The sequence below is a fragment of the Delftia sp. GW456-R20 genome, from assembly GCF_001622915.1.
In the GTDB taxonomy this organism is placed as follows: Bacteria; Pseudomonadota; Gammaproteobacteria; order Burkholderiales; family Burkholderiaceae_C; genus Comamonas; species Comamonas acidovorans.
Genome location: NZ_LWCN01000004.1, coordinates 1963002 through 2019861, shown reverse-complemented (window position 1 = coordinate 2019861; position 56860 = coordinate 1963002). Strand labels below are relative to the sequence as shown.

The following is a 56860-nucleotide window of genomic DNA, read 5'->3' as shown; positions in this document are numbered from 1 at the left end:
AAAGAATGCAGCCGGGGTAGGGTTCGGGCAGCAGCACCATGTGCCGTGCCAGGTACTCCAGGCCATTTGCCAATTGCTGCGACAACATGCTCTCGGCCTCGGTCAGGGTCATTGGGAGGCTGCTCTTCCCGTGGGGACGGGACGCCGGGCTGCGGTGCACCGACCGCGTGCGGATCTGTTCCTTCATGGAGGCCCGGCGGCAGGCGGATGCGGAGCGCGGCGGCTCAGCGGTAGTCGAATTCCACGCGCCGGTTGCGCTGGTGGGCTTCTTCGCTCGTGCCTTCGTCGGCCAGCCGCTCCTTGCCGTAGCTGACGGACTCCACGCGGGCCGGGTTCACGCCCAGCAGCTGCAGGCTGTTGCGCACCGCGTCGGCACGCTTTTGGCCGAGCGCCAGGTTGTATTCGATGCCGCCGCGCCTGTCCGTATGGCCGCGCAGCATCACCGAGCGCCCGGGATTGCTGCGCAGCCACTGCGCATGGCTTTCCACGATGGCCCGGTCGCTGTTGCGGATGGTGTAGGCGTCGAAGTCGAAGTAGACGATGTGGGCGACGTTGGCGGGCCCGCGCTGGTCCGCCTGCGTGGTGGCCACCACGGGCGCGACGCCGGAGCTCGCCGGCGCCGGGGCCTTGCCGAAGGCGTAGTGGTGCTCGGAACGCTGCGTGCTGGTGGTGGCGGTGGATCCGCAGGCGGCCAGCCCTGCGGCCAGCAGCACGGTGGTGCACAGCCTGAAAGTGTGTGACATGGAGGATCTCCTGGGACGTGCGCCGCCACCGTGGGGCGGCGGCGCAGGGGATGGATGCGGCGCCCGCAGGCGCCGCGGCCGCTCAGAGCAGGGTGTTGTGGTGCAGTTGCTGCGTCAGCACGCTGGCTGCTGCATCGGCCGTGCTGCTGGCATGGCTGCTGATGGAGGTGGCAATCGGATCCAGCTCGGCGACCGAGGCCGCTGCCGCGTGCGATGTGCCACCCAGCAGGCCACCGAGCAGCCCGCCGCCGGACGATCCCCCCAGCAGCCCGCCCAGCAGGCCGCTGACGATGCCGTTGTTGCCGGCCACCGTGTTGACCACGCCGCTGACGATTCCGTTGTTGCCAGCCACGGTGTTCACCAGCCCGCTGACGACACCGTTGTCGCCGGCCACGGTATTGACCAGCCCGCTGACGACACCGTTGTCGCCCGCCACGGTATCGACCACGCCGCTGACGATTCCGTTGTCGCCAGCCACGGTGTTCACCAGCCCGCTGACGACACCGTTGTCACCCGCCACGGTGTCGACCACGCCGCTGACGATGCCGCTGCCACCGGCCACGGTGTCGAGCACGCCGCTGACGATGCCGTTGTTGCCGGCCACCGTGTCCAGCACGCCGCTGACGACGCCGTTGTCGCCCGTCACGGTGTTCAGCAGGCCACCGACCAGGCCCGATCCGCCAGTGAGGCCCCCAGTGAGTCCGCCCGTGAGGCCGCCCAGCAGGCCGCCGTCACCGCCCAGCAGTCCGCCAACGATGCCGTTGTCGCCCACCACCGTGTCGAGCAGGCCGCCGACCAGGCCGGAGCCACCCGTCAGACCGCCCGTCAGACCGCCAGTGAGGCCGCCCAGCAGGCCGCCGTCGCCGCCCAGCAGTCCGCCAACGATGCCGTTGTCGCCGACCACCGTATCGAGCAGGCCGCCGACCAGGCCGGAGCCGCCCGTCAGTCCGCCCGTGAGGCCACCCAGCAGGCCGCCATCGCCGCCAAGGACGCCGCCCAGCAGGCCGCCGTCGCCACCCAGCAGACCGCCGACCAGGCCGTCATCGCCGAGCACGCCACCCAGCAAGCCGCCGTCGCCGCCGACCACACCACCCAGCAGGCCATCGCCGCCGGTCAGGCCGGCCAGCACGCCGTTGACAGTGCCGATCACCGGCTGCAGTGCCTGGCCCGGGACCTGCGTCAGACCGTTGGCCAGGTCCGTCACCACACCCAGCGGACCACCGTTGACCTGGGTCACGCCTTCCACCAGGCCCGTGACCACGGACAGGGCGCCGGTGCCGGGGTCGATCAGCGCATCCAGCACCTGGCCCACAGGCGCTCCGGCCGTGCCGCCAAGCAGGTCGCCAACGGTGTTTTGCACCGTGGTGACAAGGCCGTCGCCGCTGCCTGTGCCGCCGCCCGGAACCAGGCCGCCCAGCAGGCCGCCGACCAGGCCGTCTTCGCCAAGCACGCCACCCAGCAGGCCACCGTCGCCGCCCAGCAGACCGCCGACCAGGCCATCATCGCCAAGCACGCCACCCAGCAGGCCGCCATCGCCGCCGACCACGCCGCCCAGCAGGCCACCGTCGCCACCCAGCAGACCGCCGACGAGGCCATCATCGCCAAGCACGCCACCCAGCAAGCCGCCATCGCCGCCAAGGACGCCGCCCAGCAGGCCACCGTCGCCACCCAGCAGACCGCCGACCAGGCCGTCATCGCCAAGCACGCCGCCCAGCAGGCCGCCGTCACCGCCCAGCAGACCGCCGACCAGACCGTCATCGCCGAGTACGCCACCCAGCAAGCCGCCGTCGCCGCCGACCACACCACCCAGCAGGCCATCGCCGCCGGTCAGGCCGGCCAGCACGCCGTTGACGGTGCCGATCACCGGCTGCAGTGCCTGGCCCGGGACCTGCGTCAGGCCGTTGGCCAGGTCCGTCACCACACCCAGCGGACCACCGTTGACCTGGGTCACGCCTTCCACCAGGCCCGTGACCACGGACAGGGCGCCGGTGCCGGGGTCGATCAGCGCATCCAGCACCTGGCCCACAGGGGCGCCGGCCGTGCCGCCGAGCAGGTCGCCAACGGTGTCCTGCACCGTGGTGACAAGGCCGTCGCCGCTGCCTGTGCCGCCGCCCGGAACCAGGCCGCCCAGCAGACCGCCGACGAGGCCGTCTTCGCCAAGGACACCGCCCAGCAGGCCACCGTCGCCACCCAGCAGACCGCCGACCAGGCCGTCATCGCCAAGCACGCCGCCCAGCAAGCCACCGTCGCCGCCGATCACGCCGCCCAGCAGGCCGCCATCGCCACCCAGCAGACCGCTGACCAGCTCGCCAATGCCGCCTTCACCCAGGCCGCTGCCCAGGCCGGCAATCAGGCCGTTGAGGGTGCCGATCACCGGCTGCAGGGCCTGGCCGTCCACCTGGGTCAGGCCGTTGACCAGTTCGGTCAGCACGCCCAGGGGGCCGCCGTCCACGCTGGTCAGGCCTTCCAGCAGGCCGGTCACGACCGAGGCCGTGCCATCGGTGGGATTGGTAAGCGCATCCAGCAGTTGGCCCACAGGGGCTGCGACGGTGCCGCCGAGCAGGCCGTCCACCACGTCCTGGACCGTGGTGACCAGGCCGTCGCCGCTGCCTCCGCCCGTGCCGCCGGGGATCAGGCCGCCCAGCAGGCCGTCCACCAGCTCGCCGATGCCGCCCTCGCCCAGTCCGCTGCCCAGGCCGGCAATCAGGCCGTTGAGCGTGCCGATCACCGGCTGCAGGGCCTGGCCATCGACCTGGGTCAGGCCGTTGACCAGTTCGGTCAGCACGCCCAGGGGGCCGCCGTCCACGCTGGTCAGGCCTTCCAGCAGGCCGGTGACGACCGAGGCCGTGCCATCGGTGGGATTGGCCAGCGCATCCAGCAGTTGGCCCACAGGGGCTGCGACGGTGCCGCCGAGCAGGCCGTCCACCACATCCTGCACCGTGGTGACCAGGCCTTCACCCGTGCCACCGCCCGTGCCGCCACCGGGCACCAGGCCGCCCAGCAGGCTGCCGACCAGTCCGCCCAGCCCATCTTCGCCCAGGCCGTTGCCCAGACCTGCAATCAGCTCGTTGAGGGTGCCGATCACGGGGGCCAGGCCTTCGCCGTCCACCTGGGTGAGGCCGTTGACCAGCTCGGTCAGTACACCCAGGGGGCCGCCCTCCACATTGGTCAGGTTCTCCAGCGCGCCGGTCACGGTGGACAGCAGTCCGTCCGTGGGGTTGGTCAGCGCATCGAGCAACTGGCCCACGGGGGCCGCCACGGTGCCGCCCAGCAGGCCGTCCACGACGTCCTGCACGGAGGTGACCACGCCGCTGTCCGGCGTGCCGGGCGGGTTGCCCGTTCCGCCGCCCACCAGGCCGCCCAGCAGTCCGCCCACGCCGGCCAGCAGGCCGCCCAGCGCACCGTCTTCGTCAAGCAGACCGCCGAGCACGTTGTCCACTACCGTACCGATGGAGCCGCCGGAGCCCGCTTCGTCCAGGCCCTTGAGCAGCTCATTGAGCGTGCTGATAAGGGGCTCCAGGCCCTGGTTCTGGATATTGACCAGGCCGTCCACCAGCTCGGTCAGCACGCCCAGCGGCCCGCCATTGGTGCTGGTCAGGCTTTCCAGCAGGCCTGTCACCCCGGACAGCGTGCCGCTGCCGGGATTGACCAGCGTATCGATCAGGTTGCCCACCGGGCCGGCGACCGTGCCACCGGACAGCGCACCCACCACGTCCTGCACCGAGGTGATCAGCCCATGGCCGTCCGTGGGATCCGTCGGATTGGTGGGGTCCGTGGGATTGGTCGGGTTGGTCGGGTTGGTCGGGTTCGTCGGATCCGTGGGATTGGTGGGGTTGGTCGGGTTCGTAGGATCCGTGGGGTTGGTCGGATTGGTGGGGTTCGTGGGATTGGTCGGGTTCGTAGGATCCGTGGGGTTGGTCGGATTGGTCGGGTTCGTGGGATTGGTCGGGTTCGTGGGATCCGTGGGGTTGGTCGGATTGGTCGGATTCGTGGGATTGGTCGGGTTCGTGGGATCCGTGGGGTTGGTCGGACTGGTCGGGTTCGTGGGGTTGGTCGGGTTCGTGGGATCCGTGGGGTTGGTCGGATTGGTCGGGTTCGTGGGGTTGGTTGGGTTCGTGGGATCCGTGGGGTTGGTCGGATTCGTCGGGTTTGTCGGGTTCGTGGGCTCCGTGGGATTGGTCGGATTGGTGGGGTTGGTCGGATTCGTGGGATCCGTGGGGTTGGTCGGATTGGTCGGATTGGTCGGGTTCGTTGGGTTTGTTGGATTGGTGGGGTTGGTCGGGTTCGTAGGATCCGTGGGATTGGTCGGATTCGTAGGATTGGTCGGATTTGTCGGGTTCGTGGGATTGGTCGGATTCGTGGGGTCCGTCGGATTGGTCGGATTGGTGGGGTTTGTCGGGTTCGTGGGGTTGGTCGGATTCGTGGGATCCGTCGGATTCGTCGGGTTGGTGGGGTCGGTCGGGCGCGGGGGCGCCGGATCGTCGTCGCTGCTGTTGGCTGCTGCGATCAGGCCCACGCCGCCCGCGCCGATCAGGCCGGCCAGCAGGAAGTCGCTGAGCACGGAGCCACCGGCTGCGGCTGCGGCGCTTTCCTTGGTGACGATCAGGCCCAGGGCGTCGCCGTCATTGGCGGGTGCCACCTGGACGTTGCCAGAGGCCAGGTCCAGCACCATGGCCCCTGCGCCGTCGCCGTCGCGCTGGGTCAGCGTGGCCTGCGTGCCGCCCTCGAAGGTGCCGACCAGGGTCTGGCCGTCCTTGCCCTGGAACAGCGCCTTGGCGCTGCCGTCGGCGGGCACGATGATCTTGTCGCCCACCTGCAGCGCGCTGCCGGGCTGGGCCATCAGGGTTTCTCCGTTGCGCACGATCTGCACGCCCGGGCTGACCTGGGACATCGTGGCGGGACCGGCGCCCCGGGGCATGAGCACCGCAGCCGCGCCGGGCTGCGTGTTCGATGTGCCCAGCTGTGCAAGCACAACGGTGGAGGGCTGCTGGTCAGCAAACTGCACGGGGCTGACGGTGGTGTTGCCAGTGGGCTGCATCGATTGGGCGGTCATTTGCTCTCTCCAGACAAGGGTTGAAACGACAAGGTCAGACGGTGGCTTGGAAGCCGTGAAATCTGTCGAGCCCTTTTGTGCAACATGCATGCCATGTGCCGGTGGCAGGTCTGGATGGCCTAGGAATCTTCCTAAGATATTGATTTGTATGGTTTTTGTTATTGATCACAATGTCTCAGCAACGGTCTGTTACGGCACACGTTACGTAACGCCGCCCGGTCCGCTCCGTTACCTCGGAGCAGGCTTTGCGCCGTGTTTCATGGCCCTTGTCTCAAGGACCCATGCAGCGGGGCAAGGTGGCTTTCGCCTATAAAATCGCTGGCTTTTGGCTGCAGGCGCATATCGGCGTGTGCAAGAAGCCCAAAAGCGAACAGGCCCGTCTTCCAACTTTCATTGCGTAGAGAGCGCCCATATGCTGATTTCGTCCAGAGTTCCGTCGCGAGTGCCGGGTCGTACCTATTTGCGGATAGCCCGACCTGTGGCCATTGCCGCCTTCAGCCTGGGGGCCGCTTTGTGCGGGGCGTTTGCCCACGCGTCGCAGGAGGCGGTGGACGAGGTCTCCCGGCTGCTGGAGCAGGGCAAGGCGCCCCAGGCCGCCAAGCAGGCCGAGGCCTACCTCAAGCAGAACCCGGCCGATGTGCAGATGCGCTTTCTGCAGGGCGTGATCGCGGCGGAGCAGCGCCAGAACGCCCAGGCCATCAAGATCTTCACGGCGCTGACCCGTGATTACCCCAGCCTGCCCGAGCCCTACAACAACCTGGCCGTGCTGTACGCCGCCGAGGGCCAGGAGCGCAAGGCCTCGGAAGTGCTGGAGCAGGCCATTCGCACCAACCCCAGCTACGCCACGGCGCATGAGAACCTGGGCGACCTGTATGCGCGCATGGCCAGCGATGCCTATGCCAAGGCCTTGCAGCTGGACGGGTCGCGCCAGGCCATCCAGCCCAAGCTGGCCCTGATCACGCAGATCTTCCCCAAGCAGGGCGGCGCCCAGGTCAGGACGGCCCAGGCCACGGCCACAGCAACGGCCGCTTCGACCAAGGTGGCCGATGCCAAGGCAGCCCAGGCCCGCGAGGCCGACGCCAAGCTGGCCGAGACCCGCGCCGCCGAAGCCAAGGCCGCAGAGGCCAAGGCTGCCGAATTCAAGGCCGCTGAAGTGAAGGCCGCCGATGCCAAGGCCGCCCAGGCCAAGGCGGCGGAGGCCAAGGCTGCAGAAGCCAAGGCTGCAGAAGCCAAGGCTGCAGAAGCCAAGGCTGCAGAAGCCAAGCTGGCCCAGGCCAAGGCGGCGGAAGCCAAGGCGGCAGAGGCCAAGCTGGCCCAGGAAAAGGCAGCTCAGGCAGCACAGGACAAGGCCCGCGCGGCCGAGGAAGCCAGGCAGGCAGCGGCCAAGGCCGCTGCTCCGGCCACCGCAGCCGCCGCCACCGCCGTGGCCGCCGCCGAGCCTGCCAAGGCAGCGCCTGCCGTCGATGAGAAGAAGGCCGCACAATCGGCTGCCGCGCAGGAAGTGGAAGCCGCCGTCAAGGCCTGGTCCACCGCATGGGCCGGCCAGGACATGGACCGCTACCTGGACGCCTACAGCGACCACTTCTCCCCGGCCGATGGCAGCAGCCTGGCCAAGTGGAAGGAACAGCGCCGCCAGCGCATCGTTGGCCGCACCACCATCGTCGTCAATGTGCGCGACCTGAAGGTGACCGTGGATGGCGACAAGGCCACGGCCCAGTTCCGCCAGTACTACGCATCGGGCGCGCTCAAGACCACTACCCGCAAGACCCTGCGCATGCAGCGCGAAAAGGGACAATGGCGCATCACCCATGAAGGAACCGGCTCCTGATGCCTGAAAAAGCGCGTCCCCTGGCACTGCCACCCACCGGCCTGCTGCGCCTGCATGCGCGGGCCGCCGGGGTGGCCGTGCTGCTGGTCGCGCTGTCCGCGGTGTCCTTCAGCCCGGTGGCCCATGCCAAGCAGGCCAAGGCCAAGGCCTCCAAAACGGCAGCTGCCAAGCCTGTCTCCTCCAAGCCTGCCTCCGGCAAGGCGGGCGCAGCCAGGCTGCGCGCGGCATCGGGCAAGCCCGCCCTGGCCGCCGCTGCGGTGGCCACGGCGGGCGGTGCCGCTGCCGCAGCAGCCACCCATGCCAAGGCCGCCGCCCCCGCACAGCAAAGCCAGGCGGAGGCCCGCCTGCTGGCCATCATCCGCCAGGTGGAGCAGCGGGATCTGGACGGCGCGCTGAAGGCCGCCGGCGATCTCACCGCCGAGGTTCCCAATTTCCGCGCAGCCCAGCTGGTGTATGCCGACCTGCTGCGCTTCAAGACCGGCCGTGCCGGCGAGGTGCTGGCGGGCACGCCCGTCGCCGCCTCCTCCGCCCCCGGCCATCCGGGCCAGGGCGTGCTGGTGCGGCACAACCTGTCCGTGGGCAGTGTCGCGCGGCTGGAAGGCCCGGCCAGTCCCACGCAGGCCCAGCTGCAGGATCTGCAAAACGAACTCAAGCGCCGCCTGCAGGCCGACAGCGGCGCGCCGCCCGCGGGCTCCGTTCCCGGCGAGTTCCTGATGCTGGGCGCGTCGGTGCGGCATGCGATTGCCATCGACGCCAGCAAGTCACGGCTGTACCTGTTCGCCCATGAGGCGGGCGGGCTGCGGCTGGTGGGGGATTTCTATGTCTCCGTGGGCAAGCTGGGCACGGACAAATGGCAGGAAGGCGACCAGCGCACGCCGCTGGGCATCTACTTCGTGGGCCGCCACATCCCCGGACCTCGGCTGCCGGAGTTCTATGGCAAGGGCGCGCTCACGGTCAACTTTCCCAACGACTGGGACAAGGCCGTGGGCCGATCGGGCAGCGGCATCTGGCTGCATGGCTCGCCGCCCGACCAGTTCTCGCGCGCGCCCGAGGCCAGCGATGGCTGCCTGGTGCTGGCCAACCCCGACCTCACCTTGCTCATGCAGACCGTGGACCGACAGACGCCGGTGCTGATCCGCGAAAAGCTGCAGTGGGTGGCCCCCAAGGCCCAGGCCCAGCAGAAGGCGGCAGATGCCTTTGTGCGTGTCGTCGAGGAATGGAAGAGCGCCTGGGACGGGGCCGACCCGCACAAGCTGGCCGCGCTCTACGCGCCGGACCTGCTGCAGTCGCCCGCCTCGCGCGCATCGCAGGAACGGCTGGCCGCCTACCTAAACCGCCCCGGCGTGACGCTGCAGGACCTGTCCATCTATTCCTGGAAAGATGCCAAGGGGGAGATCCGCGTGGTCAACCTGCGCGCCAGCAGCAAGGCCTTCGCCGAAGGCCTGCCGCTGCGCCAGTACTGGCGCAAGACGGGCGGGCGCTGGCAGCTCTTTTCCGAAGACGTGATGGGCTGAACCGGGCCGAGTCCGGTTGCTCCCGATAGCGCCCGATAGCGCCAGGCGGGGCCCGGCCGGCTCAGGTGGTCTCGTTCTTGCGGTTGCTGTCGAACCGCCGCTCCGCATCGAACAGATGCTGTATCAGCACATGCGAGGTCATGTTCACGCCGATCCCGCCAATCATGGCCGGCAGCAGGTACAGCGCCGTGGACAGCTCCGAGACGAAGATGGCGTTGTCCGACAGCGACGGCGTCTGCCGGGCCGCCGATGCCAGGCTCTGCAGCAGGTAGACATCCACCCCCGCCATGGCCACCAGGGCCAGCCCGAACAGCAGCACCGTGGTGCGCGAGATGCTGCGCTTGGCCAGCAGGGCCGCGTAGATGGCGCAGGGAAGAACGACCGAGAAAACCACCAGGCTCCAGAATCTGGCTTCGGTGAAGACGGTGGTGCTGATGCGCAGGGCGTTCATCGGTGCGGTCCTTTGGGCGACCAATATGCCGTGCTTGCGTAAACGCCCGGTGAACGGCAGGCAAACCAGCGGTTCCACATGCAACCAGCCGCGCCGGGCAGCGGCAGCCGGCTGCAGGAATCACAAGATCAGGTCTGCCGCACCAGGTAGGCGGGCAGCTGCGTCTCAGGCAGCACGGCCAGCACCTTCAGCTGCAGCTGGGCGCGCTTGCGCGCCTGGGCCAGATAGTCCTGCAGCGCCTGTGCGGCCCGCTCGTACTCCCCCTCCCACAAGGCATCGACGATCTGCCGGCAGTTCTCGGTCAGCGGCGGATTGGGCGATTGCGGAAACATGCGGCAGAAGGTGCTGTGGATCAGCCAGGGCATCTGGCACTGCTGCAGCATGCCCACCAGCTTGTCGTTGGGGTGCCGGGCCAGGAAGTCGCCGTGCAGGTGCTGCTCCACGCGCTGTTCCAGGCGCTGCTCCAGGCGCAATGGTTCCTGCGTGTCCGGAACACCTGGCGCCGTCGCGCCTTGCAGGCCGTGGCGCAGGCTGGCGAGCATGTCCCTGTCCAGGCGCGGCCCGCTTTCGCGCAACGCTGCGGGCGCCAGCAAGGCGAGCAGCTCGAAGTCCTGATTCACCGCGCGTGCCGTCAACGCGGCCACACGCCAGGCGGCGTAGGTGCTTTTCTCCACCAGCCCTCTATCTACCAGCCGGCTCAGCACCTCGCGCAGGGCCACGCGGTTGACGTTGAAGTGGTCCATGGCGGCGCTCTCATCGATCTGAAAGCGCCCGAAGATCATGGCGATGGAGATGGACTGCTCCAGCTCGTCGTGGATGCGCTCGCTTTCCGATGGAATGTGGATCGTGGCCTGGCCCGCCTCCAGGCCCAGGGCCTGCGCGTCCAGCGTCAGGCGCAGGGGCTGCACGGCCTGCCCGGGCCGGGCGACCAGGTAGCCGCGTCCGTCGAAGGTGCTCAGCAGCCCTTCGGCATGCAGCAGCTCGAAGGCCTTGCGCACGGGAATGCGGCTGGTGCCGAAGACTTTGGCCACGGGCCCCTCCAGCAGCACCAGGCCGGGCGCCACCCGCTGCTCGACGATGGCCTGGCGCAGGCGCTGGCGTATCAGTTCATAGCGCAGCCGGCGCTCGGAATCGCCAGATTCGCCGGTCTCGCCGGTCTCTTCGTCCCGCGCAGTCTGCGTGGATGCTTGTGTGGCTCTTCTCATTCCTGCTTCATCTGCGTGTGCGTGTGCGTGTGCCGCTGCCGGCGGGGCCGTCATCGGGCAGGACTATAAGGCGCGCGCACGGCGCAGCAGCGTGGCCCACTGGCGCACCAGGTAGTTGTGCTCGTCCATGACGGTGTTCCAGACGGCGATGCGGCCCAGGCGCTGCTCGTAGGAGCCGCCGTCGCGCACGCTGCCGCGCGGGATCACGAGCTGGCCGTCGGTGCCCTGCAGGTCTTCGGCGGCGGGCAGGCCGGCGTACCAGTAGTCCCATTCGCTGGCGCTCAGGTGCTCGCGCGTGCGCAGCGGGTTGGAGATGTAGTAGCCCTGCCGCGCCATCGCGGCACCGGGCCAGCCGGATTGCCACCAGTTCAGGTAGCGGTAGGCGGCATCCAGCGTGTCGCCCCTGGCCTGGCTGGAGATGCCCAGGCCGCCGTACCAGGCGCGGTAGCCTTCGCGCGGACAGGCCAGCCGGTAGTCCAGCCCCGCCGCGCGGTAGTGGCCCATGGCCGGCGACCAGTGGCTCTGGATGGCAACGCCTGCATCGATCATCAGCCGTGCCGCATCGGCGTAGTTGCCCCAGAAGCCCCTGAATTGTTCGGACTCCTGCCGCTGCAGCAGCACGGCCATCATCCGGTCGATTTCCTCCAGCCCCAGGTTGCTGATGTCGCCGAAACGCATGTCACCGCTGGCCTGCAGGGCAAGGGCCGCGTCCAGTGCGCCGATGGCGGCATCGGCCTGCAGCGCAGCGCGCCCTCGGCAGGCGGGGGAGACCAGCCAGGACCAGCTTTCCTCGGCCTGGTCGAACAGCGCGGGCAGGGCGGCGGGCAGGTAGACAAAGCTGTCGACGTTGTGCGTGAGCGGCAGCATGGAGATATGCGCGCTGGGCACATCGCTGACGCTGCCATCGGCCTGCACATACAGGCGCGTGACAGGATTGCAGCCCGCGCCAAAGGCCGCCTGCGGCGTGATGCGGCCGGTGCGGGGCAGGGCGTTGACCTCGTCCCAACAGGTCAGGCGCGCCGTGTCGATGGGCTGCAGGGTGCCGGTGGGCCACAGGAAATCCACGCTGTGGAACCACTGGTCGTACAGGTCGAAGCTGTCCTGGCGCATCACGGCCTGGCGCTGGGCGTCGAAGCCGTCCAGCACCTCGAAATGGATGCGTATGCCCAGGTCCTGCTGCGCACGCTGGCGCAGGGCTTCGGTCAGCGTCACCGAGGTGCCGAGGACACGCAGTTCGGGATCGTTCTTGCGCATGTTGCGGTCCTTGCCGTGGAGGTTCACGCAGTGTGGGGTGAGGGACTTGCCGGGGTCTGGCTGCCATTGTCCTGCGAGTGGAGGCGGTAGAACGATTGCCAGGAGGCCCTGATCTGCTGCTCATCGAGCCCGGCCGTGATGAAGACCAGGCGGGAGCGCCTGTCCCCGCCCGGCCACTCGGGCAAATGCTCGGGGGCGTGCATGAGATGGCCCATGCCGTGCAGCGCCGTGGGCTGCCCCTGCGGCCAGCCATCCGCGGCCACGGCCACCAGTCCCTTCAGGCGCAGCAGCCGGTCGCCATGGCGGTGCAGCAGCATGGTCAGCCACAGGGTGAGCACGCACCAGTCCACCGGGCTGTCAAGTTCCAGGCAGAACGCCTGGGCGCCTGCGTGCAGGCCCTGGCCCTGGCCCGTGCGGCCGCGCGGCGTGCCGGCAATGGCGCGTGCCAGCCAATCGGTTTGCAGAGCATGGGATTCCTGCATCTGCCAGGCAGGCGGTACCGCTGCGCCGGGGCTGCAGGTGACGATGCTGGCCAGGGGATTGATCTGCGCCAGTTGCGCACGCTGTGCCTCGGCCTGCTGTGGCGTGGCCAGGTCGGTCTTGCTCAGGTACAGCCGGTCGGCCGCCGCGACCTGGGCCAGCCATTCGGGGCGCCGGGACTGTTGCCACGGGGCATGCAGCGCATCGACCACGGTGGAGATGAAGGCCGGCCTGAAGATCTGGCGCAGCTGCGCATCGCCGATCAGGGTGGCGATCACGGGGCCGGGCGCTGCCAGCCCCGTGGTCTCCACCAGCACCCTTTGAAAAGGCGGCAGCTCGCCGCGCAGGCGGCGCTGGTACAGGCGCCACAAAGCGTCCTTGAGTTCGCCGCGTATGGCGCAGCAGACGCAGCCGTTGTCCAGCAGCACCGTGTCGGCGTCTATGCGGCCCACCAGCAGATGGTCCAGCCCCACGGCACCGAATTCGTTGATGAGCACCGCAGTCTCGCCCGCGGGCGAGTCCTGCAGCCACTGCCTGAGCAGCGTGGTCTTGCCGCTGCCCAGAAAGCCCGTGAGCACGCCCACGGGCAGCCGCTCGCCGTGGTGGTCCGTCAGGCCGCTCATGGCGCCTGCTCCCTGTGTTCCTGTGCTGGTGCACGCCCTTGTGACCGCACTTGTGCCTGCCCTTGTGCCTGCGCCGGCTGCCACGGCATGGCCAGCGGATCCAGGGCTCGGCCCAGCATCTGCTCGGCGGCGGGCCACAGCGCGCCGAAATCGGCAATCAGTACGCTGGCCCCCGTGGGGCCGGCCAGCACATAGGACTGGCCATGGAAGTCGCTGAGCCGCAGCCGCCACAGCGCCAGCAGCCGGTTGGCGCGCGCAATCTGAATCAGCCGCTGGCGGCGCCCGGCCGATCCGGCCGGCGCCTGGCTCCAGTGGCCGGAGGCCTGCAGCAAACCGCACATTCCACACATGACAGAAACCCTTTCGGTTGCGAATGGAGCCGCCTGCGAAACTGGCGCAGCCAAAGAGCAGAGACACCGAGGAAGGGCCTATGCCGGCCGCGCCGCCCCGCACCGAGGGTGTCGCCGGCTGCCCGTACGCCCCCCTCCGAAGAGAGGGGGAAGACGCGAAGCGACTCAGGGGGTGCTTCTTTTCACGGCATGACATCGCCGGAATTGGGCCCCAGCGTCTGTCCCACATACAGATTGCCACCGGGATCGGAGGCCAGCAGCACCGCCGTGGGCGCCACTTCGTCGGCGCGGCCGAAGCGGCCCAGCGGCAGGCTGGCCTCCTTGGCGCGCTTCCAGTCCGCGCTGATGCCATCGACCAGCGGCGTGGCGATGGGGCCGGGGGCAATGGCGTTGACCAGGACGTTGTCGGGTGCCACTTCCAGCGCCAGCGACTTGGTGAAGCCGATCACGCCGGCCTTGGCCGCCGCATAGTGGCTCAGTTCCACGCCGCCCTTGATGCCCAGCTGCGAGGCGATGTTGATGATGCGGCCCCAGCGCTGGGCCTGCATGTGCGGCACCGCGCGCCGCGCGCACAGGAAGACGCTGCGCAGGTCCACGCGCAGCATCTCGTCCCACATCGCGGTGGACATGTCGGCGCAGCGCGACTGGGTGAGCATGCCGGCGTTGTTCACCAGAATGTCGATGCCGCCAAAGGCCTGCACGCAGCGGTCGATGATGCGGTGGGCCGTGGACTCGTCGCCCACGTCGCCGATCACGGTTTCGGCCTGCGCGCCCAGCGCGCGGCAGCGCCGGGCCACGCTGTCGGCGCGGGCGGCATCGATGTCGGCCAGCAACAGCTGCGCGCCGGCCTGCGCATAGGCCAGGGCGATGGCCTCGCCGATGCCGCTGCCGGCGCCTGTCACGACGGCGCGGCGGCCGTCCAGGGGCTTGGAGGTGTTCATGTCGGATGTCCTCAACTGGGCCAGCGCACGGTCAGGCCGCCGTCGGCAATGATGGATTGGCCGGTGATGTAGGAGGCCTCGTCGCTGGTCAGGAAGCGGATCAGGGCGGCGATTTCGCGGGCCTGCCCCACGCGTCCCAGCGGGATGCCCCTGGCCGCCAGCGCCAGGCCCTCCGGCCCCAGCGAGTTGACCGGGTCCAGCGATTGCGGCGTCTCGATCAGGCCCGGAATCACGGCATTGCAGCGTATGCCGCGCGGTGCCAGCTCCATGGCCACGGCGCGGCACAGCCCGGGCACGCCTGCCTTGGCGGCCGCATAGTGGGCATGCTGCTCCCAGCCGTAGACGCCGCCTGCAATGGAGGAGACGGCCACCATGGCCCCGCCTGCAGCCATGTGGCGCGCACTGGCCCGGAAGGTGCGCATCACTCCGCCCAGGTCGATGTTGATGACCTCCAGCCACTGCGCATCGCTCATCTCGACCAGGGCCGCCTGGCGCAGCAAACCCGCATTGGCGACGACGAAGTCCAGCCGGCCGAAGCGGTCCACGGCGACCCGGGCCAGGTGCTCGACCTGTTCGGCATCGCCCACATCGACCGCCTCCATGACGCACCGCCCGCCCGCGCGTTCGACGAGTTCCAGGGTCTGGCCGGGATCGTGCGGATCCCGGGGGTAGTAGCTGCCGGCCACGGCAATGCCTGCCTGCGCATAGGCCAGGGCCAGCGCCTGGCCGATGCCGCTGGCGGCGCCCGTGACGAGGGCCACCTTGTTGCTGGGGGTGTCCGGGTTCATGTCGGCCTCACTTCACGGTCTCGGGATCGACATGGGGCGCCAGAAACATCAGCAGGCCCGAGGCCGCGCAGGGAATGGCGCCCCAGTACAGCGCCGCCTGCACCCAGTCCGAGCCTTGCGACAGCGTCCAGGTCACGCCAAAGCCTGCCGCGATGGCGCCCACCTGGCCCATGGCGTTGACGAAGGAGCTGGCCGTGGCGCGGATGTGGCTGGGAAAGCTCTCGCCGATCAGGAACAGGGCGGCTGCATAGGGGCCGATCAGGAAGAACAGCCCCAGCGAGTACAGCGGCACGATGCGCCAGAAGTCGCCCGAGGGCGCGTTCAGCATGAGCGCGAAGGCCAGGCCACCCAGCATCCAGCCTATGGCCACGGCGTTGCGCCGGCCTATGCGGTCACCGAGCCAGCCATGGAAGACATAGCCCAGAAAGCCCGCGAGATTGGAGATGATGAGCACCTGCAGCGCGCTGGAGAAATCCACGCCCTTGCCCGGCGTGCCGCCCGCGCCGCCCAGCACCGAGGTGCCCAGCACCGCGAAGATCACGATGGCGAACCAGTTCAGGAAAAAGCCCAGGGCCAGCGACAGCGTGGGCCGCAGCGAGGCACCGCGGAACATGGCCGACAGGCCGGTGTGCTGCTCCTGCTGTGGGCTGGCGCCATGCTCCTGCGCCAGGCGCATGGCCTCTGCCTCGCGCCCGGCGCGGCGCAGATCGGCCACGCGCCGCGCGGTCAGGAACTGGGGCGTCTCCACCAGCCGGCGGCCCAGCACGGCGATCACCAGGGCCGGGAACATGGCGAATACGAAGGACAGCGCCCAGCCGCCGCCCTGGCCGAACCAGCGCTCGCCCAGCGGATACAGCAGGGCCACCAGCACGGCGGTGAGCACGGCGCCCACGGGCCAGCCGCCCTGCACCAGCGAGTAGATGAAGCCGCGCCGCCGCAGCGAGGCCGGGTCGGTATAGACCAGGGAGAACAGCTCGCTCAGGTAGGTGGCGTTGATGCTTTGCTCGGCATAGCCCAGGCCCGCCAGCGAGCGCACCACGATCAGCAGCACGAAGCCCAGGCCCGCCGACAGGCCGATCACCCAGCCGGCCAGCGCCGTCAGGCCCGAGCACAGCGCGGCGCCCGCCACGGCGATGATGATGCCCTTGCGCCGCCCCAGCCGGTCCGCAATGGGGCCGATGCCGAAGGCCACGATCACCGTGCCCAGGGTTACCCAGGTGTTCAGGCGCGCCTGCTGCTCGGCGCTCCACTGGAAGTGCTCGCCCAGTTGCGGCAGCAGGGTGCCGAAGAGGATGAAGTCGTAGACGGCAAAGACCCAGGCGAAAAAGCAGACCCAGGTGGCGTAGCTGACCTGCCTGCGCGTCACGGTGGGCGCGGTCCAGGGGGCATCGATCCCGGCCGGGGCCGGATGGCCGGCGCCTGGGGCGTCGGAGGCAATGGCGGAGGTATTCATGGTGTCCTCGCTGAGGTGGGATGCGGCATCAACGCGGCTGGCGGCGCAGGAAGTCGTCGGCGATCTGGTCGCACGTCATGAAGCGCACGCCCTCATGCGACTGGAAATGCTCGATCAGGCGCTCCAGCATCAGCAGCACCTGGGGGCGGCCGGAGACATCGGGGTGGATGGTGATGGGGAAGACCGCGTAGTCGTGCTCGCGGTAGACCCAGTCGAACTGGTCGCGCCACATCTGCTCTATGTCGCGCGGGTTGACGAAGCCGTGGCTGTTGGGCGACTTCTTGATGAACATCATGGGCGGCAGGTCGTCCAGATACCAGTTGGCGGGGATCTCGACCAGCCGTGTCTCCTTGCCGCGCACAAGGGGCTTCATCCAGGTGTCGGGATGCTTGCTGTAGTCGATGCGCGTCCACTGGTCGCCCACGCGCACGTAGTACGGGTGGAAGTCGTTGTGCATCAGGCTGTGGTCGTACTTGATGCCTTTCTTGAGCAGCAGCTCGTTGGTGACCGGGCTGAATTCCCACCACGGAGCAACGTAGCCAGTGGGCGCGCGGCCGGCCAGCCGCGTGATGACTTCGATGCTGCGGTCCAGCACGGCCTCTTCCTGCTCGGGCGTCATGGCAATCGGGTTCTCATGGCTATAGCCGTGGATGCCGATTTCGTGGCCCGCGTCCACAACGGCCTTCATCTGCTCGGGAAAGGTCTCGGCAGAGTGGCCCGGAATGAACCAGGTGGTCTTCAGGCCGTATTTGTGGAACAGCTTGAGCAGCCGCAGCGAGCCGACCTCGCCCGCGAACATGCCGCGCGAGATGTCGTCTGGCGAGTCCTCCCCGCCATACGAACCGAGCCAGCCGCCGACGGCATCGACGTCCACGCCAAACGTGATCTGGATTTCCTTGCTCATGTCATGCACTCCTATCAATGGGAACGGTGGAGGGGGAAAGAACCTGTTCGACGCTCAGCGCAATGCGCAGCAGCCGGTCGTCATCGCCCCGGGGGCGCATGAGCTGCAGGCCCGTGGGCAGAAACGCAGGCCTGCCGTCCAGGCCGGGAATGCGCTGCACGCCGCTGGGCAGGGCCACGGCCGGCGTGTCCAGGTAGCTGCCGGGCATGGTCAGCCGCAGCGTGGCGAGGTTGGTTTCGGCAAACAGCCTGTCGTCGTCCAGCAGGGGCAGCAGCAGGGGTGCGGTGTGGCCCGTGGTGGGCAGCACCAGGGTGGCATCGCCCAGCTCCTGCGCGAACAAGGCCATCAGTGGTGCGCGCTGGGCGATCAATGTCCGGTAGCTGTCAGGACTCAGATGCCTGGCCGCCTCCAGGCGCTGGCGCACGCGCGGGTCCATGCGTGCGGCCTGATCGGCATCGTCCAGGCGTGCGCGGTGGGTGGCAAAGGCTTCATGGGCGCCCAGCCAGCCATGGCGCCGGGTCAGCGTCCGTACGGCGCGCAGGCTGCGCAGCGTGCGGCGCTCCACGCGGGCACCCCGGGTCTCCAGCAAGGCCAGGGAGGACAGGAGGTTGTTGCGCACGGGAGCTTGCACGCGGTCGTCATCCAGCAGGCTGAGGTCCGTGCAGAACACCTGATTGCGCAGGTCCGCGGCGGGGGATGCGTTGGCATGGCCGTCGTCGGTCAGCCCGCGCAGCACGCGGTCCAGCGCCATGCAGTCGGCCACGCTCAGGGCCAGCGGCCCCAGGGTGTCCAGGGACGGCGCCAGCGCAAACACGCCCTGCAGGCAATAGCGCCCCCTGCTGGCGCGATAGCCCACCAGCCCGTTGAAGGCGGCGGGAATGCGCACGGACCCCGCCGTGTCCGTGCCCATGGCCAGCGGCCCGCACCCCAGGGCCACGGCCAGCGCAGCGCCGCTGGACGAGCCCCCGGGCGCCCGGTCGTGGCCTCCCTCATGTGCAAACACCGGCGTGCCGAAGCAGGGATTGAGCCCCAGGCCCGAGTAGGCGAACTCACTGAGATTGGTCTTGCCCAGGCAGACCATGCCGGCCGCTGCGGCACGCGCCACCACGGCGGCGTCGGCCCGGGCTGGCGCGGCCGACTGCAGCAGGGCCGAGGCCGCCGTGGTCGGCGTGCCGCGCACGTCGAACAAGTCCTTCCAGCTGATGGGGATGCCGTCCAGCGGCCCCAGCGGCCGGCCCGCGCGCCAGCGCTCCGTGGACTGCCGGGCCTCCTCGAGCGCGCGGTCCGCCGTGATGCGCGTGAACACGGACTGGCTTGCGCAGGCAACGCGCAGGCAGTGCTCGGTGGCTTGCATGGGCGTCAGCGTGCCGGCTGCATACGCCGCATGCAGTTCGGAGGCCGAGGGAGGCGCCGTCTGGCAGCCAATGGTTTTCATTGAATTTGAATGTTGATGTCAAAGTTCATTTTTTGATTCTAGTGAGCGCCTGCATCCCGCGTCCGGGTGGTTACCCGGGGGATGTGGCGCTGTTGATGGGGGGAGAAAGCTGCGTGCGCAGCCCTAGCGGCTCTAGCGATCCTTGTGGTCCGCCTCGCCGGATTTCCAGTAGCCCTTGGTGCTCAGCTGGGTGCGGGCGATGCCACGGTCCAGGAAGTGCATCTTCAACGTCCGCATGGCGCCGGACTCGCCGGCCATCCACAGATAGCCGGTGCCCAGCGGCAGCGGCCGGTACATGAGCCGCTGGCACAGCCTCTGTCCGGGCTGGCCTGGCGCAGCGGTGATCCACTCGGTGCGCCAGTTGGCGGCGCTGTCCATGGGTTGGCATTCGCCGTCGTCGACGATTTCCACATAGGCCTTGACCCGAGCGGAGGCCGGCAGACTCGCTGCGATGGACTGCATGGCCGGCAGGGCCGAGGCATCGCCTGCCAGCATCATCCAATTGGTGTCGGCTGGTGGGGCGAAGCCGCCACTGCGCGGGCCGGCAATGGCCACCTGCTCGCCCACGCGGGCCTGGGCGGCCCAGCGGGAGGCGGGGCCGTCGCCGCCAGCGGAGGTGTTGTTCTGATGGTTGGCATTGAACGCATCGCCATGCAGCACCAGGTCAATGTCCAGCGTGCCGGCCTGGCGGTCCACGCTGCGCAGCGTATAGGCCCGACCTTCGCCGGACGGCAGGAACAGCTTGACCCAGGCGGCGGGCGCATCCGCTGCGGGCGCTCGCGAGAAGGCGGCAATCTGCTCGCCGCCCAGCGTGATGCGGCGCATGCGCGGGGTGATGGACTGCACGTTCACCACGGTGCCCAGGGCGCGCTGCGTGCCGGCGGGGGTGTGAAGCGGCTCAGCCATGGGAGGCTCCCCGGGCTGCGTTCACGCGCAGCAGCAGGGCCACGGCAATGGACAGGGCCACGCTCACGGCGGCGGCGAAATACACGTCTCCGACGCCCGTGACACTGGCCAGCAGCCCGGCGGCGGGAGCCGTCAATCCCATGGACAGGTCGAAGAAGGCCACATAGGCGCCCATGGCCGCACCGCGCGCCTGGGGTGGCGCACCGCGGACGGCTTCCACGCCGAAGGCCGGGAAGGCCAGCGAATAGCCGAAGCCGGTGAGTGCGGCTCCCGCATAGGCCCAGGCCGCATCGCCGCCGCCCCAGATCAGCAGCAGGCCCGCCGCCTCCAGCGGAATGCTGGCCAGCGCCACCCGCACGCCGCCCAGCTTGTCAGGCAGATGGCCGAAGAACAAGCGCGCCCCTATGAAGGCGAGGCCGAAGGCCGTGAAGGCCAGCGAGGCCGCGCCCCACCCGCGCGACGCGAACAGCAGCGCCGCAAAAGTGGTGATCACGCCAAAGCCCGCGCTGGACAGGGCCAGCCCCAGGCCGGGCAGCCACACCGTGCCCAGCACCTTGTAGAACGGTGTGCGGCGCTGGGCCGCAGCCGGCGTGGCGCGCAGGCCCCAGACCATGACCAGGGCGGCCAGCGGCAGCACGATGGTGGCCACGGCAATGCCCGAGAAGCCCCAGACGGCCTGCACTGCCACGCCGGCCGGCGCGCCTGCCGCATAGGCGCCGTACATGGCAATGCCCACCCAGGCCATCACCTTGCCGGCATGTTGCGGGCCGATCATTGCCATGCCCCAGCTCAGGGCGCCGGTGATGATCAGGCTCTCGGCGCAGCCCAGCATCACGCGGCCGGCGGCCAGCACCCAGACTGCGGCCTGTCCGCCCTCGAAGGCGCGGGACATCAGGTAGGCCACGCCCGAAGCGGCGGCCAGCAACATGCCCAGCACCACGGCATGCCTGGCGCCGCGCGTGTCGGCCAGAGAGCCGGCCCAGGCCCGCGACAGCAGGGCCGCCGCGAACTGGCAGCCCATCACCGTGCCCACGCCCAGCGTGCCCAGTCCCAGGGTCTGACTCAGGTGCAGGGGCAGCACGGGCATGGGCATGCCCAGGCAGAGAAAGCTGACGAAGACCGCCAGCGTCAGCGGCAGCAGCCGCGCAAATGCGTTCACCGGCGGCGACGCGGCCGCGGATGGCGAAATTCCGGAAGACATGTGCATTCCCTTTCAAATACGAGTAAAAACTCAGATCACATGTCCAGGAGAATATGAGCCATGGCTCGCATTGAAAACTCGCATTCGCAGGCGGCGCAGCGGCAGCCGCCCCAGCCCCGCAAGCAGCCACGGCAGGCGCGTTCCCTTGCCACGGTCGAGGCCATTCTGGAGGCCGCGGCTCGCGTTCTTGCAGAACGCGGCTACGCCGCCACCAACACCAATCTGGTGGCCGAGCGCGCAGGTGTGAGCGTGGGTTCGCTCTACCAGTACTTTCCCAACAAGGACTCGCTGATCACGGCCTTGCACGAGCGCCACGCCGCGCAGATGTACGCGGCCATTGCCGCCGTGCTTGCGGCCGAGCGGCCGCAGGGCCTGCAAGGCCATGTGCAGGCCATGGTCCGCGCGCTGCTGGCGGCGCACCGGGTCGAGCCCGATCTGCACCGGGTGCTGGAAAAGGAGTTCCCCTTCTTCGACGCGCCGCGCGAGCAAAGCGCGGCCGACGGCGGAATCTTCCGCCAGGTGCGCCAGCTCCTGGAGCTGCACCGCAGTCAGCTCGCCCACCGCGATCTGGACCTGGCCACCTGGATGCTGCTGCAGACCATGGAGTCCCTGGTGCATGCCGCCGTCATCGATCCGCCTGCCATGTTCACCCCCCAGGCCCTGGAGGATGGCATCGTGCAGGTGCTGATGGGGTATCTGCGAGCGCCTGCCCTGGGTTGAGGATGCAAAGCGCGATTTGGTCGCCAGGTCCTCAGGGCGCGAAGACCTCCGGATCGTCGTGGCGCCAGGCACCTATGCAGCCGATGAGGCACACCACAAAGCTGGTGATGGAGCCAGCTTCGCCCGCGTCCTCATACTCGGCCACGATGTTGACCTGCGGCTTGCGCCAGGCCAGCAGACGTCCGCCATGTCCCGGTCGCTCGATCCCATCATCCATTTGCGGCGGCCCAAAAACCGCCACCAGCGCTTCAGGTGGGGATCGCATGCTCAGCCCCGAAGGCAGGCTGCCCGCAAATACGGCCCGGATTCTGCTGTCTGCCCCCGGCGCAAGAAAATGCACGGAGCCAATGAGCCAGACATCGCCATCCTCCCAGTCTCTCCCCGTCAGCCTGGAAAGTGCCCGGGGACGATAGACATCGATGCGCAGCGAGGACTTGGCGGACCAGATGATGTCGTCATCAAAATGGCTCGACGGCCTGGGCATTCGCTTGACACCCAGTGGGCCAAGCAGTCGGGCCACTTTGCCGGCGTCATAAGGCTGGCCCAGCATGTCGATGAGTTCTTCGCAAGGGGATTTCATGGGCACGGTGGTGGTTCTCAACAATGGGTGCAATCACGCAATGCCGACAGGCGCGGCCCGCAAGGACCTTATTCGTTCAGCTTTCGACGCAGCTGCCCGCATCTTCCTCCGGCGGGGTGATACGCCAGAAAAGGGAGGGAAAGCCTTCGCCCACCGGCTGGTGTCCGGGCGGCTGCGATGCCGCCAGCTGCAGGTGCAGCACCCCGCAGGCATCCACCATGTGCTGGGAAATCCAGGGGCTGATGTCCATGCGGCCATCGATCAGCACCAGCGGCTTTTCGCGCAGCTTCAGGGCCAGGGCCTTGGCCTCGGCCGTGGGGCCTGCGATCACGCGGATATCACCGCCCAGCGCTTCGCGCGCGGGTTCGGCTAGCGCCTGGCTCAAGGCCTTTGAATCGAAGTTTCTCCAGTGCCGGCTGTTAAGCCGCAGTTCACTGCGCGCCGAGGTCATCTGGGCCACGAGCAGCAAGGCCAGTTGAAGTGCCACGAAGCACTTGATGGCGGTGGTGATCGATATGTGCGACGCGTGCAGCCTGGCACCGGCCAGCTCCATGGCGACGGGAACGGCCAGCAGCAGAAAGGGCGTGCCCCAGTGCAGCTGCAGCGACGAGCCCGCAAAGATGCCGATGGCGCAGGTCAGCACGATGGGCGTGAGGCCAAAGCACAGGATCAGCGCGCGCGATGCATCGGCTGTCCCGGGACGCTGCGGTGTGTCCTGCGGCACAAGGCGGCTGCGGCGGTGCAGGGCCATCACCAGTCCCAGCAGCACCCAGGCGAGCAATGCACGGTTGAGCAGCTGGTCGGCCAGCCAGTGCAGCGTATTGAGCAGCCTGGCGCCGCCGCCCAGGCTGGCGCCCAGCGAGGATTCGGTGGCATAGCGGATGGGGCCGAAGTCGTTCAGGAAAAGCCAGTACAGGTGCGGCGAGATGATGGCCAGCGAGATGGCCGCCGCCAGCACCAGGCCGATCATGTGGACCCGCTCGCGCCAGGCGCCTGACGCCAGCCAGAACAGGAATACCGCCACGGCGGCCAGGATCATCTGGTACTTGGCCAGTGCGCCCAGCCCCAGGCAGCAGCCCAGGGCGGCCCACCAGCGCAGCTGCCTGCTGCCCACCGCACGCCACACCAGCAGGGCGCTGGCCGCAAAGAAAGGCATCAGCACCACTTCATGGTTGAAGAAGTGCATCCGCTCGTTGTAGTAGGTGATGCACATGGCCGCCAACAGGGCCAGCGTGGCGTAGCGGCTGCCGCGCAAGTCATTCAGCAGTTTCCAGAAAAGGAACAGGCCCGCCAGCGTGAAAAGCGCGCCGGTGGCGTAGCTGGTGCGCGCAGACAGGCCGAACAAATGGACCGGCACCGAAAGCAGCCAGGTCGGCAGGGGCGGGTGCTTGTAGTAGCCCCACTCCAGGCTGTGCACCCAGGTCAGCTGTTCGAGGTTGTCCTTGGGTGCCGTGAGGCTGGAGCTGTCGATCTGCAGCAGCCAGACCACCGAAAAGAGAAAGAGGCCGATGAGGACCTTGATGTCCAGGGAAAGCGACGGTGCGGGCATGGCCAGCGGAGCGCTTCGCGTGATCGCGCTCGCTGCTTGTGAGGGGACGGGATGGGTCATAGGAAATGCCAGCGGCGATGACAAGTGCGCTGGCACAGGGGAAATTCCCAGGAAGGCGGTCGAACGGGAGCTTCAGCGTTGGCTACGGACTCTTGGCTTACGCGAGCGCTAGAAGCTCGGCAGCTTATGTCTGCTTGGTTAATCCAATGTAAAGACTGTGTGAAGAATGTGTGGAGACCGTTGACTGCGGGCTCACGGCGGGCTGCGTGGCTGCAGCCGGGGGCAGGGCGCTGGTTGAACCTGCCTGGTGCGCGATGGACAAGAAAAAAGCGCCTGGGCAGGCGCTTTGTTTCTGATCATCTGAATCTGGCGGAGACTGTGAGATTCGAACTCACGGACGGTTGCCCGTCGGCAGTTTTCAAGACTGCTGGTTTAAACCGCTCACCCAAGTCTCCGAAGCTGCGTATTCTAGCCGGGCTTATGCCGCTCCTGCCGGGGCAGGGGGCGTAAAAAAGGCGCCCCTGTGAAGGGGCGCCTTTTTTGGGTGCGGCGCGGATCAGCCGCGGGCAGCGATGGCCTGGGCTGCGGCCAGGGCCGTCATGTTGACCACGCGGCGCACGGTGGCGGAGGGGGTCAGCACATGGGCTGCTGCAGCGCCGCCCAGCAGGATGGGGCCGATGGTCGTGCCGTGGCCGCCCGTGGTCTTGAGCACGTTGAACAGGATGTTCGCGGCGTCGAGGTTGGGGCAGATGAGCACGTTGGCCTCGCCGTGCAGCGAGGACTCGAGCAGGGCGCGGTCGCGGATGGCTTCGGACAGGGCGGAGTCGCCGTGCATTTCGCCATCGCATTCCACGTCGGGGTTGGCGGCGGCGAACAGGTCGCGCGCGGCGCGCATCTTCAGCGCCGAGGGGCGGCTGGACGAGCCGTAGTTGCTGTGCGACAGAAAGGCCACCTTGGGCGGCAGGCCGAAGCGGGCCACTTCCTCGGCCGCCAGGCGGGCGATGTCGGCCAGCTCGGTGGCGTTGGGCGCCTCGTTGATGTAGGTGTCGGCGATGAACAGCGTGCCGCTGTCCAGCATCACGGCGTTGACGGTGGCGAACTCGCCAGCGCCTTGCTTGAGGCCGAGCACGTCGCGCACATGGGCCAGGTGGCTGTCGAACTTGCCGACCAGGCCGCAGAGCATGGCGTCGGCATCGCCCAGGTGGACCATGAGCGCGGCGATCAGCGTGTTGGAGCGGCGCACGGCGGCCTTGGCGGTCTCGGGCGTGACGCCGTTGCGGCCCATCAGGCGGTGGTAGGTTTCCCAGTACTGGCGGAAGCGCGGATCGTCCTCGGGGTTGCAGATCTCCACGTCCTTGCCCAGCACCAGGCGCAGGCCGGCCTTGGCGATGCGGGCCTCGATCACGGCGGGTCGGCCGATCAGGATGGGCTTGGCCAGGCCGTCATCGACGGCGACCTGGGCGGCGCGCAGCACGCGCTCGTCTTCGCCTTCGGCATAGGCCACGCGCTGCTGGTTGGCCTTGGCAGCGGCGAACACCGGACGCATGAACATGCTGGTCTGGTAGACGAAGCGGGTCAGGCTCTCGCGGTAGGCGTCGTAGTCGGCGATGGGGCGGGTGGCGACGCCGGACTCTTCGGCAGCCTTGGCCACGGCCGGCGCGATGCGCAGGATCAGGCGGGTGTCGAAGGGCGTGGGGATCAGGTAGTCGGGGCCGAACTTCAGCTCCTTGCCCTGGTAGGCGGCGGCGACCTCATCGCTGACGTCCTGCTTGGCCAGTGCGGCGATTTCGCGCACGCAGGCCAGCTTCATGGCTTCGGTGATCTTGGTGGCGCCGCAGTCCAGCGCGCCACGGAAGATGTAGGGGAAGCACAGGACGTTGTTGACCTGGTTGGGGTAGTCCGAACGGCCCGTGGCCATGATGCAGTCCGGGCGCACGGCCTTGGCCAGCTCGGGGCGGATCTCGGGTTCGGGGTTGGCCAGGGCCAGGATGATGGGCTTGTCGGCCATGGTCTTGACCATGTCGGCAGTGAGCACGCCGGGAGCCGAGCAGCCCAGGAAGACGTCGGCATCCTTGACGGCATCGGCCAGGGTGCGGGCGTCCGTCTTTTGCGCGTACTGGGCCTTGGAGGCGTCCAGGCCACCGGGGCGGCCTTCGTAGATCACGCCCTTGGAGTCGCACATGAAGACGTTTTCGCGCTTGACGCCCAGGCCCACCATCACGTTCACGCAGGCGATGGCGGCAGCGCCGGCGCCGGAGACGGCGATCTTGACGTTGCCGATCTGCTTGTCCACCAGCTCCAGCCCGTTGAGCAGGGCGGCGCTGGAGATGATGGCCGTGCCGTGCTGGTCGTCATGGAACACGGGGATGTTCATGCGCTTGGACAGCTCCTGCTCGATGTAGAAGCACTCGGGCGCCTTGATGTCCTCAAGGTTGATGCCGCCCAGCGTGGGTTCGAGCGAGGCGATGATCTCGATCAGCTTGTCCGGATCGCGCTCGGCCAGTTCGATGTCGAACACGTCGACGCCAGCGAACTTCTTGAACAGGCAGCCCTTGCCTTCCATCACCGGCTTGCCGGCCAGCGGGCCGATGTCACCCAGGCCCAGCACGGCCGTGCCGTTGGTGATGACGCCGACCAGGTTGCCGCGCGCCGTGTATTCGGCGGCCAGCGAGGGGTCGGCCTGGATGTCCAGGCAGGGGTAGGCCACGCCGGGCGAATAGGCCAGCGACAGGTCGCGCTGGTTGGACAAGGGCTTGGTGGGCGTGACGGAGATCTTGCCCTTGTTGGGGCTGCGATGGTATTCGCGGGCTGCGTCGCGCAGGGCTTGTTCGGCGTTGGACAGGTTTTGGGTCATACAGGAATTCTCTGCAAATGCTCTCGGAGCTTACCGGATAGCTACAGCCTATGAGGGTCAGGACAGTTTTGCCTCAGGGATTTCGACAACAAGCCCCCTGGCGCCTATGGACGGCAGGGGGCGCACAGCCCGGCGGGTAGGCCGGGCGATTGTTGGGCGTGCCCGCCAGGGCGGGCACTGTTTCATCAGTGGGCGTCTGCCTGGCGTGCGGCCCGGACGGCAGCAGAGGTATCGCTGCTGGCTCCGTTGAAGAAAATGTTCAATGCCACCGCGGTAATCGAGGCCAGCAGGATACCGGATTCGATCAACGGATGAATGCCGTGGGGCATCCATTGGCGGAAATTCGGCGCCACCAGCGGAATCATGCCCACGCCGATGGACACGGCAACGATCATGGCGTTGTTGCGGTTGGTCTGGAAATCCACGTTGCTCAGGATGCGGATGCCGGTGGAGGCCACCATGCCGAACATCACCAGGCCCGCGCCGCCCAGCACCACGGTGGGCAGGGACTCGACCAGGGCGCCCATCTTGGGCAGCACGCCCAGCACGATCAGGATCACGCCGCCGGCCACGCAGACCCAGCGGCTCTTGACGCCGGTGACGGCGACCAGGCCCACGTTCTGCGAGAAGCTGGTGTAGGGGAAGGTGTTGAAGATGCCGCCGATCAGCGTGCCCAGGCCGTCGGTGCGCAGGCCGCGCGTCAGCTCGTCCTGGCTGATCTTGCGATCGGTCATGTCGCCCAGGGCCAGGAACATGCCGGTGGACTCGATCATCACCACCACCATCACCAGGCTCATGGTGAGGATGAGGATGGGGTCGAACACCGGCGTGGCGATCTCGAAGGGCAGCACCATCGTGAACCATTCGGCCTTGGCGACCTTGCTGAAGTCCATCAGGCCCATGGCCACGGACAGCACGCCACCGATCAGGATGCCCATGAGCACCGAGACGTTGGCCAGGAAGCCCTTGGCAAAGCGCGCGATCAGCAGGATGGACAGCAGCACGATGGCCGAGATGCCCACGCCGGTCAGGTCGCCGTACTTGGGGTTGGGAATGGTGGGCACGACCGCGAAGCCCTTGGGCACGGGCGGCAGCGAGGAGCCCGGCGCGCCGGCCGTGGCCTGGGCGTCGGCCAGCCATTTCAGGTGCTCGGGGTTGGGCACGCTGGGAGCGGTGGGGCCGACGGGGTTGCCGAAGATCCAGTTCACGCCCACGCGCATCAGGCTGATGCCGATGACGGCAATGATGGTGCCGGTCACCACGGGCGGGAAAAAGCGCAGCATGCGGCTGATCAGCGGGGCGATGAGGATGGACACGATCCCCGCCCCGATCACCGAGCCGAAGATCAGCCCCGCCCCCGCCGAGCCGCCCGTGCTCTGCGCCATGGACACCATGGGCGCCACGCTGGCGAAGGTCACGCCCATCATCACGGGCAGCTTGATGCCGAACCACTGGGTGGCGCCCATGGCCTGGATCAGCGTGATCAGGCCGCAGCAAAACAGGTCGGCCGAGATCAGGTGGGCCACCTGCTCGGGCGGCAGGTTGAGTGCGCGGCCGACGATCAGGGGCACGGCCACGGCGCCCGCATACATCACGAGAACGTGCTGCAGGCCCAGCGCCGTGAGCTTGCCTGCGGGCAGCATCTCATCGACGGGATGAACGGAAGATTGCATGGGGATTTGTCTCCTCGGGATTTATGGGAACGGACGCCGGCGTGGCAGGGTTCGGCGCCAACATCCATACAAAAAGTGTATACAGATCATGGGAAATTTCTGCTCCCGGTAAACCCTGTTGCGGCAGTCGCGCCAACCCGTTTTGGTGCGCATCGCCTGCCAGGGCGGGAGTGCCATGGTGCATTGCAAGATGGATGCCAGCCGCCAGGCAAGCGCCAGGCACCGTGCTGGTGCCTGGCGGCCGCTGTGGCGCGGCTCGGGCGTGGTTCGGGCGTGGTTCGGGCGTGGCTCGGGCGCACGGCATGGGCTGCGGCGGTGCATGCGCCCCGATGCGGTGCCCGGGCGCAAAAAAGCCCGGCGGCGCCGGGCTTGGGTGTCAGGCCTTGATGCGGGCCGTCAGGCGGTCAGGCCGTGAGGTCGCACAGCATGCGCGCGATGACCTTGGTGGCGCGGCGCAGGTCCTCCAGCACCAGGCGCTCGTCGGCGCGCTTGGCGTGGGATTCCAGCACGGTGCGCGGGCCGGCGCCGTAGATCACGCCGGGAATGCCGCGCTCCACGTACAGGCGCACGTCGGTGTACAGCGGCGTGCCCACGGCCGGGGGCTTTTCGCCGAACACGGCTTCGCCATGGGCCTGGATGGCGTCCACCAGGGGCTTGTTGCCCGCCAGCGGCGTCATGGCATTGGCCAGCAGCAGGCGCTTGATGTCCACGCGCACGGCATCCTCGCCCGTGTAGCCGCCCTTGGCATTGAAGTCGGCAATGGCCTGGGCGATGACGGCGCGGATGCTGGCTTCGACCTCGGCCGGGTTTTCCTCGGGGATCATGCGGCGGTCGATCTTGAGCACGACCTTGCCGGGCACCACGTTGGTGTTGGTGCCGCCTTCGATGCGGCCGATGTTCAGGTAGGGGTGCTTGATGCCCGGCACCTTGGAGGTCACCTGCTGGTACTTGGTGTTCTCGGCGTACAGCGCGTTCATCAGCACCACGGCGGCCTGCAGCGCGTCCACGCCCGTGTGGGGCACGGCGGCGTGGGCCATCTTGCCCTGCACGGTCACTTCCATCTGCAGACAGCCGTTGTGGGCGGTGACGACTTCGTAGCTGAAGCCGGCCGCGACCATGAGATCGGGCTTGGTGAGGTTGTTGGCCAGCAGCCAGCCGGGGCCCAGGATGCCGCCGAATTCCTCGTCATAGGTGAAGTGCAGTTCCACCGCGCCCTTGGAGGGCCGGGCCACGGCTTCGAGCGCACGCACGGCGTAGGTGAAGGTGGCGAAGTCGCTCTTGCTCACAGCGGCGGCGCGGCCGTAGAGCTTGCCGTCCTCGATGGCGGCGCCATAGGGGTCCTGGGTCCAGCCTTCACCGGGCGGCACCACGTCGCCGTGGGCGTTCAGCGCAATGGTCAGGCCGCCGCCGGCGTCACCTGCGCTGCCGTAGGGGCGGCGCACGATCAGGTTGGTGATGGACTCCATGCCGTAGGCCTTGACGTCGGCCTCGGGCACGGTGTGCTTCTCGGCCTCGTAGCCCAGGGTCTTGAGCAGCTCGGCCGTGCGCTCGGCGTGGGGTGCGTTGTTGCCGGGCGGGGTGTCGGTCGGAACCTGGACCAGGGCCTGCAGGAATTGCACCTCTTCATCGAAATGCTGGTCGATCCAGGCGTCCAGGGCGGCGTAGGTGGCTTGCTTGTCTTGGTTCATGTCGGTCATTGCTGCTCTTGGGCCAGCTGGTTCAGTACGTGGGAGAAGGCATCGACGGACAGTTGCATGTCGTCGGCGGTGGAGCTTTCCAGCGGGTTGTGGCTGATGCCGGCGTTCAGGCCGCGCACGAACAGCATGGCCTGGGGCATGATTTCGTGCAGCTTCATGGCGTCGTGGCCGGCGCCGCTGGGCATGCGGTACAGGGGCACGCCCAGGGCGTCCACGGCGGCTTCCCAGCGCTGCTGCCATTCGGGGGCGCTGGGGGCGGCGGCGGCCTTCATGGCCAGCTCGGTGCTGTAGCGCAGGCCACGGCGCTGGGCGATGGCCTCGATCTCGGCCAGGATGTCGGCCACCATGGCGTCGCGCTGCTCGTTGGTGGGCGCGCGCAGGTCCAGGCTGAACTGGCAGCGGCCGGGAACCACGTTGACCGAGCCGCTGGGCACATTGAGCTGGCCCATGGTGGCCACCGAGGTGCCGTCGCGCGCGGCGCGCTTTTCGATGTACAGCGCCAGCTCGGCCACGCCGCAGGCGGCATCGCGGCGGCGGTCCATGGGCGTGGTGCCGGCGTGGCTGGCCATGCCGATCATCTCGCAGATGTAGCGCGCGCTGCCGTTGATGGAGGTGACGATGCCCAGCGGGATGTCCAGCTCGTTGAGCACCGGGCCCTGTTCGATGTGCACTTCGATGAAGCCCAGGTAGCGGGCCGGATCGCGCTGCAGCTTCGGAATGTCGTCAATGCACAGGCCGGCGTGCTGCATGGCCTCGCGCAGGGTGATGCCGTCGGCGTCCTTTTGCTCCAGCCATTCCTGCCTGAAGTCGCCGATCAGCGCGCCCGAGCCCAGGAAGGTGGCCTTGTAGCGCTGGCCTTCCTCTTCCGCAAAACCCACGACCTCGATGTGAAACGGCAGGCGCTTGCCCTGGCGGTGCAGCTCGCGCACGCAGGCCATGGGCACGAAGATGCCCAGGCGGCCGTCGTACTTGCCGCCGTTGCGCACGGTGTCGTAGTGGCTGCCGGTCAGCAGGGTCTTGGCATCGTCGGTGGCCGCCTTGTAGCGGCCCACGACGTTGCCCACGGCGTCGATCTCGACCTCGTCGAAGCCGCAGTCGCGCATCCAGTGGCTGATGCGCTGGGCGCAGGCGCGGTGGGCATCGGTCAGGTAGGTGACGGTGAGCTGGCCCTTTTCGGCATAGCCGGGGTCGCTGTGCTGGGCCAGCTTTTCCTGCCAGTCCCAGACATCGTTGCCCAGCTCGGGCGTGTAGCCGAACTTGTCGTTCAGGCGGATCTCGGCAATGCGGTGGATGTTGCGCAGCGCCTCGCCCAGCTCGAAGTCGGGATGGTTGTGCAGGCGGCGCTCGAAGGTCTCGATGATCTCGGCCTTGGCCAGGCCCGCGCCGCGCGGACCGCGCACGGCCAGGATGAAGGGAAAGCCGAAGCGCTTGCCGTACTCGGCGTTGAGCTTGCGGATGTGCTCCAGCTCCTCGGGCGTGCAGCGCGTCAGGCCGGCCTTGTTCTGCTCGTTGGTGGATTCGGCCGTGAGCGTGTTGGTCTCCATGGCCTTGCCGGCCAGCTCCGGGTGGGCGCGGATCAGGTCGAGCTTGGCCTGCACCGGCGCCTTGTCCAGCACCTGGGCCATGGCGTACTTGATCTGTGCCAGCGAGCGGAAGGGGCGCTGGGCCAGCGCAGCCTCGGCAATCCAGGGCGAGTGTTCGTAGAGGCCGTCCAGCAGACTGGCGGCGGTGGCCAGGTCGGCGGCGTTGAGTTGTTCCAGCGTCAGAGCCATGCTGCGTTATTCCTTGTCGGGATGGTGGTGCGCCCAGTGGCGCGCGAGGTCGATGCGGCGGCAGACCCAGACCTTGTCGTGCCGCTGAATGTGGTCCAGAAAGCGCTGCAGTGCCGTGATGCGGCCGGGGCGGCCCAGCAGGCGGCAGTGCATGCCAATGCTCATCATCTTGGGGGAGTCATCGCCGGCCGGATCGCCCTCGGCGTAAAGGGCGTCGAACGTGTCCTTCAGGTATTGGAAGAACGGGTCGGCGTGCGAGTAGCCCTGGGGCAGGGCGAAGCGCATGTCGTTGCAGTCCAGCGTGTAGGGCACGATGAGCTGGCTGCGGGTGCTGCCGTCGCTCTTGCCGACCTTCATCCAGAAGGGCAGGTCGTCGCCGTAGTAGTCGCTGTCGTAGGCGAAGCGGCCGTCGTCGGCCACCAGGCGGTGGGTGTTGGGGCTGTCGCGGCCCGTGTACCAGCCCAGGCCGTGGTCGCCATCGTGGCCGTACAGCTCGCCGAAGATCTCCATGCACTGCTGCATGTGCTCGCGCTCCACCTCGGCGGGAATGTTCTGGTAGTGGATCCACTTGAGGCCGTGGCAGGCCACTTCATGGCCCAGCTCGTCGAAGGCCTGGGCCAGCTCACGGTGCTTTTGCAGGGCCGTGGCCACGCCGAACACGGTCAGCGGCAGGCCGCGCTTCTCGAACTCGCGCAGGATGCGCCAGACGCCTGCACGCGAGCCGTATTCATAGATGCCTTCCATGCTCATGTGGCGCTCGGGGTAGGCGGCCGGGTTGAACATTTCGGACAGGAACTGCTCGCTGGCGGCGTCGCCGTGCAGCACGCAGTTCTCTCCGCCCTCTTCATAGTTGAGGACGAACTGCACGGCCACGCGGGCCTGGCCTGGCCAGCGGGCGTGGGGGAGCGTGCGACCGTAGCCGATCAGGTCGCGGGGATAGGGGGCAGTGGCGTCGTAGGTCATGCGGATACGGAGGAAAGGGCCATCGAAAGATCGCTGGTCGGCATGTCGCGGTCGAAGGTCAGGCCGGCTTCCACGTGGTCCAGGTGCTGCTGCATGAGCTGCACGGCGTGGTCGGCGTCGCCGCCGGCCAGGGCCGTGACGATTTCGGCATGCTCGTCATGGGAATGCTCGGCGGCCGTGCTGGACTGGTACATCAGCGTGATCAGCGCGCAGCGCGAGATCAGTTCGCCCAGCAGCTGGGCCAGCACCTCGTTGCCCATGAGTTCGGCCATGCGCACGTGGAAGTCGCCCAGCAGCTCGGTGCGCTGGCCGACATCGTTGCCGTCCATGGCCTTTTTCTCGGCCGCCACGTGCTGCCGCAGCGCGCGGATCTTGGCCGGCGTGCTCTGGGCGATGAAGGCGCGCACCATCTCGGCTTCGAGCATGCGGCGCACGGCGAAGACCTGGCGCGCCTCGTCCACCGAGGGCGTGGCCACGAAGGCCCCGCGCGCGGGTTCGAGCCGGATCAGGCGGTTTTGCGACAGCTGGAACAGCGCCTGGCGCACCAGGGTGCGCGAGACGCCGAAATGGTCTGCCAATTTCTGCTCGGCCAGCTTGGTGCCGGGCAGAAGACGGTGTTCGACGATGGCCCGGGTCAGGCTCTCGACAATGAAACTGGTGGTGGAAGTCTCCATTCAGCCATCATAGCGGCTGGTCACAAGAGTTGTATACAGTTTCTGTCTACTGCTTATTGGCGTTTCCCCGCATACGGCATCCCTTTTCAGAAACCGGGCGCGGCCGTATCGAAGTGCCGTGCCAGGTGCTCCACAAAGCGCTGCACGCGCTGGGTTGCCGCATGCCGCTGCGGATAGACCACATGGATGTCGGCCGGCGCCGTGGCATGGTCGGCCAGCACCTGCACCAGGCGGCCGCTGCGCAGGTAGCGGGCGACATCCCATTCGGCGCGCATGACGATGCCCAGGCCGGCCAGGGCCCAGCCCACGGCGATCTCGCCATCGTTGGTGCTCAGGCTGTCGCGCAGGCGGATGGCTTCGGTCTTGCGGCCGGGGCCGTTGTGGGTGAAGCGCCAGACGCCGTGGGCGTCGTCGCCCTGGCGGATGTCGATGCAGTCGTGCTGCATCAGCTCGCGCGGGGTGGCTGGCGTGCCGCGCCGTGCCAGGTAGGCGGCAGACGCGCACAGCAGCCGCCGGTTGGGCGCCAGGCGCCGCGCGATGACGCGCGCGTCCGGCGGCTCGCCAAAGCGTATGCACAGGTCGAAGCTGTCATCGACCAGGGGCGGCGGCGAGGCCGACAGCTGCAGCTGCACCTGGATCTGCGGGTGCCTGCGCACGAAGCTGGCGATCAGCGGCGCGATATGGCTGCGCCCGAATCCCAGCGTGGCATTGATGCGCAGCAGGCCCTGCGGCTGCCCGGGCATGCCGGCCACGGCCTGCTCCATGACGGCAATGTCGTCCAGGATGCGCCGCGCATGGGCCAGGTAGGTCTGGCCCTCATCGGTCAGGCCCAGGCGCCGCGTCGTGCGGCTGACCAGTTGCACGCCCAGCCGCGCCTCCATCTGGGACAGGCGCTTGCTGGCCGCCGGCGTGGTGATGCCCAGCTCGCGGGCCGTGGCCGACAGGCTGGCGCTGCGGGCCAGCAGGCAGAAGAAGGCCATCTCCGATGGCGCTGAGACGGGAGTGCTCATTGTTGAATCAAAGTGAACGATGCCATCACTCTAGAGGCGCGCGCGGCGTTGTTCCATCGATAGATTCACGGACAAGGCCATGGAACCGCATGGCGTTTCATCCACCGCAATCCAAGGAGCCCTCATGACAAAGACATACCGCATCGCCTGCATTCCCGGCGATGGCATCGGCAAGGAAGTGGTGCCCGCAGGGCAGGAGGTGCTGCAGGCGCTGGCCGAAACCCAGCCCGGCCTGGGCTTTGCCTTCACCAGTTTCGGCTGGGGAGGCGACTGGTACCGCGCGCACGGCGAGATGATGCCGGCCGACGGGCTGGACGCGCTGCGCGGCCAGGACGCCATCCTGTTCGGCTCGGCCGGCGACCCGCACATTCCCGACCATGTCACGCTGTGGGGCCTGCGCCTGAAGATCTGCCAGGGGTTCGATCAGTACGCCAATGTGCGGCCCACGCGCATCCTGCCCGGCATCGATGCGCCGCTCAAGCGCTGCGCGCGAGAGGATCTGGACTGGGTCATCGTGCGCGAGAACTCCGAAGGCGAATACGCGGGCGTGGGCGGCCGCGCCCACCAGGGCCATCCCATCGAGGTGGCCACCGACGTGAGCATGATGACCCGCGCGGGCGTGGAGCGCATCATGCGCTTTGCCTTCCGCCTGGCGCAGTCGCGGCCGCGCAAGCTGCTGACGGTGATCACCAAGTCCAACGCCCAGCGCCATGCCATGGTGATGTGGGACGAGATTGCGGTGCAGGTGGCCGCCGAGTTCCCCGACGTGCGCTGGGACAAGGAGCTGGTGGACGCGGCCACGGCGCGCATGGTCAACCGCCCGGCCTCGCTGGACACCCTGGTCGCCACCAACCTGCATGCCGACATCCTCAGCGACCTGGCGGCCGCGCTGGCCGGCAGCCTGGGCATTGCGCCCACGGGCAACATCGATCCGGAGCGCCGCTACCCCAGCATGTTCGAGCCCATCCACGGATCGGCCTTCGACATCATGGGCCAGGGCCTGGCCAACCCCGTGGGCACCTTCTGGAGCTGCGTGATGCTGCTGGAGCACCTGGGCGAGCACCGCGCCGCGCAGCGCCTGATGCAGGCCGTGGAGCAGGTGACGGCCGATGCCGCGCTGCACACGCGCGACCTGGGCGGCAAGGCCACCACGCGCCAGGTCACCGACGCGGTCTGCGCACGGCTGCGCGCGCAGACCGCCGAGGTCCAGGCCGAGCCCGTGCCTGCCTGAGCGTGCGCTGCATGGTCCGATAACCCACAAAAGAACAGACAGGAGACAAGCCATGAACCGCATCACCAGGGTTGCCGCCGCGTGCGCGCTGGCCGCCGCCGCCATTCCAGCCGCCATGTCTTCGGCCTGGGCCCAGGCCTGGCCGGCGCGCCCCGTCAACCTCATCGTGCCGTTTCCCGCAGGCGGCACCACCGACGTGCTGGCACGTGCGCTGGGCCAGGAGCTGTCCAAGAGTCTGGGCCAGCCCGTGGTCGTGGAAAACCGCCCCGGCGCGGGCGCCACCCTGGGCGCCGACCATGTGGCCAAGGCGAAACCTGACGGCTACACCCTGCTCATGGGCGCCGTGCACCACACCATTGCCACCAGCGTCTACCGCAGGCTGGGCTATGACTTCCAGAAGGACCTGGCGCCCATCACCGTGGTGGCCGTGGTCCCCAATGTGCTGGTGGTCAATCCGCAGGTGCCCGCCAAAACCGTGCAGGAGCTGCTGGCCCAGGCCCGGGCCCAGCCCGGCAAGCTGGCCTATGGCTCCAACGGCGCGGGCACGGGCCAGCACCTGATCGGCGCGCAGTTCGAGTCCATGGGCGGCGTGGAGCTGCTGCACGTGCCCTACAAGGGCAGCGGCCCGCTGACCACGGACCTGCTGGGCGGGCAGATCGCCATGTCCTTCGATACCGTCACGCCTGTGCTGCCCCACATCAAGGCCGGCAAGCTGCGCGCGCTGGCCGTGACCACGGCCCGGCGCTCGGTGGCCCTGCCCGATGTTCCCACGCTGGACGAGGCCGGGCTCAAGGGCTTCGACATGGGCACCTGGTTCGGCGTGCTGGCACCGGCCGCCACGCCCCGCGAGGTACTGGCGCGGCTGGGCGCGGACATGAACCGCATCATCGAGTCCCCGCAGTTCCGCAGGAAGATGGAGGAGATAGGCGCCGAGCCCATCGGCGGATCGCCCGAGCAGATGGCGCGCCAGATCCGCGACGACACCGACCGCTTCGCCAGGCTGGTGAAGGATGCCAAGGTGGCCCTGGATTGAGTTGAGTTGGCGCGAGGAACGAGGCCGGGCGAATCAGTTGTGACTTGACCGCATGCCACCGCCGGTGCAGGAAATTCCATAATGCCCGGCGGAGACAACACACCATGACCAGCACCACGGACCTGCACCTCACCGATCCCCAAGCCTTTCTGCTCGACCTCTACCGCGCTGCGGTCAAGGATGCGCAGCCCCTGTACAGCATGGCCCAATGCCTGCCAAAGCCTCCCAAGGGCCGCACCCTGGTGCTGGGCGCGGGCAAGGCCGGCGGCTCCATGGCCCAGGCGCTGGAGGCGCTGTGGCCAGCGGACGCGCCGCTGTCCGGCCTCGTGGTCACGCGCTACCACCACATCCCGCCGCGCCCCGAAGGGCTGGCGCAACGCATCGAGGTGGTCGAGGCCGCCCACCCCGTGCCCGACGCGGCAGGCCTGGCCGCCGCCGAACGCATCCTCGCGCTGACCGAAGGGCTGACCGAGGACGACCTCGTGCTGTGCCTGATCTCGGGCGGCGGCTCGGCCCTGCTGACCCTGCCGGCCGAAGGCATCGACCTGGAGGAAAAGCAGCGCATCAACCGCGCCCTGCTGGAAAGCGGCGCTGCCATCGGCGAGATGAACTGCGTGCGCAAGCACCTGTCGCGCATCAAGGGCGGGCGCCTGGGCGCGGCCTGCGCACCCGCGCGCGTGGTCACGCTGACCATCAGCGACGTGCCGGGCGACGACCCCTCCATCATCGCCAGCGGCCCCACCGTGCCCGATGCCAGCAGCTGCGCCGACGCGCTGGCCATCCTCACGCGCTACCGCATCGACGTGCCCGAATCCGTGCGCCGCGCGCTGGAGGCGGGCGAGCTGGAAACACCCAAGCCCGGCGACGCGCGCTTCGACGGCCACGAGGTCCACATGATCGCCACGCCCCAGCACTCGCTGGAGGCGGCCGCACGCGTGGCGGAGGCGGCGGGCCTGCGCACCCACGTGCTGTCCGACGAGATCGAGGGCGAATCGCGCGAAGTCGCCAAGGTCCACGCCGCCCTGGCGCGCGCCGTGTCCCGCCACGGCCAGCCGTTTGCAAAGCCCTGCGTGATCCTGTCCGGCGGCGAGACCACGGTCACCATCCGGCAGCGCCCGGCCGGCACGCCCAAGGGGCGCGGCGGGCGCGCGGGCGAGTTCTGCATGGGTCTTGCCCAGGCCCTGCAGGGGCAGGACAAGGTCTGGGCGCTGGCGGCCGATACCGATGGCATCGATGGCGTGGAGGACAACGCGGGGGCGCGCGTGTCACCGGATACGTTGGCGCGGGCCCAGGACCAGGGCATGCGGATTGCCGAGTACCTGGATCGCAATGATGCGTATGGGTTCTTTGATGCGCTGGGAGATCTGGTGGTGACCGGGCCTACGCATACCAACGTGAATGACTTCCGGGCGATTCTGGTTCTTTGAGAAGGTCCGGGTTGTAGCCATTAGGGGCGTTGGCGTTCGCTTTTACCTTTTCTGGCTATGGCCGAAGTCGACGGTCTCCCCGGCGTTCAGGCAGTTCTGAACATGGTTCATGACTGACTGAATGCCGACTTTCTGCGCCTCGGGATGGCCCGGCATCTGCGAGGCCAGGCGGGTCGCTGCTGCATGCACGGTCTTGTATGCCGCTTTCAGCTCGGGATGCTCGCTCAACGCTTCCCGCTCGTTCAGTTGCTCAAAGGCCACTGCGCGGCTCGGACGTACTGCGTCGCGCAGCAAGTCGGGCAGGGCGGAATGGACTTTCAGCCGGTCCTGCGTGCGCAGGATTTTTCGCATGGTGTTTTCGTGCTGCACGTGCAGCTTCGCCAGCTCGTTCACGCTGCGGTCGCGTGCGATATAGAGAAGATCACGCCCGGTCTCACTGTGTCCGAATCGTGACCAATCGACCTCATATCCAGCTTCCCTGGCGAGCTGCCTGGTGAAGGTGCGAAGCGTTCGGCTGTTGCCATCGCTGAATGGATGGGCGTAGTCCAACTCGATGTACATCCTGGCAAGCCGTGCCGTGAATTCAGTGGTCTTCAAGCCGCGCAGCTCGTCGGGGCTGGCTTCTTCGAGGGCCTTGTCGAGTCTGGCCATGGCCGCGTCGTCCATGCGTGAATAGACGACATGGAAAGTGCCTCCCATGGTCGATAGGCCGCGCTGCTTCATCCAGTCCTGGCCATGGGGCACCTGTGTTCTGAATTCGCCAGGCGTGACCTCGTGGAAGCCGGCGTCCGGCAAGTCCTGGAAGATGCGATGGTGGACTGCCTTCAGGTGCGCGGCGTCGAAGCTGCCGCGCACAGGCCCCAGCTCCAGCTCGACAAGCCGTTTGAATGTGTGATCGGCTTCGAGTTGCTGACGCTGCGCTGCAGTCAACGTGCTCGCGGATGCAGGCGGGAACTCATCGCGCATTGACCTTCACCTGGACGAAATCGGCAAGCTGGATATCACCCCGGATGAATTGGCGTGCGCCGGTCTCAGCAGCTTCGGAAGGCGTGAAGCCTTCCAGTCCGATGGACGCGCGGGCGAAGTTGACGGCTGCTTCGCGCCGACGTTTCTCCGTTGCGGAAATGGCGGCGTTCACAGGGCTGCTGACGCGCTCACGCGACTGGTTGACATAGGCGCGCATCAACTCGCGCAGCACCTGTGCTGCGGGGCGGTTTTCCAGCAAGGCAGCGTCGGCAAACTCTGAGCGCAGTTCGGGCTCGACACGAAATGTCATTTGCACTTCTTTGGACATGGCGGTCACCTCGCAAGACGGAAATCAGACATGCCGTTCGGGCGGCATTCTTCTCAATGTACATACATTGCATTGCCAATGCGCAGCACCTGGCCTCACGCCCCGCGCGGCAGCGTCTCCCACCATTCGGCATCGAACCGCCCCTGCAGGAAGGCGATGAAGGACTGCACCTTCTGCGGCACCAGGCGGGGCGAGGGGTAGACGGCGTGGATTTCCTGCTCGGGCAGGCGGCAGGTCTTGAGGACTTCGACCACGCGGCCGGCTTCCAGGGAGTCGTGGGCCACGTAGCGGGGCAGGGCGGCGATGCCCATGTGCGAGCGTGAGGCCGCCAGCAGGGCCGAGAGATTGTTGGAGCGCAGCCGGCCCGTGACCGCCACCGAGACAGGTTCTCCGCTGGCGTTGCGCAGACGCCAGATGTCGTTGCCCTGCACGCTGCTGTAGATCAGCGTGGCATGTTCCTTGAGGTCGGAGGGGCGGCGCGGCGTGCCGCGCTTGCGCAGGTAGGTGGGCGAGGCCACCAGCACCCAGGGGTTCACGCCCAGCGTGCGTGCGCCCAGGCTGGAGTCGGCCAGCTTGCCCAGGCGCAGGGCCACGTCGATGCCGTTGGCCACCAGGTCGGTGTAGCGGTCCTCGAAGCTCAGGTCGACCTGCACCTGGGGGTTGTGCGCCATGAACTCCAGCGCCAGCGGTATCAGCACGCGCCGGCCAAAGGCCACCGAGCTGCCAATGCGCAGCTGGCCCTGCACCTGGGTCTGGCGCACCTGGACCACCTTGTCGGCCTCGGCCACGTCGTTGACGATGGTCTTGCACTTCTCGTAGTACAGCGCGCCCGCTTCGGTCAGGCTCACGCCGCGCGTGTTGCGGTTGAGCAGGCGCACCTTCAGGCGCGTCTCCATGGCTGCGATCTGCTTGGTGACCGTGGGCTGGGTGGTGGCGAATTCGTGAGCGACCTTGGTGAAGCTGCTGGTCTCCACCACGCGCACGAACATGTGCATGGCATCGAGTCTGTCCATGGCGTTGTCTCCTTTTTCATTGGTAGTTATTCCTGTACGGAATAAATTTTATGGTCTGCGCAGGCGTTCCGCCAATCGGCCTGTCTGCCTAGAGTTGACTCCAATTTGAAGGAGACCTCCCATGGCAAAAATGAAAGCAATCGAAGCCGCAGTCCGCGTGCTGGAAAAAGAAGGCGTGACCGTCGCATTCGGCGTTCCCGGTGCCGCCATCAACCCGCTGTACGCAGCGCTCAAGGACCATGGCGGCATCGGCCATATCCTGGCGCGCCACGTCGAAGGCGCAAGCCACATGGCCGAGGGCTACACCCGCGCCGTGGCCGGCAACATCGGCGTGTGCATCGGCACCAGCGGCCCGGCCGGCACGGACATGATCACGGGCCTGTACTCGGCCAGCGCGGATTCGATTCCGATTCTCTGCATCACGGGCCAGGCGCCGCGCTCGCGTTTGCACAAGGAAGATTTCCAGGCCGTGGACATTGCCTCCATCGCCAAGACCGTGACCAAGTGGGCCACCACGGTGCTGGAGCCGGCCCAGGTGCCGCGCGCCTTCCAGCAGGCCTTCCACCTGATGCGCTCGGGCCGCCCCGGCCCCGTGCTGATCGACCTGCCCATCGACGTGCAGCTGGCCGAGATCGAGTTCGACATCGACACCTACGAGCCCCTGCCTGTCTACAAGCCGGCTGCCACGCGCAAGCAGGTGGAAAAGGCCATCGCCATGCTCAACGAGTCCGAGCGCCCGCTGCTGGTCTCGGGCGGCGGCGTGATCAATGCCGATGCGTCTGAGCTGCTGGTGGAGTTCGCCGAGCTGCTGGACGTGCCCGTGATTCCCACCCTGATGGGCTGGGGCACCATCCCTGACGACCACCGCCTGATGGCCGGCATGTGCGGCCTGCAGACCAGCCACCGCTACGGCAATGCCACCATGCTGGCCTCCGACTTCGTGCTGGGCATCGGCAACCGCTGGGCCAACCGCCACACGGGCTCGGTCGAGGTCTACACCAAGGGCCGCAAGTTCGTGCACGTGGACATCGAGCCCACTCAGATCGGCCGCGTGTTCGCGCCCGACTACGGCATCGTCTCGGACGCAGGCGCTGCGCTCAAGCTCTTCGTGGAGGTGGCGCGCGAGTGGAAGGCGGCTGGCCGCCTGAAGGACCGCAGCGGCTGGGTGGCCGAATGCCAGGCCCGCAAGAACAATGTGGAGTACCTGCGCAAGACCAATTTCGACAATGTGCCCATGAAGCCGCAGCGCGTCTACCAGTGCATGAACCGCAGCCTGGACAAGGACACCTGCTACGTTTCCACCATCGGCCTGTCGCAGATTGCCGGTGCGCAGTTCCTGCATGTCTACAAGCCGCGCAACTGGATCAACTGCGGCCAGGCCGGCCCGCTGGGCTGGACCGTGCCGGCCGCCCTGGGCGTGCGCGTGGCCGACCCGGCCCGCAAGATCGTGGCGCTGTCGGGCGACTATGACTTCCAGTTCATGATCGAGGAGCTGGCCGTGGGTGCGCAGTTCAAGCTGCCCTACATCCATGTGCTGGTCAACAACAGCTACCTGGGCCTGATCCGCCAGGCGCAGCGCGCCTTCTCCATCGACTACTGCGTGCAACTGGCCTTCGACAACATCAATGTCGACGACAAGGAAGAGTCCAAGGGCTACGGCGTGGACCACGTCAAGGTGGTCGAGGGCCTGGGCTGCAAGGCCATCCGCGTGCACCGTCCCGAGGACTTCGCGCCCGCCATGCAACAGGCCGAGGCCTGGATGGCAGAGCACCGCACGCCGGTCGTCGTCGAGGTCATCCTGGAGCGCGTGACCAACATCTCCATGGGCGCCGAGATCGACAACGTGATCGAGTTCGAGGACCTGGCCGCAGCGCCGGCCGACGTGCCCAGCGCGCTTGCACTGCTGGATTGACCGGCCCGCCACGGCACATCGCACGGCATTGCACTGCACTGCTTTTTCTATCGGCGGGGCGCCTTGCGTGCCCTGCCGCTCCCAACCCACCAAACGACAACCGGAGACTTCTGACATGCCCCGTTTTGCTGCCAACCTCAGCATGCTGTTCACCGAGGTGCCCTTCCTCGACCGCTTCGAGCGCGCGGCGCGCGCTGGCTTCGAGGCCGTGGAATTCCTGTTTCCCTACGCCCATACGGTCGAAGAGATCAAGGAGCGCGTGGACGCCCACGGCCTGCAGATCGTGCTGCACAACCTGCCTGCCGGCGACTGGGATGCGGGCGAGCGCGGCATTGCCTGCCACCCCGACCGCGTGGACGAGTTCCGCGCCGGCGTGGCCAAGGCCGTGACCTATGGCCATGCGCTGGGCGTGCCCCAGCTCAACTGCCTGGCCGGCAAGGCGCCTGCCGGTGCCGATGCCGCGCTGCTGCGCCGCACCTTCGTGGACAACCTGCGCTTTGCCGCATCGGCGCTGAGCGCGGCCAATCTGCGCCTGCTGATCGAGCCCATCAACCCCTTCGACATTCCCGGCTTCTACCTGAACCGCACGGACGAGGCCCTGTCCATCCTCGACGAGGTGGGCGCGCCCAACGCCTTCGTGCAGTACGACATCTACCACGCGCAGCGCACCGAGGGCGAACTGGCGGCCACGCTGCAAAAGCACCTGGCCCGCATCGGCCACGTGCAGCTGGCCGACAACCCGGGCCGCAACGAGCCGGGCACGGGCGAGATCAACTACCCCTTCCTGTTCGCGCACCTGGACCGCATCGGCTACCAGGGCTGGGTGGGCTGCGAGTACAAGCCCGCGCGCGATACCGAATCGGGCCTGGGCTGGCTGGACGCCCACACCAGCGTGCGCGCGGCAGTCGCCGCCTGAGCGCCGCCGAAGTTTTTTTCAGCTTTTCAAAAACGACAAGGAGTACACAGCATGAATGCATCCTCTCTCAAGCTTGGTTTCGTGGGCCTGGGCATCATGGGCGCGCCCATGGCGGGCCACCTGCTCACGGCCGGCCACCAGCTGTTCGTGAACACCCTGGGCAAGATCCCCGCGCAGATCGCCGAGAGCAGCGCCACCCAGTGCACCACGGCGCGCGGCGTGGCCGAGCGGGCCGACATCATCTTCCTGATGCTGCCCGACACGCCCGATGTCGAGAAGGTGCTGTTCGGCGAGGACGGCGTGGCCGCCGGCCTCAAGGGCAGCAGCGGCAAGGTGGTGGTGGACATGAGCTCCATCTCGCCCGTGGCCACCAAGGACTTCGCGCGCCGCATCGAGGCCATCGGCGCCCAGTACCTGGATGCGCCGGTCTCCGGCGGCGAGGTGGGCGCCAAGAACGCCACCCTGTCCATCATGGTCGGCGGACCCGAGGACGTGTTCGCGCGCGTCAAGCCGCTGTTCGAGCGCATGGGCAAGAACATCACCCTGGTGGGCGGCAATGGCGACGGCCAGACCGCCAAGGTGGCCAACCAGATCATCGTGGCGCTGAACATCGAGGCCGTGGCCGAGGCCCTGCTGTTCGCGTCGCGCGCCGGTGCCGACCCGGCCCGCGTGCGCGAGGCGCTGCTGGGCGGCTTTGCCTCGTCCAAGATCCTGGAAGTGCATGCCGAGCGCATGATCAAGCGCACGTTCGACCCGGGCTTCCGCATCTCGCTGCACCAGAAGGACCTGAACCTGGCCCTGAGCAGCGCGCGCCAGCTCGGCGTGTCCCTGCCCAACACCGCCCAGGCGCAGGAGCTGTTCAACAGCTGCGTGGCCCACGGCGGCGCGAACTGGGACCACTCGGGCATGGTGCGTGCGCTGGAGATCCAGGCCAACTTCGAAGTGGGCCAGAAGGTCCAGGACTGATGGCCGGCCTTTGAGACAACGATTGGTGGGAGGGCGGCCTTGCGCCGCCCTGTTGTGAAAAGCCGCGCTCGGCAACGGGCGCGGCTTTTTCTTGCTTCAATAGCCCAGTGTCTGCCCGTCGGGGTTGCGCGGGTCGGAGGCGCCGTAGAGCATGCCGTCGCGCAGCTCGATGGTCTGGGTGCGGCCCATCGACGCCTTCACGGCAACGTTGTGGCCGCGCGACTTGAGCAGGGCCACGGTGTCGGGGCTGATGCCCTTTTCCACGCGCAGCTCATCGGGCGTCCACTGGTGGTGAAAGCGCGGCGTGGCGGCGGCCTCGGCCGGGTTCATGCCGAAGTCGATGGTGTTGACCACGGTCTGCAGCACGGTGGTGATGATGCGTGCGCCGCCGGGGCTGCCGGTGACCAGAACGGGCTTGCCGCCCTTGAGCACCATGGTCGGCGTCATCGACGACAGAGGGCGCTTGCCTGCGGCCACCGCATTGGCATCGCCGCCGACCAGTCCATACGCGTTGGCCACGCCGGGCTTGGCCGAGAAATCGTCCATCTCGTTGTTGAGCAGGATGCCCGTGCCCTTGGCCACGATGCCGCTGCCGAAGTTGGTGTTCAGCGTATAGGTCACGGCCACGGCGTTGCCCGCCTTGTCCACCACCGAGTAGTGCGTGGTCTGGTCGCTCTCGTAAGGCTGAGGCTTGCCGGGCCGGATGTCCTTGCCGGCGCGCGCCTGGTAGGGGTCGATGCCGGCGGCCAGTGCCTCGGCATAGCGCTTGGAGGTCAGGCCCTTGAGCGGCACGGTCACGAAGTCGGGATCACCCAGGTATTCGGCACGGTCGGCATAGGCCAGCTTCATGCTTTCCGCCATGTAGTGGATGCTCTGCGCGCTGTTGACGCCCCACTGGTTCATGGGCCAGCGTTCCATCATGTTGAGGATCTGGATCAGGTGGGCACCGCCGGAGGACGGTGGCGGCATGGTCACGATCTCGTAGCCGCGGTAGGTGCCGCGCAGCGGCTCGCGCTCGGCGACCTTGTAGCTCTTGAGGTCCTGCAGCGAGAGGGCGCCTGCATGCGGCGCCATCTCGGCCGCGATCTTGCGGGCGATGGAGCCTTCGTAGAACACCTTGGAGCCCTGCTGGCCGATCAGGCGCAGCGACTGCGCCAGGTCCTTTTGCACCAGGCGGTCGCCGCGCTTGAGGGGCTCGCCGTTGCGCCAGAAGATGGCCTGGGTGGCGGGCCACTGGCCCATGTTCTTCTTTTCCTGCTCCAGGATCTTGGCCAGGGTCTCGCTGACCGTAAAGCCCTTGTCGGCCAGCTTTGCGGCCGGCGCAATCACCGTGGACAAGGGCAGCGATCCCCATTTCTTCAGCGCATGCTCCATGCCGGCCACGGTGCCGGGCACGCCCACGGCGTAGTGGGTGTAGAGCGATTTGCCGTCGATGACCTTGCCATCCGCACCCACGTACATGTCGCGCGTGGCCTTGGAGGGCGCGACCTCGCGGAAGTCCAGCGCAATGTTCTTGCCGCTCTTGGCGTCATGCACCACCATGAAGCCGCCGCCGCCGATGTTGCCTGCGTTGGGCAGGGCCACGGCCAGCGCAAAGCCCATGGCCACGGCGGCGTCCACCGCATTGCCGCCGGACTTCAGGATCTGCAGGCCGATGCGCGAGGCCAGCTCCTGCTCGCTGGCCACCATGCCGCTCCTGCCCACGACGGGATGGAACACATCCATGTCGAAGTCATAGGCGGCGCTGGCGGCCTGGGCCGCGCTGCTCTGCGTGATGGGCGCCGCTGCCGGGGCAGGCGCTGCGGCCACGGGTGCTGGCGCCGCCGAAGCCGCGGGCGGCTGCGTGCTGCTGCAGGCGGCCAGGCTGGCAATGGCCAGCGCCAGGCTGGTTGCAAGCAAGGGGGAGCGAAGTTGCATCGGTATCTCCTTGGCAGATGAAACAGTGGAACAGTGGAAAAAGAGCGCGAGTCCTGTGCCGCCCTATGTGCCCCGGCCGCAGGGTCCTGCGGCCGGGGCGGCGGCGGACCACAGTGTAGAAGCATGGCGTCGGCAGCCTTCCCGCGCGCCGGCCCGGGCGCCGAAAGTGCGGGTATCTGCCTAGGCGTCGGCCGTGCAACGCCCTTCAAGGGAGTACAAAAACTGTATACACTTTGCGAATGCAGGGCAGGGCCGCGAGTGCTGTCGCGCGCCGCGCTCCGTGCATTGACCAACCAATGACAACCGGGCGGGCCAGCTCCCGCCGCACAGGAGATTTCCATGGGCCTGAGCACCCACGTCCTCGACACCATGAATGGCTGCCCCGCAGCCGGCATGGCTGTCGCGCTGTATTCCACCGATGGCGACCAGGCCACGCTGATCAAGAGCCTGGTGCTCAACCACGACGGCCGTACCGATGCGCCGCTGTTCGACAACAACAGCCTCAGGACCGGCACCTACCGCCTGACCTTCGACGTGGCGGCCTACTTCAAGGCCCGTGGCGTGCAACTGCCCGAGCCCAACTTCCTCAACAAGGTGAGCCTGGACTTCGGCGTGGCCCATGCCGACCAGCACTACCACGTGCCCCTTCTGGTCAGCCCCTGGAGCTATTCCACATACCGGGGCTCCTGAGCCCTGCTGCAGGCAGGCTGTCGGGGGATGGCCTGGAGTGAGCCCTGAAACGAAAAACGGCCCGCATTGCGGGCCGTTTCTGCTCTTGTTTCTGTTCCTGTCTCTGCAAGAAGGCGGGCTACTTGCCCTTGGCGTGCCCCATGGCCACGACCAGGGCCGTGATGAAGAAGAAGGCCTGCAGCTCCAGCGCCCAGCCTCCCGAGCTGTGCAGCTGCATCACCTGGCCGGTGTGCACCAGCGCAAAGGCCACGACCATGTTGATCGCAATCACCAGCGCCGCAGGCACCACCCACAGGCCGACCAGCAGCAGCAGCGGCGCCACCACCTCACCCAGATAGACCGCATAGGCCAGCCAGCCCGGTGCGCCCGCGGACTCCACCATGCGCTCGATGCTGCCTATGCCGTAGCGCAGCTTGGCCCAGCCGTGAAAAAGCAACAGGACCGCGAGCGTGACGCGCAGCAGCACCATGGCTGCCTGGGGATGGTGAAAGTGGCTCCAGAACTTCATGAACTCCCTCGGTGTGGATGACCCGGCATGCCGGGCGTTGCCGTGCTGCATTCTGGCATCAGCGGACTTGAGGCGCAGGCTGTGGCGGCCCGGCACGGGATTTTCAGACATTTCCTGCGGGCCTGTAGTCCTATGGCGCAACTTGTGACATGTCTCATCACAAGTACCGCAAAGCGGCCTAGCATCATCCCCAGCCTGTCTCAGAAACGGTTTGCGAGCACTGGAAGGGGTGCCCGGGACCGGGAGGCAAGGTGATCAATCCAATGAACCGATGGGGTCTCCCCAAAACGTCCAATCAAGAAAGGCAGGTTTTCCCATGCGTCAGTTTTCTTTGCGTACCGTCGTGATGGCCACTGCACTGGCGGCCGGCAGCATTGCCATGGTCGGCTGCACGACCACCAAGCCGGAAACCCAGTCCGCGCCGCGCGCTGATGCGACCACCGTCAATGCGCGCGCCAACGCCGCGCTGGAGCGGCTGTACCAGACGGCGCCAGGCTCCAAGGAAATGGTGGCCCGCTCCAAGGGCGTGCTGATCTTCCCCTCGGTGATCGGCGGCAGCTTCGTCATCGGTGTCGAGCATGGCCGCGGCGTGCTGCGCGTCGGCGGCCAGAACAAGGGCTACTACAGCACGACCGGCGCCTCGGTGGGCTGGCAGGCCGGTGGCCAGTCCAAGGCTGTGATCTATGTGTTCAACACCCAGGAAGCGCTCGACAAGTTCCTGGCCAGCGATGGCTGGTCCGTGGGCGCCGATGCCACGGTGGCCGCAGGCAAGGTGGGCGCCAATGGCAGCGTGGACACCACGACCGCCCAGGGCCCCGTGACCAGTTATGTGCTGACCAATGCGGGCCTGGAAGCCGGCGTGTCGCTGCAGGGCTCGAAGATCACCAAGGTGGTCGAGTGATCCCGGCCCTGAGGGGCCTTTGAGCGAAACCGGCCTGCGGGCCGGTTTTTCTTTGTGCGATCGTCTCAGTCGGCGCCAACGGCGCCGTCTTCATTGGCGCTGCCCGGCGCAGCGGGCGGGAGCACGGCCTGCTCTATGCGTTCGAGGCGCTTTTCGATGCGCTCCACGGCTTCGGCGCTCATCTTGATGTCGTAGATGCTCACGGGCTCCTCGCATTCCAGCGCAGGGTCCGTCGCGGCCGACAGGCGGCCGAGCAGAGGCGCCTCGAACGTGGTCTGCAGCCGGGCCACGACTTCGGCGTTCATGGAACGGCCGGTGCGCTTGGCTGCCTCCTCGACGAGGTCCTTGAGTTCCTGCGGCAGGCGCAGCTTGTACTGAGGATCGGTCTGTTTCATCGCCGGCAATCATGGACCGGAAAGGTATTGACTGCAAGGGACCTGAAAGGTATTGTTGCTTCGGGACCAGCACGGTCCCGCGCAAGGGGAGCCATGAAGACAGTCAACCCACCGGGCCGCAGCCACCGAAGATACTCACCACAGCACCAGGAGGTGCTGGCGGTCGATGCGCTGTGCCACATGGGCGCGGCCCTGGGCGTGCTGGAGCTGCATGCAGAGCGCGCCGGCTCGGCCATGGTGTGTGCCGCGCGTGATTTGCTGCGCGGCTACCACGCCAGCGCTGACCAGGCGGTGGCCAGCCTGCAGGCCGGCGACCGCTCGGCAGGCGTGCTGCCGCAGATGTCGCAGGACCTGGGCTATGCCATCGAGGTCATCAACCGCGTGAACGACGATGCCCCGGACGACCTGGTGCTGTATGCCGTGACCTGCCTGCTCAGAAGCGCCAGGAGCTTTGCCGACGGCCAGCCGCGTGAATCTGCCTGAACCGTGCTGAAGCTCAGAGCTGGCCTTCGGTCAGCGTGTCGAGCTGGAAGCGGCCGGACTTGTCCCAGAGCCAGGTATCGGTATAGGTGATGCGGGCGGCGCCGGCCGGGGCGGGGAAGGGCGCGGCGGCGCGCACCAGGCGCTCGATCTCGCTCATCACTTCGGGGGCATGGCTGGGCGCGCGCATCCAGTGCAGGCGCTGGACCTGGCCGTTGCGGTCGATCTGCACCTGCAGCACGCCGATCGCGTAGAGCATGGGCGGCAGCTGGCCCTTGTAGATGCGCTCGGCATTGCGCGCGTACAGATGGTTGGCTGCCACCTTGCGGTACTGCAGCTGTGCGCTGGAGGTGGCCTCGTCGGGGCGCGGGCCGGGGCCGGGTGGCGACTTGCAGGCCGTGACCAGGGAGGCAATGGCGGCCATCAGTCCCGCCCACAGCCAGGGACGGCCGGAACGTGGCTTTTGCACGGAACTGTGCTGAGAGGAATCGGGGGAATCGGGCATGATTGCGAGCGTATCCTGAAACGCTGCGGCACCGGCAGTCGGAGCGCAAAACTCAAGTGCCGCAGCGGAAAATCCCGCAACAAATTCCAACGAAGCCCGCAGGCGCCACGACGGGCTGTCAGGTGCGCCCATGTGGAGTGACACGTTCAAGAAAGTCGAGCAGGGCCTTGCGCAGGGGCCGCTGTGCTGGGTCGAGGTGATGGAGTCGCGCGGCTCGGTGCCGCGCGAGCGCGGCGCCTGGATGGCCGTGTTTGCCGACCGCGTGGCCGGCACCATTGGCGGCGGGCACCTGGAGTTCGACGCCATCGACCGCGCGCGCAGCTTGCTGCGCGACGCTGCGCTTCAGGCCGGATTGCCCGGACAGCCTGGGCAGGCCGGTCCCGCCCTCGCCGAGCACCAGCACCGCTATCCGCTGGGACCCAGCCTGGGCCAGTGCTGCGGCGGCGTGGTGATGCTGAGGTTCGTGCTGGTGCCCCAGGGCCGCATGGACATGCTGCGCGAGCGGCTGCAGCCGCCGCGCGACTGCGTGGCCCTGTTCGGTGCAGGCCACGTCGGCCATGCGCTGGTGCGCCTGCTGTGCAATCTTCCCTACCGCGTGATGTGGGTGGACAGCCGCGATTCGGTCTTCCCCGAGGAGGAGCACGAGCTCGTGCAGTGTGAATACTCCGATCCCGTGCAGTCCGCCGTGGCCGACCTGCCCGCCGGCTCCCAGGTGCTGATCATGAGCTTCAGCCATGCCGAGGACCTGGAGGTGGTCGCCCAATGCCTGAGCCGCCAGCGCCAGCACGGCGACCTGCCCTATGTGGGCCTGATCGGCAGCGCCACCAAATGGGCCACCTTCCGGCGCAGGCTGCGCGAGCGCGGCTTCAGCGATGCGGAGCTGGACCATGTGACCTGCCCCATCGGCGTGCCCGGCATCAAGGGCAAGGAGCCTGAGGTGATCGCGGTGGCCGTGGCGGCGCAGCTGCTGCAGCGGCGCGGCGCCGCGCCCGCGCAGAATCAGGGAAATCTCTAGTGAATTGATGTCGCGCAAGCCGGCTGGCTGTCGAAAAATTGCATACACTTTGTGTCTACGAAATGGTCGCAGCGGTGCACCGGCGGTATATCTACCGGGTGCGCGGCCTTTTTCTTCTGCTCAGAGCGCCCGCAGTGGTGAGCAGGTTGAACACCGGCGGCCCCCACGCTGCCAAGGTTGAGAGCTATGGAAAGCTACATTCTCGACTGGGCCAACCTGCTGTTGCGGTGGCTCCACGTCATTACGGCCATCGCCTGGGTCGGTTCCTCCTTCTATTTCGTCTTCCTCGACAGCAGCCTTACGCCGCCTGTCGATGACGACCTCAAGAAGCAGGGCGTCAGCGGCGAACTCTGGGCCGTGCACGGCGGTGGGTTCTACCACCCCGTCAAGTTCAATGTCTCCCCGCCCAAACTGCCGGACCACCTGCACTGGTTCTACTGGGAAAGCTACACCACCTGGCTCAGCGGCTTTGCGCTGCTGACGGTGTCGTATCTGTGGAACGCCAAGATCTACCTCGTCAATCCGGCCGATCCCAACGCCATGGGCTCGGCTGCGGCCATTGCCTCGGCCCTGGCCTTCCTGGTCGTGTTCTGGCTGCTGTACGACGGCATCTGCCGCGTCTTCGGCCAGAAGAAGAACGGCGACGCCACGGTGGGCGCCATGGTGCTGGTGCTGGTGTGCATCGCGGCCTTCCTGGCCTGCCACATCTTCCCGGGCCAGGCCGCCTTCCTGCTGATGGGCGCCATGCTGGCGACCTCGATGAGCGCCAACGTGTTCTTCTGGATCATTCCCGGCCAGCGCACGGTGGTGAAGGCCCTGAAGGAAGGCCAGCCCGTGGACCCCATCCACGGCAAGCGCGGCAAGCAGCGCAGCGTGCACAACACGTACTTCACGTTGCCGGTGCTGTTCGCCATGCTGTCCAACCACTACGGCTGGCTGTACAGCCATGAGCTGAACTGGCTGGTGCTGATCCTGATGATGTTCGCGGGCGCTGCCATCCGCCAGTTCTTCGTGATGCGCCACGGCTTCAAGCTGGGCCGCAATGCCCATCCCTGGCCCTACGCCCTGGTCGGCGTGCTGGTGCTGATCGGCACGGCCGTCTGGCTCAAGCCTGCACCGGCGCCTGCCGCCGCCCCTGTGTCTGCGCCTGCCGCAGCCCCCGCACCGGCTCCCGCTGCCGTGCAGGCGCCTGCTGGTGCCGAGCCCGCTGCGACGGCGGCGCCCGGTGCCGAAGCTGCTGCACCCGTTGCGGCCGCTGCTCCCGCCGCCGACGGCGCCGTGGGCTACGCCCAGATGGCGCCCTTCTTCCAGCAGCATTGCGTGGTCTGCCACGGTGCCGCCCTGCAGCAAAAGAATGTGCGCCTGGACTCGCCCGAGCAGGTCAAGGCCCACGCCCAGCAGATCTACCAGCAGGTGGTGCAACTGCGCAAGATGCCCTTTGGCAATCCGGGTGCCCTGAACGATGACGAGCGCAGCATGGTCAAGCGCTGGTACGAGTCTGGTGCATCGGTGAACTGATCGCTGGGCCGCGCCCAGACGCTGTCGGCGTTTGCTGTCAGCGTTCGGCGGCCAGCCACCAGCCCGCAGCCTCGCAAGAGCCTGCGGGCTTTCTGTTTCAGGCAGGCCAGGCCGCTGCGGTGCCGTGCAGGGCCGGGCGCCGTGCTTCATCGTGCGGCGTGTGCAGCGCGATGGCGCCGCGCCCCGGCAGGCTTTGTGCCTTGGCCTGCTGCTTGGCCAGGGCCGCGAGGTTGGCGATGTCCTCGGGTGCCAACACGCTGCCCGGCGTGACGCGCACCACGCCGATGGACAGCGTGGTGCAGGCAAAGAATCGCCGGATGCCGTGGCGGTCCTCGGCCCAGATGCCTCCGGCCTCGCGCGCCTGGTCGTCGAACAGCTGGCGCGCCTCGCTGGCGAAGGCGCCCACAATGCCTTCGCAGCGCCGCTGCCAGTCCTCGCTTTGCAGCAGCAGCATGAAGTCGTCCCCGCCCACATGGCCCACGAAGTCGCGCCGCGCATCGCAGTGCGCCACGGCCAGCCGCGCCACCAGGCGGATCATCTGGTCGCCGCGCCAGTAGCCGTAGTGGTCGTTGAAGGGCTTGAAGTGGTTGAGGTCGGCGTAGCAGGCCACGAAGCCGGCGCCGCTGTCCAGCAGTCGCTGCATGTGCAGGCTGATGGGGATGTTGCCGGGCAGGAAGGTCAGCGGGTTGGCATGGCGCGCGGCCTCGATGCGGGCCTCGGTCACGCGGCGCACCAGCTGCTCGCCCGTGCCCAGGCCCACATAGCGGCCGTTGTCGGTGACGATGAAGCCGTCGCTCAGGTAGCGCTGGTCCTGCGAGGTCAGGATGCCCACGAGCTGGTCCACATCGCAATCGAGCTCCACGATGCGCGGCTGCACGTTGGCAAAGGCCAGGCAGGGCTTGCGCCCGTGCACTTCGCGGAAGTACAGCGTGGCGTAGTGGTTCATGAACTGCTGGCGGTTGATGAGCGCCAGCGGCCGGCCGGCCTCCACGACGGCAATGGCATGCAGCTGCTGGCCGGCCTGGAACAGCTCGGCCACCTCGTCGTTGCTGGCCGTGGGCACCACGCAGGGCGCCTGCATCACCATCAGATTGCGCAGCACCCCCGGGCGTGCGCTGTGTCCCTGGTGGGGCAGCACGGCCACGCGCGGGTCCTGGGCCACGCTGCGCGCCTGCGTGCTGATCTGGGGCTGGGCGGTTTCGGCAGGGCGGCCCAGCAGCCAGCCCTGGCCATACGGAATGCCCAGGTCGCGCAGGGTGCGCAGCTCGTCCTCGGTCTCTATGCCTTCGGCGATCAGCGTGGTGCCGAAGACCTCGGCAATGCCCTTGATGGCCTGCAGCAGCTGCAGCGTGGCCGGGCGCTGCTCGATCTGGTGGATGAAGTATTTGTCGATCTTGACGAAGTCGGGCTTGGCCTCGGACCACAGGCGCAGGCTGGAGCGGCCGTCGCCAAAGTCATCGAGCGCCAGGCGCGCGCCCGTGGCATGCACGGCCTTCACGGCGGCGCAGACGGCGGGCATGTCGGTCACATGGTCGTGTTCGGTGATCTCCACCACCAGGGAGCGGGCTTGCACGCCGAAGCTGCGCACCGTGTCCCCGACCATGCCGGGGCCGCAGACCCCCACGGCCTGCACCAGCGCCTGGGCGCTGAGGTTGACGAACAGCCGGCCCGGTGCACTCTGCCGGCCCCAGTCCTGCAGCGCCACGCAGACCGCCAGCAGCTCGAATTCCCGAAGAATGCCCTCGGCCGCCGCCCCTTTGAGCAGGGCATCGGGCATGTGCAGCGGCGTGCCATGGGGGCCGCGGATCAGCGCCTCATGCGCATAGATGCTGCCGCTGCGCAAGTCGGCCAGCGGCTGGAAGACGCAGTAAAGGCCGCCCGCACGCATGAGCTGCGCCACGGGGCCTGCGCCGGACCGCACGGCGGCGGAGAGCACGGCCGCGGCAGCGGGCAGGCTGGCGAGCATCTGGGGATCGATCATGGGCTCAACTTTTCAGTTGGATACATTACGTTTCACTGGTGACATTCTTGTGACAAGTATGCCGCCTGCGGACCGGTGTGCTGGCGGCGGATTGACATGGCTCAAAACGCGGCGGGAGCAAAGCCGGCAAAGTTGCATGCATGTTCGCCCTGTCTTCCTTGCAAGCTTTCGCCTTCGCGCCGGGTTCCGCCCAGGTGTTGGCCGCGGGTACCTGGCTCAGGCTGCGTCGGCAGTCGCCGGATACGGTGATGTATCTGGAGCGCGGTCGCGTGCTCCTGGGCATAGGCCAGGGTGGGCAGATGCGCCACCAGCTCGGTGTCGTGGAAGGGCCTGCCTGGCTGGATGCGGCCTTTGTGCTGCAGCGGCGCGGCAGCAGCCTGGACATGCTGGCCGACAGCGATGTCCGCGTGCAGCAACTTCCCCAGGCCGACTTCCTGAAGGCCGTCTCGCAGCTGCCTTCGCCCGCCCAGCAACTGCTGCAGGACATGGCCCAGGCCTACTGCGCGCAGACCGAGCTGGCGGTGAGCCGCCTGTCCAAGGACGCCGAGGCGCGCTGCGCCCAGTGGCTGCTGCGCCATGCCATGCCGCACGAAGCTGGTGGCCTGCGCGTGACGCTGCACCTGCGCAAGCGGCTGATCGCCGCCCAGCTCGGCATTGCGCCCGAGACCTTCTCGCGCGTGCTGCGCCAGTTGCGTGAGCACGGGCTCATCGCGGGCCGGGGCAATGTCATCGATCTGCCCAAGCCGGCGGCCCTCGAAGTGCTCGCAGTAGGCTGATTCCCACGCCGCTGACGGGTGCCGGCCTGCAAGCGCCGGGCCTTGCGGGGCGGGGTATCCACTGGTTCGCGGGTTCCACCCAGTGGGACGGCTTTCGGGCCTGCATATATTGATGGCGTCATGTCACTGGACGCCCGCCGATCTCCCTTTTTCCAGGCACTGCTGGCATCCCAGGATGCTCCGCAGCTGCCGGATTCACCCTCGCGGCCGCGCGCGGCCACAGGCTGGGGCGCCATGCGCTGCACGGTGCTGGCGCTGGCCGCTGCGGCCGTACTGCTGGCGGGCCTTGGCAGTGCCTGGTGGGTCTCGCACAACATGCGCCAGCAGACGCTGGAGCGCGCCATGGCCCGGCAGGCCGACGAGGTCGATACCGTGGCGCGCATGCTGGCCGCTCGGCTGGAGCAGCAGCAGCGCCTGCTGTGGGTGCTGGCCCAGGGCATTGCCGACCAGGGCAGCGACCCGAGCCGGCTGATGGGCGAGATGCTGCGTGGAGACGCATCCGTGCGGCTGTTCGACACCCTGCAACTGGCCGACGCGCGTGGCCAGTTGCAGCTCAGCCTGCGCGGCGGCCGTTCCGAGCCCCTGGTCGATCTGGACGAAGGCGTGCGCGACGTGATGCGGCGCAGTCTGGCCGATGGCCGGCCCGTGGTCTCCACCATGGTGCGCAAGGGGGCCGATCCCGGAATGATGGAGTTGCTGTACGCCGTGCCGCTGCGCACCGGCAACGGCACGGTCAGCGGCGTGCTTTCGGCCGGCGTGCGCATGTCCGCCCAGGCCCTGCTGCCGCCCAGCATCGATCCCTCGCGCTCCAGCGGGCGCCTGCTGGTCATGCAGCGCGACGGGCAGATCCTGGCACATTCCGACCCCTCGCGCTGGTCGGCTCGCGCCGAGGCCGAGCCCGGGCTGGGCGCGGACTGGCTGCAGGACCCCGCGGCCGGCGCAGTGCAGGTGGGCCCCGACACCCAGCGGCGCGCGGGCTACCTGGTGACGACGGCAGGCATGCCGCTGCCGCAGTGGCTGGTGGTCAGGATCACCCCCGAGGAAGCCATCGCACCCAGCCTGGCGCCGCGCGTGCTGTGGTGGCTGCTGGCCGCCGTGGCCGGTGTCGCTGGCCTGCTGGTCCTGCTGCTGATCCTGGTCACCGAGCCCATGGCGGCCCTGCACCGCACTGCACGCCAATGGCTGGCGAGCCAGGGAAGGCTCATGGCCGAGGAGCCCGATCCTGCGCCCGAACCCGAGCCGGGCCATGCCGAGGAAGGCGGCTGGCGCATGCCCTGGACCCATGCCTGGGGCGAAGCCTCCACGCTGTGGCAGGCCCTGCATCGCCTGGGGCAGATGGGGCAGGAGCAGGCGCACGAGGTCGGCCGGTTGCAACTGCAGCTGCAGACGCTGATGGACTACGCGCCCGTGGGCCTGGTGGTCACGCGGTCGGCGCATCTGGAGCTGGTGGGCCTGCAGGCCGCGCGCATGCTCGGCTACCCGCCGCGCGAGCTGCAGGGGCAGGCGATACGCCAGCTGTGCGCCTCCGACGCGGCGCACATCCAATTGCTGGAGCGCGTGCGCAAGGACCTGGACATGTACGGCCAGTTCGACAGCGAGCAGTGCTTTGTCCGCAAGGACGGCCGCCCCATCTGGGTGCGCCTGCACGGCCAGAGCCTGCAGCGCCTGCAGCGCGGCCTGGAGCCGCGCGCCGTGGTGCCGGCAGACCCCACCCTGGTCTGGGTGGTCGAGGACGTGACCATGCAGCGACTGGTGCGCGAG

Annotated in this window: 48 protein-coding genes and 1 tRNA gene (2 of these 49 only partly in view); 16 read left to right on the top strand and 33 right to left on the bottom strand. The window is 67.9% G+C overall.

Going from position 1 to position 56860, the window contains the following annotated elements:
• The 3 genes from A4F85_RS14320 to A4F85_RS31260 all read right to left on the bottom strand — a co-directional run.
• Positions 1-112, bottom strand: the start of a protein-coding gene (locus tag A4F85_RS14320; RefSeq protein ID WP_231890551.1) for a Mur ligase. It extends 3101 nt beyond the left edge of the window; the window shows 112 of its 3213 coding nt (coding positions 1-112); the start codon lies at positions 110-112; its stop codon lies beyond the left edge, outside the window.
• Between the two features lie 112 nt (positions 113-224).
• On the bottom strand, positions 225-743 hold the full coding sequence (locus A4F85_RS14315; protein ID WP_063326954.1) for an OmpA family protein: 519 nt from the start codon (positions 741-743) through the stop codon (positions 225-227).
• 82 nt (positions 744-825) lie between these two features.
• Complete coding sequence (locus A4F85_RS31260; RefSeq protein WP_063326953.1) at positions 826-5796, bottom strand: hypothetical protein; 4971 nt, start codon at positions 5794-5796, stop codon at positions 826-828.
• A gap of 547 nt (positions 5797-6343) precedes the next feature.
• Here A4F85_RS31260 and A4F85_RS14305 point away from each other — a divergent pair.
• Positions 6344-7624 carry a L,D-transpeptidase Cds6 family protein gene (locus A4F85_RS14305; RefSeq protein ID WP_231890550.1) on the top strand — a complete coding sequence of 427 codons (1281 nt, stop codon included), beginning with the start codon at positions 6344-6346 and terminating at the stop codon, positions 7622-7624.
• Entirely contained in the window at positions 7624-9138 is a 1515-nt protein-coding gene (locus tag A4F85_RS14300) for a L,D-transpeptidase family protein (protein ID WP_063326951.1), read from the top strand. The genes A4F85_RS14305 and A4F85_RS14300 overlap by 1 nt, the downstream gene beginning before the upstream one ends.
• Before the next feature lie 61 nt (positions 9139-9199).
• Here A4F85_RS14300 and A4F85_RS14295 read toward each other — a convergent pair whose 3' ends face one another.
• From A4F85_RS14295 to A4F85_RS14240, 12 genes are all read right to left on the bottom strand, one after another.
• Positions 9200-9589, bottom strand: coding sequence for a hypothetical protein (locus A4F85_RS14295; protein WP_013803741.1), 390 nt, complete (start codon positions 9587-9589; stop codon positions 9200-9202).
• Positions 9590-9717: 128 nt separating this feature from the next.
• A complete protein-coding gene (locus A4F85_RS14290) occupies positions 9718-10794 on the bottom strand; it encodes a GntR family transcriptional regulator (protein ID WP_063326950.1) in 1077 nt (358 codons plus the stop codon).
• Between the two features lie 63 nt (positions 10795-10857).
• Positions 10858-12048, bottom strand: coding sequence for an ABC transporter substrate-binding protein (locus tag A4F85_RS14285; protein WP_063327984.1), 1191 nt, complete (start codon positions 12046-12048; stop codon positions 10858-10860).
• 23 nt (positions 12049-12071) lie between these two features.
• Positions 12072-13151: a CobW family GTP-binding protein gene (locus A4F85_RS14280; protein WP_063326949.1), complete on the bottom strand. Its 1080-nt coding sequence runs from the start codon at positions 13149-13151 to the stop codon at positions 12072-12074.
• Positions 13148-13492: a hypothetical protein gene (locus A4F85_RS14275; RefSeq protein WP_231890615.1), complete on the bottom strand. Its 345-nt coding sequence runs from the start codon at positions 13490-13492 to the stop codon at positions 13148-13150. Before A4F85_RS14275 ends, A4F85_RS14280 begins: the two co-directional genes overlap by 4 nt.
• 191 nt (positions 13493-13683) lie before the next feature.
• On the bottom strand, positions 13684-14442 hold the full coding sequence (locus A4F85_RS14270; protein WP_063326947.1) for an SDR family NAD(P)-dependent oxidoreductase: 759 nt from the start codon (positions 14440-14442) through the stop codon (positions 13684-13686).
• Between the two features lie 11 nt (positions 14443-14453).
• A complete protein-coding gene (locus tag A4F85_RS14265) occupies positions 14454-15230 on the bottom strand; it encodes an SDR family NAD(P)-dependent oxidoreductase (protein ID WP_063326946.1) in 777 nt (258 codons plus the stop codon).
• A gap of 7 nt (positions 15231-15237) precedes the next feature.
• A complete protein-coding gene (locus A4F85_RS14260; RefSeq protein WP_043823934.1) occupies positions 15238-16683 on the bottom strand; it encodes an MFS transporter in 1446 nt (481 codons plus the stop codon).
• A gap of 28 nt (positions 16684-16711) precedes the next feature.
• Positions 16712-17587 carry a polysaccharide deacetylase family protein gene (locus A4F85_RS14255; RefSeq protein ID WP_013803733.1) on the bottom strand — a complete coding sequence of 292 codons (876 nt, stop codon included), beginning with the start codon at positions 17585-17587 and terminating at the stop codon, positions 16712-16714.
• Between the two features lies 1 nt (position 17588).
• Positions 17589-19022, bottom strand: a complete 1434-nt coding sequence (locus A4F85_RS14250) for an amidase (RefSeq protein ID WP_063326945.1) — start codon at positions 19020-19022, stop codon at positions 17589-17591.
• Between the two features lie 132 nt (positions 19023-19154).
• The gene (locus A4F85_RS14245; RefSeq protein ID WP_063326944.1) at positions 19155-19928 is read right to left on the bottom strand and encodes a siderophore-interacting protein; all 774 of its coding nucleotides are present in this window, start codon (positions 19926-19928) and stop codon (positions 19155-19157) included.
• Positions 19921-21129 carry an arabinose transporter gene (locus A4F85_RS14240; protein WP_063327983.1) on the bottom strand — a complete coding sequence of 403 codons (1209 nt, stop codon included), beginning with the start codon at positions 21127-21129 and terminating at the stop codon, positions 19921-19923. The genes A4F85_RS14245 and A4F85_RS14240 overlap by 8 nt, the downstream gene beginning before the upstream one ends.
• Positions 21130-21189: 60 nt before the next feature.
• Here A4F85_RS14240 and A4F85_RS14235 point away from each other — a divergent pair, with 60 nt between their 5' ends.
• Positions 21190-21849, top strand: coding sequence for a TetR/AcrR family transcriptional regulator (locus A4F85_RS14235; RefSeq protein WP_013803729.1), 660 nt, complete (start codon positions 21190-21192; stop codon positions 21847-21849).
• A gap of 31 nt (positions 21850-21880) precedes the next feature.
• Here the strand turns inward: A4F85_RS14235 and A4F85_RS14230 are convergent, their stop codons facing one another.
• The 10 genes from A4F85_RS14230 to A4F85_RS14185 form a co-directional block, all read right to left on the bottom strand.
• On the bottom strand, positions 21881-22450 hold the full coding sequence (locus tag A4F85_RS14230; RefSeq protein ID WP_231890549.1) for a hypothetical protein: 570 nt from the start codon (positions 22448-22450) through the stop codon (positions 21881-21883).
• A 55-nt stretch (positions 22451-22505) separates the two neighbouring features.
• Positions 22506-23978 (bottom strand): glycosyltransferase family 39 protein, encoded by a 1473-nt coding sequence (locus tag A4F85_RS14225; RefSeq protein WP_063326942.1) that lies wholly within the window; start codon positions 23976-23978, stop codon positions 22506-22508.
• Between the two features lie 367 nt (positions 23979-24345).
• A tRNA-Ser gene (locus tag A4F85_RS14220) sits at positions 24346-24433 on the bottom strand.
• A gap of 101 nt (positions 24434-24534) precedes the next feature.
• Complete coding sequence (locus A4F85_RS14215) at positions 24535-26832, bottom strand: NADP-dependent malic enzyme (RefSeq protein WP_012204029.1); 2298 nt, start codon at positions 26830-26832, stop codon at positions 24535-24537.
• Between the two features lie 185 nt (positions 26833-27017).
• The gene (locus A4F85_RS14210) at positions 27018-28505 is read right to left on the bottom strand and encodes a nucleobase:cation symporter-2 family protein (RefSeq protein ID WP_013803717.1); all 1488 of its coding nucleotides are present in this window, start codon (positions 28503-28505) and stop codon (positions 27018-27020) included.
• A gap of 404 nt (positions 28506-28909) precedes the next feature.
• On the bottom strand, positions 28910-30202 hold the full coding sequence (locus A4F85_RS14205; protein ID WP_063326941.1) for a M20 family metallopeptidase: 1293 nt from the start codon (positions 30200-30202) through the stop codon (positions 28910-28912).
• Complete coding sequence (uraD, locus tag A4F85_RS14200) at positions 30199-31974, bottom strand: 2-oxo-4-hydroxy-4-carboxy-5-ureidoimidazoline decarboxylase (protein WP_063326940.1); 1776 nt, start codon at positions 31972-31974, stop codon at positions 30199-30201. Before uraD ends, A4F85_RS14205 begins: the two co-directional genes overlap by 4 nt.
• A gap of 6 nt (positions 31975-31980) precedes the next feature.
• Positions 31981-32937, bottom strand: a complete 957-nt coding sequence (puuE, locus tag A4F85_RS14195) for an allantoinase PuuE (protein ID WP_063326939.1) — start codon at positions 32935-32937, stop codon at positions 31981-31983.
• A complete protein-coding gene (locus A4F85_RS14190; protein ID WP_012204034.1) occupies positions 32934-33611 on the bottom strand; it encodes a GntR family transcriptional regulator in 678 nt (225 codons plus the stop codon). The genes puuE and A4F85_RS14190 overlap by 4 nt, the downstream gene beginning before the upstream one ends.
• Before the next feature lie 86 nt (positions 33612-33697).
• The gene (locus A4F85_RS14185) at positions 33698-34621 is read right to left on the bottom strand and encodes a LysR family transcriptional regulator (protein WP_063326938.1); all 924 of its coding nucleotides are present in this window, start codon (positions 34619-34621) and stop codon (positions 33698-33700) included.
• Positions 34622-34745: 124 nt separating this feature from the next.
• Here A4F85_RS14185 and A4F85_RS14180 point away from each other — a divergent pair, with 124 nt between their 5' ends.
• The 3 genes from A4F85_RS14180 to A4F85_RS14170 all read left to right on the top strand — a co-directional run bounded on the left by A4F85_RS14180 (position 34746) and on the right by A4F85_RS14170 (position 38312).
• Entirely contained in the window at positions 34746-35852 is a 1107-nt protein-coding gene (locus A4F85_RS14180) for a tartrate dehydrogenase (protein ID WP_063326937.1), read from the top strand.
• A gap of 52 nt (positions 35853-35904) precedes the next feature.
• Positions 35905-36885 carry a tripartite tricarboxylate transporter substrate binding protein gene (locus tag A4F85_RS14175; protein WP_063326936.1) on the top strand — a complete coding sequence of 327 codons (981 nt, stop codon included), beginning with the start codon at positions 35905-35907 and terminating at the stop codon, positions 36883-36885.
• Positions 36886-36989: 104 nt separating this feature from the next.
• Entirely contained in the window at positions 36990-38312 is a 1323-nt protein-coding gene (locus A4F85_RS14170) for a glycerate kinase type-2 family protein (protein WP_063326935.1), read from the top strand.
• Between the two features lie 42 nt (positions 38313-38354).
• On the opposite strand, the gene A4F85_RS14165 is transcribed toward A4F85_RS14170, so the two are convergent.
• From A4F85_RS14165 to A4F85_RS14155, 3 genes are all read right to left on the bottom strand, one after another.
• On the bottom strand, positions 38355-39278 hold the full coding sequence (locus A4F85_RS14165; protein ID WP_063326934.1) for a Fic family protein: 924 nt from the start codon (positions 39276-39278) through the stop codon (positions 38355-38357).
• Positions 39268-39606 (bottom strand): antitoxin VbhA family protein, encoded by a 339-nt coding sequence (locus tag A4F85_RS14160; protein ID WP_231890548.1) that lies wholly within the window; start codon positions 39604-39606, stop codon positions 39268-39270. The genes A4F85_RS14165 and A4F85_RS14160 overlap by 11 nt, the downstream gene beginning before the upstream one ends.
• Positions 39607-39701: 95 nt before the next feature.
• Complete coding sequence (locus A4F85_RS14155; protein WP_063326933.1) at positions 39702-40619, bottom strand: LysR family transcriptional regulator; 918 nt, start codon at positions 40617-40619, stop codon at positions 39702-39704.
• 121 nt (positions 40620-40740) lie between these two features.
• Between A4F85_RS14155 and gcl the strand changes: the two genes are divergently transcribed.
• The 3 genes from gcl to glxR all read left to right on the top strand — a co-directional run bounded on the left by gcl (position 40741) and on the right by glxR (position 44413).
• Entirely contained in the window at positions 40741-42531 is a 1791-nt protein-coding gene (gcl, locus tag A4F85_RS14150; RefSeq protein ID WP_012204040.1) for a glyoxylate carboligase, read from the top strand.
• Between the two features lie 115 nt (positions 42532-42646).
• Positions 42647-43447 (top strand): hydroxypyruvate isomerase, encoded by an 801-nt coding sequence (gene hyi, locus A4F85_RS14145; protein ID WP_012204041.1) that lies wholly within the window; start codon positions 42647-42649, stop codon positions 43445-43447.
• Positions 43448-43498: 51 nt separating this feature from the next.
• Positions 43499-44413, top strand: a complete 915-nt coding sequence (gene glxR, locus A4F85_RS14140; protein WP_043824000.1) for a 2-hydroxy-3-oxopropionate reductase — start codon at positions 43499-43501, stop codon at positions 44411-44413.
• A gap of 96 nt (positions 44414-44509) precedes the next feature.
• On the opposite strand, the gene ggt is transcribed toward glxR, so the two are convergent.
• Positions 44510-46330 (bottom strand): gamma-glutamyltransferase, encoded by a 1821-nt coding sequence (ggt, locus tag A4F85_RS14135; protein ID WP_012204043.1) that lies wholly within the window; start codon positions 46328-46330, stop codon positions 44510-44512.
• Positions 46331-46669: 339 nt separating this feature from the next.
• Between ggt and uraH the strand changes: the two genes are divergently transcribed.
• Positions 46670-47020, top strand: a complete 351-nt coding sequence (uraH, locus tag A4F85_RS14130; protein ID WP_012204044.1) for a hydroxyisourate hydrolase — start codon at positions 46670-46672, stop codon at positions 47018-47020.
• 118 nt (positions 47021-47138) lie between these two features.
• Here the strand turns inward: uraH and A4F85_RS14125 are convergent, their stop codons facing one another.
• Positions 47139-47528 (bottom strand): DoxX family protein, encoded by a 390-nt coding sequence (locus A4F85_RS14125; protein WP_012204045.1) that lies wholly within the window; start codon positions 47526-47528, stop codon positions 47139-47141.
• A gap of 316 nt (positions 47529-47844) precedes the next feature.
• Here A4F85_RS14125 and A4F85_RS14120 point away from each other — a divergent pair, with 316 nt between their 5' ends.
• Positions 47845-48429, top strand: a complete 585-nt coding sequence (locus tag A4F85_RS14120; protein WP_012204046.1) for a BPSL1445 family SYLF domain-containing lipoprotein — start codon at positions 47845-47847, stop codon at positions 48427-48429.
• Positions 48430-48494: 65 nt separating this feature from the next.
• On the opposite strand, the gene A4F85_RS14115 is transcribed toward A4F85_RS14120, so the two are convergent.
• Complete coding sequence (locus tag A4F85_RS14115) at positions 48495-48824, bottom strand: Arc family DNA-binding protein (protein ID WP_063326932.1); 330 nt, start codon at positions 48822-48824, stop codon at positions 48495-48497.
• A 93-nt stretch (positions 48825-48917) separates the two neighbouring features.
• On the opposite strand from A4F85_RS14115, the gene A4F85_RS14110 reads away from it, so the two are divergent.
• Positions 48918-49307 (top strand): hypothetical protein, encoded by a 390-nt coding sequence (locus tag A4F85_RS14110; protein ID WP_063326931.1) that lies wholly within the window; start codon positions 48918-48920, stop codon positions 49305-49307.
• 13 nt (positions 49308-49320) lie between these two features.
• On the opposite strand, the gene A4F85_RS14105 is transcribed toward A4F85_RS14110, so the two are convergent.
• Entirely contained in the window at positions 49321-49809 is a 489-nt protein-coding gene (locus A4F85_RS14105; protein WP_063326930.1) for a hypothetical protein, read from the bottom strand.
• A 130-nt stretch (positions 49810-49939) separates the two neighbouring features.
• On the opposite strand from A4F85_RS14105, the gene xdhC reads away from it, so the two are divergent.
• Positions 49940-50824 (top strand): xanthine dehydrogenase accessory protein XdhC, encoded by an 885-nt coding sequence (gene xdhC / locus A4F85_RS14100; RefSeq protein WP_063326929.1) that lies wholly within the window; start codon positions 49940-49942, stop codon positions 50822-50824.
• A gap of 186 nt (positions 50825-51010) precedes the next feature.
• The gene (locus tag A4F85_RS14095; RefSeq protein ID WP_043824011.1) at positions 51011-52342 is read left to right on the top strand and encodes a urate hydroxylase PuuD; all 1332 of its coding nucleotides are present in this window, start codon (positions 51011-51013) and stop codon (positions 52340-52342) included.
• A 97-nt stretch (positions 52343-52439) separates the two neighbouring features.
• Here A4F85_RS14095 and A4F85_RS14090 read toward each other — a convergent pair whose 3' ends face one another.
• Positions 52440-54323 carry an EAL domain-containing protein gene (locus A4F85_RS14090; protein WP_063326928.1) on the bottom strand — a complete coding sequence of 628 codons (1884 nt, stop codon included), beginning with the start codon at positions 54321-54323 and terminating at the stop codon, positions 52440-52442.
• A 140-nt stretch (positions 54324-54463) separates the two neighbouring features.
• Between A4F85_RS14090 and A4F85_RS14085 the strand changes: the two genes are divergently transcribed.
• A complete protein-coding gene (locus A4F85_RS14085) occupies positions 54464-55099 on the top strand; it encodes a Crp/Fnr family transcriptional regulator (protein ID WP_013803698.1) in 636 nt (211 codons plus the stop codon).
• 120 nt (positions 55100-55219) lie between these two features.
• Positions 55220-56860 carry the 5' portion of a sensor domain-containing diguanylate cyclase gene (locus A4F85_RS14080; protein WP_063326927.1) on the top strand. The gene runs 630 nt beyond the window's last position, so the window shows 1641 of its 2271 coding nt (coding positions 1-1641); its start codon is at positions 55220-55222; its stop codon lies beyond the right edge, outside the window.

Bases quoted from the DNA above. Each gene is read 5' to 3' on its own strand.
- A4F85_RS14085 (WP_013803698.1), top strand. From the start codon at position 54,464: ATGTTCGCCCTGTCTTCCTTGCAAGCTTTCGCCTTCGCGCCGGGTTCC.
- A4F85_RS14155 (WP_063326933.1), bottom strand. From the start codon at position 40,619: ATGGACAGACTCGATGCCATGCACATGTTCGTGCGCGTGGTGGAGACC.
- A4F85_RS14225 (WP_063326942.1), bottom strand. From the start codon at position 23,978: ATGCCCGCACCGTCGCTTTCCCTGGACATCAAGGTCCTCATCGGCCTC.
- A4F85_RS14090 (WP_063326928.1), bottom strand. From the start codon at position 54,323: ATGATCGATCCCCAGATGCTCGCCAGCCTGCCCGCTGCCGCGGCCGTG.
- A4F85_RS14190 (WP_012204034.1), bottom strand. From the start codon at position 33,611: ATGGAGACTTCCACCACCAGTTTCATTGTCGAGAGCCTGACCCGGGCC.
- A4F85_RS14280 (WP_063326949.1), bottom strand. From the start codon at position 13,151: ATGAGCGGCCTGACGGACCACCACGGCGAGCGGCTGCCCGTGGGCGTG.
- ggt (WP_012204043.1), bottom strand. From the start codon at position 46,330: ATGCAACTTCGCTCCCCCTTGCTTGCAACCAGCCTGGCGCTGGCCATT.
- uraH (WP_012204044.1), top strand. From the start codon at position 46,670: ATGGGCCTGAGCACCCACGTCCTCGACACCATGAATGGCTGCCCCGCA.
- A4F85_RS14205 (WP_063326941.1), bottom strand. From the start codon at position 30,202: ATGACCGACATGAACCAAGACAAGCAAGCCACCTACGCCGCCCTGGAC.
- A4F85_RS14125 (WP_012204045.1), bottom strand. From the start codon at position 47,528: ATGAAGTTCTGGAGCCACTTTCACCATCCCCAGGCAGCCATGGTGCTG.
- A4F85_RS14175 (WP_063326936.1), top strand. From the start codon at position 35,905: ATGAACCGCATCACCAGGGTTGCCGCCGCGTGCGCGCTGGCCGCCGCC.
- A4F85_RS14215 (WP_012204029.1), bottom strand. From the start codon at position 26,832: ATGACCCAAAACCTGTCCAACGCCGAACAAGCCCTGCGCGACGCAGCC.
- A4F85_RS14185 (WP_063326938.1), bottom strand. From the start codon at position 34,621: ATGAGCACTCCCGTCTCAGCGCCATCGGAGATGGCCTTCTTCTGCCTG.
- A4F85_RS14300 (WP_063326951.1), top strand. From the start codon at position 7,624: ATGCCTGAAAAAGCGCGTCCCCTGGCACTGCCACCCACCGGCCTGCTG.
- A4F85_RS14255 (WP_013803733.1), bottom strand. From the start codon at position 17,587: ATGAGCAAGGAAATCCAGATCACGTTTGGCGTGGACGTCGATGCCGTC.
- A4F85_RS14245 (WP_063326944.1), bottom strand. From the start codon at position 19,928: ATGGCTGAGCCGCTTCACACCCCCGCCGGCACGCAGCGCGCCCTGGGC.
- A4F85_RS14160 (WP_231890548.1), bottom strand. From the start codon at position 39,606: ATGTCCAAAGAAGTGCAAATGACATTTCGTGTCGAGCCCGAACTGCGC.
- xdhC (WP_063326929.1), top strand. From the start codon at position 49,940: ATGTGGAGTGACACGTTCAAGAAAGTCGAGCAGGGCCTTGCGCAGGGG.
- hyi (WP_012204041.1), top strand. From the start codon at position 42,647: ATGCCCCGTTTTGCTGCCAACCTCAGCATGCTGTTCACCGAGGTGCCC.
- gcl (WP_012204040.1), top strand. From the start codon at position 40,741: ATGGCAAAAATGAAAGCAATCGAAGCCGCAGTCCGCGTGCTGGAAAAA.
- A4F85_RS14095 (WP_043824011.1), top strand. From the start codon at position 51,011: ATGGAAAGCTACATTCTCGACTGGGCCAACCTGCTGTTGCGGTGGCTC.
- A4F85_RS14250 (WP_063326945.1), bottom strand. From the start codon at position 19,022: ATGAAAACCATTGGCTGCCAGACGGCGCCTCCCTCGGCCTCCGAACTG.
- uraD (WP_063326940.1), bottom strand. From the start codon at position 31,974: ATGGCTCTGACGCTGGAACAACTCAACGCCGCCGACCTGGCCACCGCC.
- A4F85_RS14165 (WP_063326934.1), bottom strand. From the start codon at position 39,278: ATGCGCGATGAGTTCCCGCCTGCATCCGCGAGCACGTTGACTGCAGCG.
- glxR (WP_043824000.1), top strand. From the start codon at position 43,499: ATGAATGCATCCTCTCTCAAGCTTGGTTTCGTGGGCCTGGGCATCATG.
- A4F85_RS14315 (WP_063326954.1), bottom strand. From the start codon at position 743: ATGTCACACACTTTCAGGCTGTGCACCACCGTGCTGCTGGCCGCAGGG.
- A4F85_RS14180 (WP_063326937.1), top strand. From the start codon at position 34,746: ATGACAAAGACATACCGCATCGCCTGCATTCCCGGCGATGGCATCGGC.
- A4F85_RS14110 (WP_063326931.1), top strand. From the start codon at position 48,918: ATGAAGACAGTCAACCCACCGGGCCGCAGCCACCGAAGATACTCACCA.
- A4F85_RS31260 (WP_063326953.1), bottom strand. From the start codon at position 5,796: ATGACCGCCCAATCGATGCAGCCCACTGGCAACACCACCGTCAGCCCC.
- A4F85_RS14275 (WP_231890615.1), bottom strand. From the start codon at position 13,492: ATGTGCGGTTTGCTGCAGGCCTCCGGCCACTGGAGCCAGGCGCCGGCC.
- A4F85_RS14115 (WP_063326932.1), bottom strand. From the start codon at position 48,824: ATGAAACAGACCGATCCTCAGTACAAGCTGCGCCTGCCGCAGGAACTC.
- A4F85_RS14170 (WP_063326935.1), top strand. From the start codon at position 36,990: ATGACCAGCACCACGGACCTGCACCTCACCGATCCCCAAGCCTTTCTG.
- A4F85_RS14240 (WP_063327983.1), bottom strand. From the start codon at position 21,129: ATGTCTTCCGGAATTTCGCCATCCGCGGCCGCGTCGCCGCCGGTGAAC.
- A4F85_RS14120 (WP_012204046.1), top strand. From the start codon at position 47,845: ATGCGTCAGTTTTCTTTGCGTACCGTCGTGATGGCCACTGCACTGGCG.
- A4F85_RS14285 (WP_063327984.1), bottom strand. From the start codon at position 12,048: ATGCGCAAGAACGATCCCGAACTGCGTGTCCTCGGCACCTCGGTGACG.
- A4F85_RS14270 (WP_063326947.1), bottom strand. From the start codon at position 14,442: ATGAACACCTCCAAGCCCCTGGACGGCCGCCGCGCCGTCGTGACAGGC.
- A4F85_RS14235 (WP_013803729.1), top strand. From the start codon at position 21,190: ATGGCTCGCATTGAAAACTCGCATTCGCAGGCGGCGCAGCGGCAGCCG.
- puuE (WP_063326939.1), bottom strand. From the start codon at position 32,937: ATGACCTACGACGCCACTGCCCCCTATCCCCGCGACCTGATCGGCTAC.
- A4F85_RS14290 (WP_063326950.1), bottom strand. From the start codon at position 10,794: ATGAGAAGAGCCACACAAGCATCCACGCAGACTGCGCGGGACGAAGAG.
- A4F85_RS14210 (WP_013803717.1), bottom strand. From the start codon at position 28,505: ATGCAATCTTCCGTTCATCCCGTCGATGAGATGCTGCCCGCAGGCAAG.
- A4F85_RS14265 (WP_063326946.1), bottom strand. From the start codon at position 15,230: ATGAACCCGGACACCCCCAGCAACAAGGTGGCCCTCGTCACGGGCGCC.
- A4F85_RS14260 (WP_043823934.1), bottom strand. From the start codon at position 16,683: ATGAATACCTCCGCCATTGCCTCCGACGCCCCAGGCGCCGGCCATCCG.
- A4F85_RS14105 (WP_063326930.1), bottom strand. From the start codon at position 49,809: ATGCCCGATTCCCCCGATTCCTCTCAGCACAGTTCCGTGCAAAAGCCA.
- A4F85_RS14295 (WP_013803741.1), bottom strand. From the start codon at position 9,589: ATGAACGCCCTGCGCATCAGCACCACCGTCTTCACCGAAGCCAGATTC.